The sequence below is a fragment of the Paenibacillus sp. FSL F4-0097 genome (genome assembly GCF_038593125.1).
Taxonomy (GTDB): domain Bacteria; phylum Bacillota; class Bacilli; order Paenibacillales; family Paenibacillaceae; genus Paenibacillus_AQ; species Paenibacillus_AQ odorifer.
Genome location: NZ_CP151965.1, coordinates 6,742,679 through 6,800,349 on the forward strand (window position 1 = coordinate 6,742,679; position 57,671 = coordinate 6,800,349).

Sequence of the window (57,671 nt, forward strand, 5' to 3'; positions counted from 1 at the left end):
TTGCTTGATGTCAGATACGGTGTCTTCAAAATGTTTTTTAATTCTTGGTCTTAGCTTTCTCGCTTTACCTACAAACAACAACTCATCCTGATCATTGTAGAACATAAAGATACCGCCGTAATCTCTCGGAATCAGGTGAAAGTCCGTAAATCCGTAAATATTGCTTAACTGCGGGTTAATTTGTTTAGTAATACTAACATCCGCTTTTGGAATCGTTATGTTGATCATTAGCTCACGTCCTCTTTCTATATAGGAGTAAATAGTATCATAAATCGCTAAGTAAGACCATTCAATCTGGCGCAGTCAAATAAATACAATAAAAGCAAGTTCGATTGATCTAATGGAAATATCACTAAAAAATATGGCATTATTCAAAACCTTCCTGCCCAAGGGTTGCGGTCTTAGACAGGAGAGGATTATAAATAAAATAGAGGCGTCTGCATCATGATATATAGATATTTGTCATCTAGGAGGATTTGATTCATGGCAGTAACAGACCGGCAAAAAATAGTAGATAGTGTCCCTCAAAAGGGTTTCTTCGGACATCCTAAGGGACTTTTCACCCTTTTCTTCACAGAATTTTGGGAGCGTTTCTCTTATTATGGCATGCGAGCTATCCTTGTCTACTACATGTATTATGAAGTAAGCCAAGGCGGCCTCGGATTACCTGAAGATATGGCACTTTCTATTATGTCTATCTATGGATCGCTTGTATATATGTCAGGGATCATCGGAGGCTGGCTTGCAGATCGGCTTCTCGGAACTTCGAGGGCTGTTTTCTACGGCGGCGTTTTAATCATGTTCGGGCATATACTACTGGCTATTCCAGGCAATACCACATTATTTTTTGCTTCGATGGTTTTAATCGTACTCGGAACGGGTCTACTGAAACCCAACGTTTCAAGTATTGTCGGCGAAATTTATAGCGAGCAGGATAACCGCCGTGACGCTGCCTTCAGCATTTTTTATATGGGCATCAACCTGGGAGGATTTCTCTCCCCACTAATTGTTGGTGCAGTAGGCATGAATAATTTCCATCTAGGTTTCTCGATTGCCGCAGTCGGAATGTTTATTGGACTAGTCGTTTATATTATGACTCGCACAAAAAATCTGGGTCTGGCCGGTACGATTGTACACAACCCTATTCCTGCAGATCAGAAGAAAAAAATCTTTACTTGGATTGGTGTAGGATTAGTTGTACTTGCGATTTTGATTACGATCGGCATTCTTACCGGAGTGCTTACCTTTGAAACATTAATAAAAATAGTAGGGGTATTAGGCTTACTTATTCCTACGATGTATTTCATTATGATGTACCGCAGTCCCAAAACAACAGCCGTTGAACGGTCAAGAATTCTCGCATACATTCCTTTATTTATCGCATCGATTATGTTCTGGGCGATTCAAGAGCAGACTTCCACAGTTCTAGCTAGTTTCGCTGATAAACGGACCCAATTGGATTTTGCAGGCTTACACATTTCTCCTGCTTGGTTCCAATCGCTTAACCCGCTGTTTATTATCACTCTTGCACCTATATTTGCCTGGTTGTGGTTAAAGCTCGGTAACCGTCAACCCTCGATTCCGCAAAAGTTCTCGCTTGGTTTATTGTTTGCCGGTTTATCCTTCCTGGTGATTCTAGTACCTGCTTATTTCGGTGGAGCTAATTCACTTGTGAATCCATTATGGCTGGTACTCAGCTATTTTATCATCGTAATCGGGGAGTTATGCTTGTCCCCTGTGGGTTTATCAGCAACGACCAAACTGGCACCGGCGGCTTTTACCGCTCAAATGATGAGTATGTGGTTCTTATCGAATGCCGCTGCCCAAGCAATTAATGCTCAGATTGTGAAGTTCTATACCCCGGATACCGAAATGATGTATTTTGGAGTAATTGGCGGAGTGGCCCTTCTCCTTGCGCTTGTCCTCTTCCTATTCTCTTCCAAAATTCAGAATTTCATGAAAGGGATACATTAAACACACCCAAAGGCTGCCCGAGATTCTCTCGGCAGCCTTTTTTTGGTTTCCTATAGTTATCCAACCTCTACACCAGAAACATGGCGACAATCGTCGTGACTACCAGCCCAATCAATACAGGCTTAACATTCCGTCTCGCCAGCTCAAAGGGGCTTACTCCGCAAATAGCGGCGGCCGGAATCAATGCCCACGGAATCAGCGTGCCTCCACCTACCCAAATTGCAGCTACCTGACCCAGCGCAGTTAAAGTCGCCGCATCGGAATGTGTGGCCACCGCAAACAATTTCCCAATGGACCCGGCAAGTGAAATGCCCGAGAACCCTGAACCATCTAGGCCTGTAATGGCTCCGGTTATGGTCGCGGTTACTGCACCCACAGCGCCGTTCAGAGGGACGTTATGAGCTAGAGCGACCCCTAGATCATTTACAATCCCCTGAGATGCGGCGGGCAGCACTTTGCCGAATAATTCAGCAAACGCCGAATCCCCCAGATAGAAAAAAGCGGCAATCGGTATCACAGGACCAAATACTTTGAAGCCAAACGTAAGTCCATCAATCAGATAAGAGGTTACTTGCTCCAATCCTTTATTACGATGTGCCAACAAGGTGACTACAACCAGAATGAATACCGCAGTACCACCAACTAAGGCAGTTGCGTCTCCACCCTGCAAATCGAGCAGGAACATGCCTGCTACATCGGCTAAAAACAGGATGGGAATGGCGATGGCCAGCCATTTTTTCAATGCTGGATGAATCACCGCTGGATCCTCTGCCGTATCATTCTCTGCAGATAACGCACTCCCGGCACTTTTCCCGGCAATAAGCCCGTCTCGCCAAGTTCCCTTCTTCTGATCTCTGCGCATCATCCAATACGCCGTTATCGTAGTCACCACGCCCATAACAATTACAAGCGGAACACTCGCCTCCATGACACTGGTCACTGGAAGTCCTGCCGCATCTGCTGTTAATTTAGGCGCACCTTGAATAATATAATCACCTGAGAGTGCAATCCCGTGGCCAAATAAATTCATTGCCATCGCCGCTCCAAGAGCAGGCAGTCCCACTCGAATGGCAACCGGCAGCAGCACAACCCCGATCAAGGCCACTGCGGGTGAAGGCCAGAAGAACCATGAGGTGACCATCATAATCAGACCGATCCCCCAAAAGGCTATGAACGGTGTGCGCAAAAAGCGGGTAAGTGGAGCAACCATGATCTCGTTAATCCCCGTGCGTGTTAATACCCGGCTCATGGCTACTATGATCGAAATAATCATGATCGTACCCATTAGCTCCTTGGTTGCATATACAAAAGAGTTGAATACACCTGTGACTGAACCACTGACGGTTTCCGTGGCTAACCACCCAAGTACAAAGATGCCCGCAATACAGATCATCGTTGTGTCCCGTCTCTTGATCAGAAGTGCCATTATAAATATGATAAATGCCAGATATACATAATGGAGCGCTGTTAACTGGATGCCCATCTCTGCACCACACCCTTCTCCTACTATCCGAGTGCTATATGGTATGCAGGGGTGTAGGCTAATGTTCGGTAGAAATGGGCCTAAAACAGCAAAAGAAGCCGTCCCGCGCGTAGAGAAAATCTACGTATGGGACGGCTTCTTAGTGTTTCTTAATTAAAGATTATTATTTAGCTACGACTCCGCCATCAACCGGCAGCTCAACACCTGTAATGTAAGAAGCTTCATCAGAAGCCAAGAACAATACAGCTTCAGCTACTTCAGAAGCACGACCAACACGTGGCAGCGCAGTCTGAGACATAAAGAAGCTATGCATTTTTTCGTTATTTACAAATTCAGCACTCATTGGGGTTTCGATAAATCCTGGGTGAACAGAGTTCACACGAATGTTATCTTTACCAAAGTCTACAGCTGCTGCTTTACTTAGCATACGAACTGCACCTTTAGAAGCTGTATAAGCACCAGCACCGCTGCTGCCAGTCAAACCTGCGATGGATGAAATATTAACGATAGAACCACCTTTATTATTCTTCATTTGAGGAACAACATGCTTCATGCCAAGGAATACGCTGCTCACGTTGATGTTCATTACTTTGTTCCATTGATCAACAGTCGATTCGAGCAATTGAACCGGGAATGAGATCCCTGCATTGTTTACCAAAATGTCGATTTTCCCGAACTTGCTAATCACATCTTCTACAACCTTGATCCAGTCTTCTTCGGAAGCCACATTATGTGCATAAGCTGCTGCTTGTCCACCATTTGCTTCAATTTCCTTCACAACTGCTTGTACGGCAGCCTCGTTAATATCAGTTGCCACAACTGTAGCGCCCTCTTTGGACAATAAAAGGGCTTCTTCACGGCCCATGCCACTGCCTGCACCTGTAATAATTGCTACTTTATTAGTTAGACGATTCATAATTAGGTCTCCTCTATAATCGTATTGTGATATAATATTTGAGTGATGATAGTCATACTATCACTGTGATATACATCATATCATTTTTGTAAAAGAACTACAACTACTCCTTGCTTAATCCAATAAACGGTGGATATAATACTAATAATTGAAAATCCCAATCAAAAAATGGAAGGGTCTAGCCCTCATGAATCCTAAAACACGATACGAAAAAGAAAGATCCGATGGTAAGCAGCAACGATTAATTACGATCCTCGAATCCGCAGAACGAGTATTATCACAAAAAGGAATCGAAAAGTCGACGATGCAAGATGTCGCAAGCGAAGCCAACATCGGGATTGCGACGTTATTTCGCTATTTTCCCAGAAAAGAAAAGCTCATAGTGGCTGTAGCCACCCGAATGCTGGAGCCTATGCTCGATCATTTTAAATACGTAGCGGACTTGCCCCTTACTTGTCTTGAACAAATCGAGAAATTATTTGATTTCTTTATTCAGGATCAAAATCATCTAAGTATTATTTTTATGGTCAATTTCGAAAGCTACGCCTCACACTCAAGTGAGCCTGTTGAGGATGTTCTGAGTTTCAATGCACTCAACCGCAAAATTTGGCATGAATACTCCAGGATCATTCAAAATGGGGTAGAAGACGGTTCTATTCGTGCGGGTCTCCCCGTAAAAGAGACCTTAATTACGCTCATGAATAGCTTTGCCCTCTTTTCCAGAAAACTAACGATGAAAAAAAATATTCTCCTGCTGGAATCGGATCTAGACTCCGACGATCAGCTTGAGCTGCTTAAACAAATTTTTCTGGATCATTTAAAAGCCTAAAAAGCGCCAGTTTCCTTAGGAGGGGAACTTGGCGCTTTTTCTATAGTCAAACAAAAAGAGACATCTCCAAGGAAAATGCCTCTATCCAGATTCAAGTTGCGACCTATACTGCCTTCGTCTGCTAGTGAAATGGGCAGGTTGCCACGGGTGATTGTTGATAAAGAAAACGAGGGCTGAAATCATATTCTTTTAACGTACGATCATGCCAAATCGGTGTAGACGAGGGTGACATAGGCGGAATCAGCCAGGACCAGCGCCCTGAGACTTTGCGCCCCTGCTCGTTCTCCTGTTGCTGGAATCGAACAAATTGATCAGCTGCTGTATGGTGATCCACGATGCTGACACCTGCTTGCTTGAAGGAATGCAGCACTGCACGATTCAGCTCAAGAAGCGCCCTATCCTTCCAAAGCGTTGTATTGCTGGAGCGATCCAGTCCCATCACATCAGCTATAGCTGGCAAAGTGTTGTATCGTCCGGTATCCCCCAAGTTACGCGAGCCGATTTCAGTCTCCATGTACCAACCGTTAAAAGGAGCAGCCGTGTACAGAATACCGCCAATTTCCAACTGCATGTCCGCGATAATGGGTACAGAATACCAACGAAGCTGAAGCTCAGCAAAACGTTCAATTTCAGGATGTGTTAACGGTACCTCCTGAATTAAGTGATCAGGAATGGGGAAAACGTAGGGATGCCCGTTGCCAATACTGATCACTAACGGCAACACATCATAATCGCCACCCGTTCCTTGCCAACCTAGTTGCTGGCACATTTTTGTGAATTCATCCGATGCCGGATCGCCAGCGCGTTCGTGTTCTTCATCGCCAGGGTACCCGGCATAACGAATCAATTGGTGGTTCCAGATCCGAATCTGCCGATTCGGATCTTCCCCGCTGCGGAAGACCGTGATGAGTGAACGAATACGTCCTCCGTTGTTCGCCTTTTCCAGATGTCGCAGCAACGCTTCAGCAACTTGTTCCTCAGTCTCTGCTTGGCGTTCATCGATTAACTCAATGGATTGCCAAAAAAGACGCCCAATGCAGCGGCTATTGTGGCGCCAGGCCATTCTTGCACCATGCGCTAATTCTTCCTTTGTATGTGTGTAACTGCCTGATTGGTTAATTTCCTCATGTACGGCTAGGATGCGATGATCCGTCTCGGCTTCAGACTTGTCTAGTTCAGCGTAACATTGTCGAATGAAAACTTCCGCCTGCCGGGTTAATTCTTCGATGTGCTTGCCATCCATATCCCTTATCCCCCATCTAAACCCTTGCTTAAACTCTCAATCCAGTATAACATCCCTCTTCCTATGCCACATCTTTCAGGGAACAGCGCATAAGAACAACCCGTGAAGCTTGGAGCTTCACAGGTTGCGGCAGGACCATTTAGCGCTCTGAACGTTTCCCTTGCTTATTCAATGAGGCAAGTCTGCTCTTATCCTCGGTCAACAGTTCTTCAGCCAACTCCACACCTTGAGGACCTAGCCAGTCCTGAGCTTGCTGAATCGCCTGCTCAGTATGTGCCAGGCGGTTCTCAGCCTGTGCCAAAGTCTGTTCTGTTGGATGACTAAGTGCCTGAGAGACAGAGAAATGAAGCTTACCCAAAGAATTTTTGGCTTGAGTTACATTGTCATTCGCTTGCAGACTGGAATCGGGTTGTTTCATAAATGAAATACGCTCCCTTCTGAAATGCGCCTGTTCTCTTCTAGCATGGTTTGGGTGAAGTAATCTTATGCATTCACTATCTACTGGATAATGGATTGCATAAAGGACGTCATTTCATTACTCGCTTTATTCAGGCGCTCAATGACACCGCTGAATTCAGTGACCAATTCTGCTTGTGAGTGTGAAGAAGCGGAGATCGCTTCAATTTCTTGCTCCATTTGCTTAATGGACTTTTGAACATCACTCAGTGATTTTTCAATATTATGGGTTGCTTCTTTAGTGTTAACGGATAGTTTGCGTACTTCCGTAGCAACCACCCCAAAACCTGCCCCTTGCTCTCCTACACGCGCGGCTTCGATTGCCGCATTCAGCCCAAGCAGGTTCGTCTGCTCAGAAATCTCACGAATGAAGCCGGCAACCTTATTCACTTCTTGTGATTCCGTTACGGCTCTACGCGTATTATCTAATATTTGCTGCGAAGTAGCTGATAATTCCTGAGATTGGGCAGCTACGCTCTGCACCATCTCCATTAGATGACTGCTTATTTCATTAATCTCATCTGTGAATCCTTCAAGCTTATTCTCGTTCTCTAGTGTATAGGCAATGGCAAAAACCCCGATTACATCATCATCCGTTCCGTAGATAGGTACACATGTTGAGATTACAGGAGCTCCATAAATTTCTGCTGGGATTCGGTTAGAGCTTGCTATACCTTTCAGTCCATTTGAAAGCGACAGATCTTCAGGAGGGATAGGGTTACCCTTAACCAATCCGAGATCAATAACTTTACTTGGTGCGTAATAATGGAAGATCTCCCTGTCCGTGATTCCAATCATAATATCCTGCGAGTGAATCTTTTTGAAATAAGGTGCTGCGAGGACTAAGGCATCGATAATACTCATCTCTTCATCTCCCATATAAAAAAAATGTATATGTAGTTTTATCGTCACAATGGGTTATTAAATGAATATTGTCATAGTAGAGTAACAATCCCCACGTATGATTTGTTTATGAATACTATTAGCAGACGACAATTTCTACAGAAAAGCGCTCAAGTAACTCTAGGGCTTCTTGGGACAGCCGGTGCATCCGGCATCTATTCACATTGGATCGAACCCTACTGGCTGGAAATCAAATATGTAGACATTACACTTCCTAGACTTCCTCCAGCCTTCGATAGATTTCGTATCGTTCATTTTAGTGATTTACATCAGGGGGTATATTCCAAGCCGCAAGCTTTAACGGAGTTAGCGCAGCAAATTCAACATGTAAATCCAGATCTGATCTGTTTCACCGGCGATTTATTAGATCATTCAGCCGATTATATTTCAGAAGCCGTAGCCTTGTGCTCTCAGTTGCGGGCTCCTTTTGGACAATATGCAGTATTAGGCAATCATGATGCTTTTGGGACCAGAAAGGTTGTAACGAAAGGGCTAACACAATCGGGCTTCCACGTGCTCCATAATGAACATATCGTCTTAACCCAAGGTACGGACAAGCTCTATATTGCCGGAATAGATGATCCTTGGGTCGGAAAAGCAGACATTGCCCAAGCGCTGCTTCATATCCCGGAAGAGGCTTGCACAATTCTCCTTGCCCATGAACCTGATTTCGCCGATGACTTTTGCAAGCTGCCTATAGATCTGCAATTGTCTGGCCATAGCCACGGAGGCCAAGTGCGGCTTCCCTTTGTCGGAGCTTTATATACCCCGCCTCACGGAAGTAAATATTCAAGTGGATTATATCAACTGCCCAACAGCCAACTTCAGGTCTACACCACTCGCGGGATAGGAGTAACTCGTATGCCTGTTCGTTTTAATTGTCGCCCCGAGCTCACCGTAATTACTTTACATTCTTAATGCTAGTGTCTTAATCGTACAAAATGGTTAAAAAGTATATACCTTTTGCATATCTATGCAACAACACTGTAACCGCCTTTGTAATCAAATCTATTTAGGACCTAGGTATAATTGTAGGAGTGATAGAGGAAAAAATATCATATTGCAACTACATAAGCCCATCCTTGGGAAGGAGAGATTAAGTTATGAATAAAAGTATGAAATGGACCTCAGCCATCTTGGCTGCTGGAGTATTGCTTGGAGGGTCGGGACTAGTAGGAGGAACTTCAGTTCAAGCCGCAACTACCGGAGGAAATACGGTAAAACAAGCCGCACAGCAACCCTCTGTAGTGCTTAAATATAAAGGCCAGACCTTATCGCAGCAAGCGAAAATAGTAAACGGCAATACCATGATCCCTTTAACTGTACTACGGGATGCTTTTGGCCTTTCCATTAACTATAATGCAAGCACTAAAACTTATAGTGTGGGCAGCGATTCCATGAAGCTGGACATGGAGGTCTCAGATTACGGAGTTAGTACAACCCTGAATGGCTATTACATTTATAGCATGACCGGCAGTCATGATGTGAAGGTCATCAACGACCGGATTTATGTTCCATTCAAACTCTTGTCTGACTATTTAGGAGTGCAAGGCGTTTATAATCCTTCATTGAAATCACTTGATCTAAGTAAAAAAGTAATGAATGACATCAAAATTACCTCTGAAACCTTAGATAAGAGTAATAAAAATGCTAGTATCAAAGTGCAATATCCAAAAATCAGCGGCTTAACAGATGAAGTACAAACTAAGATTAATGCAATCTTCAAAAAGCAAGCTGAACAATTCGTCGCAGAGAGCGAAGAACAGGCTAGTCATAGAGATGGCACTATAGAGAATAAATATGACTTCTCTCAAACTTTTGTTGTCTCCTTTAACCGTGAAGGTGTACTAAGCTTAGTGACGGATCAGTATGGTTATACAGGTGGAGCTCATGGTGGAGCCCTTCGTGAAGGATTTACCTTCTCGCTGAAAGACGGCAAACCAATAGAACTTAAGGACCTGCTGAAGGCAGAGCCAAACTACAAACAAAAATTAGATAAAATGTTGAAGGAAAGCACCAAGGAGCTAGCTTTTCCAGATACACCTGGCGGACTAACAGAAAAACCAAACTTCTACGTTTCCGAGAGTGGCCTTGCAATCTTCTACCAACAGTATGAAATTGCCCCTTATGCGGCTGGAATTCCTACGTACACCTTTAATTTCAGTTCAATATTACCAAAGGGAACTAACCCATTCGCTGCCTTCAAATAAACTTCTATTGTAAAAAAGAGCGTCACAGTCATTAGGACTGGGACGCTCTTTTGGTTTTACAGCTTATGCTTCCAAACTTCCAGCCGGGCCGAAGAATTCATAATGAATTCTGTCTTCAGCCACCTTCCATTCCTTAAGAGCCTTATATATCGCCTTCATAAAAGGAGTCGGTCCGCAGAAATAGAATTCAGAGTTTACGTCTGTTACTTCTTGCAGGCAAGCTAGATCAATATAACCTGTTTTATGGAACGTATCTCCTTCACTTGGGGTTTCATAACATACATAGGATCGTAGGGTAGGATGGGACTGCTCTAAATCCGCCACCATTTCTTTCATAGCATGCAAGCTTCCATTGATGGCTGCATGAATGTACGTTACCTCTCGTTCTGGCTGCGTAGCAATTAACGTCTCCAGCATACTTACCATAGGGGTTAGTCCAACCCCACCGCTGATAAGAACCACTGGACGATCACTATCTTTATTTAGTACGAAATCACCCGCTGGCGAGCTCACTTCCAATATAGATCCCACTTGAACAACATCATGAAGGAAAGTAGATACGACACCAGCCGGTTTATCGGGCCCCTCACCTTCCCGTTTAACTGTGATGCGGTAATACGACTGTCCCGGCGCACTGGACAAACTATAGTGGCGAACATGGGTGTATTCCTCGTCCTCAGGCTGAACACGAACCGTGATGTATTGACCCGGCAAGTAAGAAGCTATAGCCCCTCCGTCCTCAGGAGAAAGGTAGAAGGAAGTAATAAGTTCACTTTCTTTAACCTTCTTAGTAACCACAAAGTTTCTAAATCCACTCCAACCCCCGGGAATTTCGGCAGCCTCACGATACTTCTCTGCTTCGACACCAATAAAGGCATCTGCGATCACGCCATACGCCTTTGCCCAAGCATCAATAATTTCTGGCGTCGCCGCATCGCCAAGTACTTGCCCAATAGCAGCTAACAAAGTCTCACCTACGATGGGATAATGTTCAGGTAATACTCCCAATGCCCGATGTTTCTCCGCAATCTGTTTTACCACAGGCAAGATATTTCCTAGCTGATCAATATTCATTGCCGCCGCGAGTACGGCGTTAGCAAGTGCAGTCTGCTGTTTACCTTCCCGTTGGTTGGCGTGATTAAATATATTTAGTAACTGCGGATGATTTTCAAATAACATGCGATAGAAAGTAGTTGTGATGGTCTTCCCATGAACCTGCAAGACAGGCACCGTTGATTTTATGATTTCAATTGTTTGTTGATCTAACATCTAATTACCCTCTTTCCTGCAATAAATTAATTCCTCTATAAAAAGCATATAGAAGCTTCGCATGCCATAGTGTGCGTTCAATCACACGGGAAATTGAAAAAATGTGAACGAACCAATAATTGCAATGATATCCATCACAATAACGTACCCAAAATCAAAAAAACTATCCAAGCAGCCATTATAGCTTCCGGGATAGCTTTTTATCTTATTATTTTGACAGCTCCACAAAACCTTCTCCGAATACATCTCTTACATCGTGTATGGTAATAAATGCCTCTTTATCAATGGATTTGACGATTTTCTTAAGCATAGTCACTTCCTGCTTGCTAATCACAATATACAGCAGCTCTTTAGGTGTCTTGGTATAGTACCCACGGCCATATATTACTGTGACGCCTCTATCCATAATTCCATTAACCTGTTCAGCAATTTTGTCCTGCTCTTGGGATACAATCGTAACAGCCTTCTTAGGGTTCACTCCCTCAATAATGAAGTCCATTATCTTAGTGGCTACATAGAGCATCACGATCGTAAACATCAGACTTTGTACTCCAATGATGAAATACGAAGCGAACACCACAATTAAATCGACGAGCAGTAGCGCGTAACTAACGTTCCAGTCCAAATATTTATGTAGGATTCTGGCGATGATGGTTGACCCTGCAGTCGTTCCACCCACTCGTATAATCAGCCCGATACCCACACCTGAGAAGATACCCCCGAATATTGCATTAATTATCAACTCATCACTGCCAATATTCCAATTTTTCGTAAGAATCAGGAATAACGAATTGAAAAACACCGCAATAATCGTGTATACCGTCGTAGTTTTGTCTAGAAATTTGTACCCCACAATTAATAATAAAGCGTTAAGAATCAAACTAACAATACCGGGTGACCACTGATACAAATAGTAAGTAATCATAGTCAGTCCCGTGACCCCGCCTTCACCGAACTCGTTTGGAATTACAAACAAATTAACGGCCAAGGAGAATAACAAAGCTCCTACAATGATGGAAACAATATCCGAAATACGCTTTTTCATACGATGCCCCTTCTACCCTAGATCTATATCCACAAATACTAACACCGCTTTGATATAGATGCAATCCATCCGAAAGAAGTCAACAGTCTATAGATACAGTAACCAACCACCCCACCGCTAGTGTTCAAAATAAGATCATCCACATCAAAGGTACCGATATACAATACTAATTGCGTGAATTCAAAACAGAAGCTCAGCGCCAGTGAGAGAAAGAAGACTCTTTGAAACAGCCTTACTTTTTGCGATAACAGCATAGGCACCAAGATCCCAAATGGAATAAAGGCCAACAGATTCCCTACTAAATTAATAGATGAAAAAGGATCTGAAAGTGACAGATTGCCCATCCCCCGTGAGATCTCCTTAAAAGGGATATAGTTGCCACGCCGATTAAAAATCCTGTCTGGATGTTCAAACATACGTCCCGCTTGATCCAAAAGCGATAATAAGTTAACCGGTGCACCTTTAAATAAAATAATTCGGATTAAAAAATACATATAGACGATAAATATCGCTGCCAGCAAAAGGTTTATAGCAGACTTTTTTTTCGGCTCTTTAGTCATTAATATGTAGTAACAATTATGCCATCCATGTTATCGCCTGAAGTCATATATTGCCCTTCCTGTGGAATTTTGATCGTAGTGTATTTGGATACCGGAAAATAACTTACTGTATAAGCTTTACCGTCTACTGTTGTCGAAATCTCTTTGTTCTCCTTCAAGAAATCCAAATATTGCTCTAACACAAGCCCTTTCTCATGAATAATGGCGCTGTGCGGCAACCCTACATAACGGAAATGCCAGGGTTCATATTTTATCCCCGTAATCTCGGTTTTGTCTTTCGGATAGCGGAGAATAAAGCCGTATTTCCAAGCATTTTTTTGCAGCCATTTTCCTTCAGGCGCTTTACTCATTTCTGCTTGGGACGACCCGATATCCAGAGATAATCCTAAATTATGTTCACTATATTGCGCCGGTAAAGCATAGTCCGAGCCTTTTTCCTGATATAATTTCTCTTGCTCTTCAAAGTCCCTGTACCCGCTGCTAATTAAAAAATGATTCACACCCTCTTTTTCGGCAGCTTTGACCATCTTATTGAATTTATGCGCTACACTTTCAGACAAACGAATCGAGGTATCCAGCAGTCCATAACCCTGCACCAGATCCGCCTGCTCATATAAGGTCACGATATCAGGCTTCACACTATCCTCATGTACCGGGTATTGTCTATTCACCAACAACAAATCCCCTTGATACACCTGATCTTGTGTTACCACCTCTAAACTATTGTTATTTGTAATAGATCCTCTGCGGATCTTATCATCGTATCCTAAATTGCCCGTATTCGGTAAATAACGAGCCGCTGCATACCCAAGCAACAACACAACCAACGCCAAAAAGCCCCACTTCTTCATCAGCAATGTCCTCCCATTTCCTTGATAGGAATAGAATAACGAAGACACTTTAAAGAAAAGGCGGGACAAATATAAAGTTTTTCTTAAAATATATAAACTTCACTGGCTTTACCCATTAAAAGTATATCCAACGCCCCAGATCGTCTTAATGAATTTATTCTTATTGATGTCTTCGCCCAGCTTTTTGCGCAAGGTACGGATATGCACCATGACCGTGTTCCCACTCTCATAATAAGCATCGCCCCACACCTGTTGAAAAATGCTCTCCGCACTAAACACCTGCTTGGGATGGCTAACCAATAAATGCAAAATATCAAACTCTTTTGGAGTTAACTCTATGACCTCACCATAAAGAGTAACCGTATGCTCATCCGGTGAAATCATCAATCCCCGAACCTCTAGCACCGATTTAGGTATGGCTGCGGGCTGACTGAATTGTATGGAACGCCGCAACTGGGAATTAACCCGGGCGACCAGCTCCATTGGATTAAACGGTTTAGTCATATAATCATCTGCGCCCATAACCAGTCCGGTGATTTTATCAAGATCGGAAGTTTTAGCACTCAGAAAAATAATCGGCAGATGATGATGATGCTCCCGAATATGGCGGGTTACCTCGTAACCATCCAGCCCCGGCATCATAATATCCAGAATCGCCAAATCTATCGTTTGCGACTCAATGGCTTGTACCGCTGCCCTTCCATCGGACACTTTGAGGATATGATACCCCTCTTTTTGCAAATGCAAGGCCACCAAGTCGGCAATTTCCGCCTCATCATCCGCAATTAAAATGGTGATGCGCTTCATCTATTTTTCACTCCTATAGGTTGTGCTGTACACTCTTCATCCATTATACCCTAAACTCAAAAACCACTCCTAGAAAGAAGTGGTTTCCAATTAAATCTATGATTTATATAGTTTATTTACTTTTATTATAGCTGTCTAACAATAGCTCTAATGAAATACCATTTACTGTGACGCCTGAAAGATTGCAGTCTCTTATATCCACGTTCGAAAGATCACAATCTACAAAGGATGTCCCGTTCAGCTGGCATCGCTCAAACTTATTGCCTTTGCCGTACAAATGAATATCGTGGAAATAAGCCTCTCCTAGTTCACTGTTACTAACCTCTATTTCCCACAGCCCCACTTCATTAAACTTAACAGAATGCATATTGATGTCATTAAAGGTGGTACTGCTCATATTAATATTATCGAATCCGGTCCCCTCCATATTTACATTGGAGAAGTTTGTCTTATGCATATCAATATCATCAAATTCACTCTGGCCCATAGCCACACGGCGAAAATTCGTTTCAGTCATTCTTTCATCCTGAAAGACTCTCTTCTTAAATTCGTCCTGTAATTTGTTTTCACTAAGATTATTATTCACTGTACTCAACATCTCCCTTTTTAAGATCGCTCTTGATCTACGGAGTCTACTCTCAACAGCTTCGCTGGATAAATCAAGGAAATCGGCGATTTCCCTAACCTTGTAATTGTCGATATAGTAGAGAATTGTGACTATACGGTTAGCTTCTGATAGGGTGTTTAAGGCTTTCAACACATCTTGCTGGAGTTCTTTTCTGATAAATTTTAATGGAGAGGAGATTTCAACTTTTCTACTATGGTCTTAGCCAATCTGCTTCATCCCCCAAATGTATTCGGATGCTTATTCACCGTGATAATTATAGCCTAATTATTACCTAGCTAAAACAATCTGCGAGCCGTCACCAAACGTTTCTTCCACTTGTCACTTAAGGCTTCATAATGAACGCCAAGCTCCTTGGAGTACGTATGTAGGATCTGATTATTTCCCGCGTAAATCGCCACATGTCCAATATCAAGTCCACGTGCACTGAAGAATAACAGATCCCCCTTGCGCAGCTCGTTAATTCCAACCTCTTTGCCCTCTTTGGCCTGATTGTAAGAGACACGTGGCAGGTCAATTGCCAACATATCCTTAAATACATGTCCTACAAAAGAAGAACAGTCAAAGGTTGACGTCTGGTCAGTAGCAGCGCCAAATTCATAAGGCGTTCCCAGATATTTTTCTCCGTAAGCAAGCAGCTCGTTTCCCTGCCGCTCTACAAGAGCAGCACTCGTATAATTGCTATATTTGGGTTTAGCAGAGATATATCCACTCTTGTTATCCTGCGTTCGCACTTCTAACCATAAAGCATCTACTTCTCTAACCACATGTACCTTATCTCCTGCCGACAACATTTGCTGAACCGTTGATTGGGCTGACGAATCTGGCAAACTTCGCAGATTAACTCCATATAGAATTGTCGTATCGTAATCCACTGCCGAGTAGATACGAACAGCACGAGTAGCAGTATCCCACTTCACAGTGCTGCCCAAAGCTTCGCTGACAAAACGCAGTGGCATCATCGTATAACCGCCGGCAATCTGGCCGGGAACGGCTACACTTAAGGAATGGCCATTTTTATTCGCTGCTTGATCGCCAATATGATAGGTCAGCACCAGGTCTCCCTTGGTTGCCTTAACGGTCTTGGTATCATTATTCCAAGTAATCTTTGCCCCTTGAGCTTCAAATAACTTGCGCATAGGGACTAGTACTGTATCGTTTACGAGCAAGGGCTGAGCCTCTAATTGTAGCTGTTGATCATCCAGATAGACGGCTGTAACCGGAGTCTGAGGCGTTGTCCCCGCATAGGCCGGAGCAGTATAGAGCATAGATGTAAGTAGTAAAAGTAACATAGCTTTCTTTTGAAACTTCATGATGTCATCACCTCGTTGATTGATATGTGCACCTATTGTTACTAAAAAAAGGGTAATTAGTTTTGTTACAAATATTGGGGTGAGCATCTAGCTACAGCATAAGCACCTAAAAAAAGAGGACTGCGATCACCTTTCGGTACCACAGTCCTCTTTTTAAGTATGCCCTCATGGAGCCCGCTAGACAGGTTCCTCTACCTCAAAAATGGAATCAATAATGAGCGGAAGATTGTCCCTTACAGAAACAGCACCCAATACAGAACGAGCATGAAGACCCTTGTCTCCGAACACCTCCAGCATTAAATCTGAACAACCGTTAAGCACTTTATGATGTTCTTCAAAGAGGGGATCTGCATTAACGAAGCCTTGAACTTTGACTACTCTTTTCACTTTATCCAAAGAACCTAAAGCTGTCTTAAGGACGGCAAGGATCTCTATACCCGTTAAACGTGCAAAATGGTAGCCTTCTTCGGTAGTGTAGTCTTGTCCCAGCTTTCCTTTGGGATGGCCCGCCGGTCCTTTTCCCGATACAAAACATAAGCCATTAACAATTACGTAGTTAGCGTATTTTGCCGCGGGTTCACTAGCCTCAGGCAGGACAATTCCTAATGCTTCAAGTCTGCTCGCTATAGTGTGCTCTGTCATACCCATCTCCCCCTCCATTATCAACAGCATCAATAATTTAGTAAGATCATAGTTACTACTTAGCTTCAACCTCTGCTTCCCATCTCGATATTTCAGCGCGAACAATTGGTGCTACTTGGGTACCCAATAGCTCAATGGCTCTCATTACATCCTTATGAGGCATCGTGCCAAGCGGCACATGCAGCATAAAACGTGTGATGCCTACTTGCTTGCGCAGGTGAATGATTTTCTCAGCAACGGTCTCCGGGTCACCTACATACAAAGCGCCTTCAAATCTACGTGCCGCATCATAGCTTGCACGAGTGTATTGACCCCATCCGCGTTCCCGGCCAATTACATTCATACTAGCTTGCGTAGAAGGAAAGAACATATCGGCAGCCTGCTGATTGTCCTCTGCAATAAAGCCGTGTGAGTGTGAAGCAACGGGCAGCTTCGACACATCATGTCCCGCTTGTGCTGCAGCCTTCTTATAGAGCTTCACTAGCGGAGCAAACTGTAGCGGACTGCCACCAATGATAGCCAACACAAGCGGTAATCCTAGTAACCCCGCACGAATTACAGATTCTGTATTTCCCCCGCTGCCAATCCATACTGGCAAAGGATTTTGCACGGGACGCGGATAAATCCCCAGATTATTAATGGCAGGACGGTGCGCACCGCTCCATGTTATTTTTTCGGATTCCCGTATTTTGAGCAGCAAGTCCAGCTTCTCATCGAACAGCTCATCATAATGATTCAAATCATACCCAAACAGCGGGAACGACTCGATAAAAGAACCCCGGCCTGCCATGATCTCTGCGCGTCCATTTGAGATTCCATCAAGAGTAGCGAAATCCTGAAACACACGTACGGGGTCATCAGAGGAAAGTACTGTAACCGCACTGGTTAGCCGAATCCGTGTCGTCTGTGAGGCCGCCGCAGCCAGCAAAACTGCTGGAGAAGAAGCCGCATAATCTTTACGATGATGTTCGCCCACGCCAAATATATCTAAACCCACCTGATCTGCAAGCACAATCTCCTCTACGACCTCGCGCAAACGCTGCGCATGACTTATCACTTCACCTGTCTGGACATCCGGTGTTGTTTCTACGAACGTGCTTATTCCTATTTCCACTTACAAATCCCCCTTAACTATAATTTCCTCTTTAAATTGTTTGTTTGATTATAACACAAGTTAAGGTTAAAAAAGCTAATCATTCTGTCCAACCCCAGTTTGTCGAGAAACTCATCCTTAAAATTTGCAAAACCACGCTTACAAATAGAGGATTTTGAAGGAATATGTTGAAACACTCTTAAACAAATAGCCGTTCTCGTAGAACAAATGATCATATGGCAAACCATTAAAATTCAAGGTAACGTGAAAGAACTGTTAACCGGGTGGGAGAAGGTGTCACTGAAATGAATATCATGACATGGATTGATTTATTATTATTTTTTGTTTTGTTCGCTTTGTTCATCTACATATTTGCGTCTGTAACCATCACTAACCTACATAAAGCATACTTAGTATTTCATTTTACTATGATGTTATGGCCCTTCTGTCAATTTGCTATCAAAACAACCGACAATCCCAGGTTTCAATTGTTTTATGTGAAGCTCGCATTTATCGACTCGGTTCTGTTAACGATTGGCTGGCTTCTTTTTACGATACTTCTCACTGGAAATTCACATCTCCTTCGAAAAAAGAACACGCTGATCCTATACATTCTCGCAGCATTGATCATAGTAGTAGTGATCGCTAATCCAAACGGAAATTTTGTTCTCCCTATGAACGGCGGATATATCGAAAGATATTATGGTCCGATTTTTTGGCTGCTTATTATCTTCTTAACCACCAGCGTAATGATTTCTCTGTATATCATCTATTCAGCCCTAGTCTCAAACACTACACAGCGGATCAAAAAACAGGTTGCTCATGTGCTCAAAGGGGTGCTGGTGCTAACGGTATTTATATTATTGGATGTTTTTCTTAATGTGGTGTTGCTTAAATCTGATCCAGTTATTCCGGGGCTGACCTCTCTGGGGATCTTAATCTCGGCAATTTTTTTCGTAATTGCTATTCATCGGGATAAAATATTTGATCTCGTAACCATCGCCCATCAGGATATCATTGACACCATTACAGAAGGAATTCTTGTACTGGATGATAGTGAGACTGTAGTAGAAATCAATCGCTCGCTTTTCCCAAGAATCAATCTACAAACCGGTGCTCGCTTTGACGTGTCGACCATCGCACCCATGGAGCAAACTTCCGGAGCTTTCGATTTATTCCTTCATACATACTTGAACCAGCCCATGGAGAGAACCGAGGTTGAACTATTCTACACCTCACTCAATGCATACATTAACATTACTGCCGCGCCGATTGTGGTAGGTGGAATCAGGGTTGGACGCATTCTTACTTTTCAGGACAGAAGCGAGCTGCATCGCCTCATAGCCGAGACCAATCACCAGAACGAGACCCTGCAAGAGCGTAATGCTGCATTAACTGAAATCCAGAATGAACTATCTCAGACCAACCAAAAACTTAAGCAGATGGCCATAACGGACAGCTTAACCGGTTGTTATAATCGTCATTACTTAACGTTACACTTAGAGCATGAAATCATAGAAAATATGAAACTCAAGCAGCCTTTTGCTATTATTCTTCTGGATATCGACTTTTTCAAAACAGTGAATGACAATTACGGCCATTTGATTGGCGATGTAGTTATTTGCAGCACGGTAGAGGTAATTAAAAAAACGCTGAGGGAGACGGATATTCTGGCGCGTTATGGCGGAGAAGAATTTATCATTTATTTGCCAAATACAGATCAAACACAAGCAAACCACTTGGCAAAGCATATCAAATCTATAATAGAAGCTAATAAAGTACATGTAGAGGATGTTGCTCATGCCCTATCAATTACTGTTAGTATGGGACTGCTGTCCATTAGTAATTTTGCAGCTCAATATACAGAAAGCCTGACCAATCAACTAAATGATTTATTCGAATCTGTGGACAAAGCCTTATATCAAGCAAAAAATGCCGGACGAAATCAGATTGTTGAGATTAATAGATAACACTCCTTTGAGCGAATGACCATATCAAAAAGAAAGAATCAGCCTACTTCTGTTGAAGTTAAGCTGATTCTTATTTTTTAGATCTTTTTAACAAACTCGGACTTTAATTTCATAGCTCCAAAACCATCGATTTTGCAATCAATATCATGATCTCCGTCCACTAAACGGATGTTTTTCACCTTTGTTCCTATCTTCAGAACGGATGAGCTTCCTTTTACTTTAAGGTCTTTAATAATAGTTATAGCATCTCCATCATTTAAAATATTTCCGTTGGCATCTCTGACAACCTTGTTCTCTTCACTGCTTTCAGCCTCTGTGTCGAGGCTCCACTCATGCGCACATTCCGGGCAGACGAGCAAACTACCATCTTCATAAGTGTATTCTGAATTACATTTCGGGCAATTTGGCAAAGTAGACATCAAAGTGTCCTCCATTCGTTAATGTAAATCTAGTTGTGGTTCCAGTGCATAGCCTCAAAAGTATATTTCATATTTGGTAAGGTTTCCACTAGATATCAGCAGTAAGTTTGTCTAGATTTCGACAGCGGACAGTAATTCTCAAATATTGTCTTGTATATTTTTTCCTAATTCAATAAGATGGAAATGTCGAATTTTTATGTAAATACATAGGAGAGTGAGTAATGATTAGTCGCAGAAGTGTTGCATTCGCCATTATTTTGTCATTAATTACATGTGGGCTCTATACAATATATTGGTTTATTGTTCTAACCAATGAGGTAGGCGAACTGAGTGGGGACTATACATTTACAGGAGGAAAACATTTTCTTTTAACGTTGGTTACGTGTGGGATCTGGAGCTTCATTTGGGCCTATCAGGTAGGTAAGCATATTGCTGAAGCTCAAAGACAGCGCGGCCAATACCCGTCAGATAATTCAGTGCTTTATGTGATCCTGACACTCTTTGGTCTGGGTATTGTCACGTATGCCTTGGTACAATCCGATGTTAATAAACTGGTATAAGTTTACGACTTATAAAAGGACACATCCTAAACTATTTTGGGGTGTGTCCTTAAGTCTCGTCGGCGTAGTTTATCTCAAAGCATGGATACCCTTAACCAAGATTAGTATCCCTTGTCCATTTCATGAATGGACTGGATTGTATTGTCCCGGATGTGGAGTGACAAGAGTTATTCTTTCCTTGCTGAAGTTCGACGTTATTCAAGCGTTTAGATTTAACCCGTTGCTGTTTATTTTAGCACCTCTGTATATGTTGTATTGGATTACTAATAAGAAGCAAATCCGGCCTCTTAGCCAGGCAATTATGGCTATAATGTTGATTCTGACCGTTACATTTGGAATACTGAGGAATCTCCCGCTGTTTGAATATTTGGCCCCGACAGTAATTCGTTAACAGCAACAACTATTACAAAATAGCTTGCAGTCGCACAATCGCTTGGGCCCGATCAACCACTTCTAATTTGCTGTAAAGATTGCTAATATAATTACGCGCCGTACCTTCCGCAATATGTAATGTATCGGCGATTTCACGATTGTTCAGTCCCCGGATAATGAGCTGTGCCAGCTCCTCTTCCCGTTCTGTCAGACTGATGCGATCCAGACCCGATCTCTGCCAATGTTCATAGTCCTCTGTTAACCTGTTCATCCTCGACGCCAGTTTGGCTGCTACCGGAGCTGGCAGAATAAATTGCCCGGATAACGTATCATGAATCGAAGCGATCATTTTATCTGCATCCATGTCCTTCAGCATATAGCCGCTTGCTCCGTAGGCCATTCCCTCTACAATATAATCAGTCTCTATAAAAGTAGTCAGAATCAGAATGAAGATGTTCGGCCGAACCTGCTTTATTCGCTTCAAGGCGCTAAGGCCATCCATAACTGGCATTTGAATATCGAGCAGCACCAGATCAGGCTGGAGTGCTTCAACCATCTCGCAAGCTTCTTCTCCATTCTTGGCAGCACCGACCACTTCCATATCATCTTCCAGATCCAAAATGGTGCGAAGTCCTTCCCGCGTCAACAATTGATCATCGGCAATTACAATTTTTATTTTGCTCAATTTCTATCCACAACCCTTCGCATGGGCAGATCAATCTCCAGTAAACAGCCTTCATCCATTTCTGAATCGATGGATAAGCTGCCTCCCAGTTGCTCAACCCGTTCCTTCATCGTCCTAAGTCCAAATCCCATCACGATTGGACTCATCCCTAGCCCACAATCCTTGAGTCTAAACTGCAAGTTCGCTCCAACAGACTCCAGACTAAAATGGAACTCGGCACTCTTTCCATGTCTGATCCCATTAGTTAAGCCCTCCTGCAAAGCATGATAGATTGCCTTTTTATAGGCTGTTGACATGGCTTCCGGCAGATCATAAATAACTGCATGAACAACAACGCCTGCATTGCGTTCTGTATCTTTAATCAACTGCCTCAGCATCACGGTTAGGTCAGAATACCTGTCCTCTTTCAGCATATGGACAGAGCCGCGGATTTCATTCAAGCTATGCCGCACAAGATCCTGGGCTTCTGCCAGACGCTGAAAGCCGCTGTCTATCTCCTTCTTCTGAAGCAGCCGCTTGCCAGCTTCAATCTGCAGAATCGTCGATGTAAGGGTATGCCCGACAATATCATGAATCTCTTGGGCAATACGATTGCGTTCCTCAAAAACAGTAGCTTCGGCCAAAGCCGCAGATGTTTCCCGCATCGAACGCTCCAGGCTGCGAGTTCTTTCTACCACTTGATCCTCCAGATTTTTTTTGAGATATTGGATTCCCGAATATAGCTTGGCATTAGCGATTGAGATTGCGCATTGTGAACCAAGCAGCTTGAGCACATCGAGTCTGCTTGGAGTAAATACACCCGGCGATAGATTATTCTCCAAATAGAGCAGGCAAACCAATTTATTCTGATTCATGATGGGGAGACATAGAACGGATTTCAGTCTATTATTCCTAACGTAAGTATTACGTGTAAATATCCCTTCACTGAGCGCATCATGTAATACAACCTGTTCTTGTGTTCTTGCCGCGTAAGCTATAATCGCTGCCGGGACCAACCCCGATTCTTCCCCAAGTGGAACAGATTCGATATGCTGGGCTTCTGAGGTCCCATAAGCTTCCACCATCCATTTGCCGTCATGATCAAAAATAACAGCCCCATATTCTGCCCCAGCATTGTGGAGCATGATTCGCATCAGCGTGGCCAATAATCGGCTCATCTCCATCTCGCCCGATAATGCTTGGGCAGACATTACCACAGAAAGGGAATCCACACGATCGAGCCCGGGCTCTCGTTTAATATGCAGCAAATGGCGATGCTGCTGCTCCAGGTCAGCCGCTTTAGCCTTTGCGCCCCATTGCAGATAAGCCTCATAGGCCTCAGTCATATAGATTCTTGCCAGATGCATTTTGCCATGACGAAGCCCATATTTGCCATAACATTCCGCCGCCATCGCTAAATCGTGAATATGACCGTGGACCCGGGCGGTCTCAATGGATTGCTCATACAACGCTTCAGCTTGGCGGGGATCTCGCGATAGACGAGTTAACTCAGCCTTCATCAACAGATATTTATGCTGATAATTCCCCGGACAACGCCTGGCAAGATTTTTCATTTTCTTCAAGCATTTACGCATTTTTGCCCGATATGTACGTTGCTCTTCAGCGTTATATTCCTCATACAACTGAGCCCAGACTAAACATTCATACATGATCTGCATGGGACTGTCTAAGCCATCTTCGCGTGATTTTATAATGGCCGCTGATTTGGCTAATGCCTCACTGGCTTCTCGGTATTCTCCAAATACATAGCCCGTCAAATACTGATAGATCCAGACCATTTCTTGTATAAAATCAAAGGTGTCCCCATGAACCGACTGTGCAAAATCAGGCTCGCTAATCTCCGCGATAGGAAAGGGATCATCTATAGAGCGATAACCTGTCAGTCGAACAAGAATGGCCGCCGCTACAATAGCCTGCTTACAATGAAGACTGTTGTTATGGCGCAGCAAATCTCCGGAATGAGTAATTAATCGCTCATAGATATCGCCGAGAGGATGACCAAATTGCAAAAGGGAGGCACAGTTGATCAGCACATTCTGGTTGCCCTTCCATAAGTCACCTGATTCCAGTCCCACTTTACCAGCCTTCTCGGTAAATGTATGGAGCATAGCAGGATCATAATGCCGCCAGCTATCGTAGCACATGGCGAACGCGGCTAAGGTTGTCATATGCTGTTTCGGATAGGGTTCGGATAAGCTGAACGCCAGCATGGCCCATTTAAATGTCTCTTCATCATTACGGAAGTAATAGTATTGAAACATTGCATAACCTATGAATCCAATGGAAGCCTCCGGAGTCATCCCATAATCAAGCGTTAATTCAATCATGGTGAAGGAAGAAGCAAGCCACCCTTCTCGATTGACGTAGAAACAAGCATTGCTCGAATGATCTAAAGTAGACATTGCGATTCTACGTGCTTCATCAGTCATTGGAGGTAAAAGAGTAAGCGATTCGAGTGAGACCTTCTTGAGTCTACGCCGCAATCGTAACCATTGAAGCGTCAATTGAACATAACCAGGATCAAATTGATGCTTCACTTTCAGTAACGATAAGGTATGCTGGCCTAAGGAGATCACCTCTTCGTGGTTATCATTACTTGCTTCCAACTGCACCTTCATTGCGTAGACGTAAGCCTTATCCATATTTGTCGTAGCTTTATCAATTAACAGATGGAATAATTCATTAGCCGTATCAAAATGGGAACATAAATATTCGAGCTCCGCCCTCTCACGAAATACCCGGAAGGTTAGCCCATATTGCGCCTCCCAGCTCTGCTCCGCTAATAATGACGTTGCCTGAAGCATATATTGCAAGGCTGTCTCATGTGCGGTTGTTTGCTTCGCTTTTACCCCTGCCTGTAAGTTCAGCTCTACCAGTTGAAGCCTCTGTTCAGGGCGGTCTAACCATGTAAGTGCCTGATTCAAATGCTGGACAGCTTCAAATAGGGTCGTTCCTTCACTTAGCGGGCTGCGGCCTAGCAATAACAGACCAATCTTCCAATGCAGCTCGGAACGCTCCTCTTCGGAAATAAAGGCATATGCTGCCTGATGAATGCGGTTATGCTGAAACTTATAATGCGGATATTCCTCCCCGTTAACGGGCTGCAACAAGCGCCCATGTACAGCAACCGCCAACGCTTCGCTCAATGCCTCTATCGGGGTCTCCGTAATATCAGCAAGTGTACGTAAATCAAATAGGCTGCCTATGAATGCGGCTCTGCTAAGTGCATATACCGTCTGTTCAGGAAATTGTTTCAATTTACTTGAAAGGTATGAAGCTACGTTATCGGGAACATTTAATTCAGTAATACGCTGGAGATCCCATTTCCAGCTTCGAATATTCTCATCAAATTCCACTCGCTGATCATCTATCAAATCTTGAAGGAATTGCTTAATAAATAACGGGTTTCCATCTGTCTTATGAAGCAGCACACGCGCCAGCTCGTCCAAGTCAGCTGCCTCGTAACGCATAACATCAAGTAGCAGTTGTTTTAAATCGGTGAGTTCAAGCGCTTGTAAAGAAATTCTGCTCATCGCTACGTTGCGGTCAATCAGATGCTTTTCCAGCCTACTGAGTGGGTGCAGCCTTGTAATCTCCCGATTGCGATAGGAAAGCACGATTAGCAGATGAGTCGTTGCCGTATCCTCTATAAGCGAAGTGAGATATTGCAGCGACGTATCATCAGCCCATTGCAAATTATCCAATACCAAGATCAATGGATGATCCTCATGAGGAAAGAGTTGAATAAATCGGCTCATGATTAATTGAAAGCGATGCTGAGCTTCCAGCGGTGGCAGTGAAGGCACGGAGGGTTGTGGGCCAATCAAGAGTTCAAGCTTAGGAACAAAATCGATCAGCAACTGACCGTAGTTGTCCACTGCTTGTAGAATACGCAGCTTCCAAACCTCCACTTGCAGCTTTGTTTCCATCAGCAGCTGACTAACCAACTCTTCTATGACTTGATGCCAGATGCCATAAGGGAGTGAGGTATGTCGGGATTCGAATTTGCCTCTGGCGAAGAAACCATCCAAAGAGACTGTATTTCTAAGGGTCTCCTTTAGAAAGGTTGTTTTGCCGATACCACTCTCCCCGCTAATCCAGACCGTCTCTACGGCACCTTGTGATGCTCGTTGCAGCGCTTCCCTTAAGCTTTGTTGCTCAAGATGTCTTCCATAGAAGCGTCCTGATACCATCCATCGCTCTGGGATATCCCAGCTTCCTAGTGGAAAAGGCTCAATATGCCCGGATTCTTCTAGACGGGATAGACATTCCTCAAGATCCGATTTAATGCCTAATGCGCTGGCGTATCTCGCTTCAGGCATCTTCTCCATGCATTTACCAACAATATCAGAGACCGATAGAGGGATAGTGGGGAACTTGCGGTGCAGAGGCTCAGGTGTATCTGCAAGATGACGATATACAATATCAACAACATCATGCAGCTCAAAGGGGCGGCTGCCTGAGAGACATTCATACAGGATGATCCCAAGCGAATAAAAGTCAGAACGGTAATCCGGTTTGACTCCGGTTCGTCCCGTTTGTTCTGGAGCTATATAAGGAAGCAGAACATCGGGCCGACCGCTTAACGGTGACAAAGGACTCGTGATGTTTTCGGTAGAGCACATTCTTATATCAATAAATTTCACTTCAAAAGTAATGGGATTGACGATTAGATGAGCGGGGGTTAGTTCATTTAGTGTTATTTTTTCACGATGAATTTGCATAAGACAATCAGCAATAGCTGTAGCGATCCGAAGCAGCGCTGGAAGACCCAGTGAATTAACAGGCATACGCAGGATCTGCCCAAGAGTACTCCCCTCTATATCTTTTAAGAGAAGGACTGGTCGGTCCGCCATAATTTCCAAACTGTACGCCTCTATTGCACCACGTCCGCAAAGTCGCTTAAGCATGTCATACTCATGACGAAAAGCATCGACCATGGCAGCTCCCGGGTATTCTCCTATTGTTGTCTTAGCGATAACCCTTAGGCCGTCCTCTTGACGTAGGAGTCTGTATAATCTGATATCCGCGGTATTATCTATCAGATCTAAGGTTTGGTATCCTGGCAATTCAAACATCAACAGCACTCCCTAATTACAATTAGACAGAATACTCAATCTTGCAAAGTAGTTAAAGCCATTATAACATCTGATCTTGCCGTTCTACTCGTAAGACATTTCATATTTCGTTAATCCTATCGCGTTGGCGCACAGTGCCGCCTGTGTCCGGTCAGTAACCTGCAGCTTCGCTAAAATCTGACTGACATGCTTCTTCACCGTAAATTCACTGATAAAAAGACGTGTGGCAATCACTCTATTGCAAGCACCTTGTCCAAGCTGAATCAGGACTTCCTTCTCTTTTGGTGTCAATTCATCTGTTGGACTGCTGGCGCTCATTCGCATCTTTTCTTCCATTAGGCCAGGATCGTAATATTTTCTCCCTTTGTACACCAACTGGATAGCAAAGAGTAATTCCTCCGGCAGTGCCTCTTTCAGTACATATCCGTCTACCAGTACTTCTTCAGCCCTCAAAAAATCCTCTCTGCTCGCAGAGGAAGTCAACAGTATGAATTTACTAACCATGCCGCGGGTACGTGCTATCTTAATGACATCCAGTCCTGATTTATCAGCAAGCTTAAGATCAATGAGGACAATGTCTGGCTTTGTCTCTTCAATCACATCAAGTGCTTCCGGGCCAGTCGTAGCTTCACCTGCAAATTGCATATCCGATTGCATTGCAATGACAGATGCCAGCCCTCTTCTAACTAAAGGATGATCATCTACAATGATGATTTTCACAGAAACACCTCTCTCTAAACCGCATACATTATTTACTTCTTTGTATAAAAAGCTTCAATTAGAGTATTCATTTAAATTTGACGCATTTCTGATTAAGTATAGTTAAAAGACTACACCGCTTATAGTGAGCGTTGTCATTTCTTTTGTCATATGACAAAATGGATATTTTTACATAAAAACCCCTCATTTAAAAACTGGCGAACCATGGTTATAGAGACCACAATCCGCCTGCTTTCTTGGGAATTTAATTATTATCAATAAAAGAAATGATTTGCACGAGATTACCTGCGACTTGGTAAGTTAACCCCAGCATGTAAGTTCCTTTCTCCTCGTTCGATAGGTCAATAGTGAACACATCCGGATTAGCAGCCCATTCCTTCATATCAAACACAATTTCTTTAGATGTTCTAGTGTTTCTTACCCCAGCGGAATTAGGGATCACTTTGCTGCCATCGAGCCCTTTCACCAGATTAGCTACTTCAACCACAGGTCCCTTAAATTCTCCTACCTCTACCACTTGTGGGTCGGCCAATAAGCTCGTTAGTTTAGTTAACCCTTGTAATGGGGAGAAATCTGTAATTTCATTTCCAGTAATATCAAGTGTCTCTAGGCTCTTTGCGTACTGCAAACCTTCCAAGGATCTGACTCTTCTGGTTTCGCTGGTTAACGTTGTAAGGCTATACATATCCCCTAGCGTTAGTTCTCCAGTTACGCCCAATGTAGTCTTGATCGAAGCACTTAAATACGGGTCCGCCACAGTAATCACTTGCGTAAGATCTATTTGGACCAAACCTTCGGTTGCTTGTTGCAACGCTGCTACAGCTTCGTCTACTTCACTTTGCGTAACAGAAGAGTTAACCAACACTGTCTCTGCTATCGAGAGGCTGGACGTAAATGCCGCGATGCTCTCAGGTGTGAAGCCTTCTAGAGAAATTGCTTTAGCCGCTGCAATCGCCTGTTCAAGATCTCTAGTGAATAAGTGATCTCCATTCGCGAAATGTAGTTTGGCTCCACCCCATGTAGCATGGTCAGATCCGTTGCCATTTCCCCCGTCTGTGACGACTAATTTCAGTTCTTTTGCTTCATTAATATCCAATTCGATGAATTTCTGCGGATCTCTCGAACCCATGACCCCACTATCGAATTTCTTCTCTCCATCGACAAACACCTCAAAGCTCACCGAACCAACAGAACCGTACATTTGTCTATCTACACCTACATAGGAAGTGAAATAGTCCACGTTTTTGTCGCTTAGATCGTATACAATCGTCGAGTTAGAGTGCGCTCCAATTCCTCTTTCATAGGACACTACCTGATTGTTCTCATCTGTTAATCTCAGCGTATTGACACTAATAGATTTATCCTTCAAAGGTGCAGTATAGCTGTTCTGAGTAGAATTCCAGTCGTAATCCGTCAGGTACGTAAAGTCCGTCATGTCTACTACGGCTATCGTTCTAATCTTCGTGGTCGTATTTCCATCACTATCTGTTACTGTGTAAGTGATTGGATACTTTCCAGCCCGGTTGAAATTAACCTGCTCTAGGCCTGTGACCTTCACTTGAGCCGTCAAGTCACCGTCTTCCGAATCCATTGCCGAATAGCTTTCATTGATATCAATTGCTTGGCCCACTTTGGTTGAGACAGATTTAGGTATGGTAAACTCTGGTGTGTTGTTCAAGATCATAAACTTAGCATCAGCAAAATCACCATGATCTGAAGCATTTCCGTTACCTGCATTATCTAACACCAGTTTCAATTCACTTACACCCTTAACAGGTATCCGCGCAAGCTTGGCTTCTGTAACAAATTTCATCAGTCCGCTGTTATAAACCTCTGCCCCATCGGCAAAGATTTTGAAAATTACACTGGAGTTGCTCTGCTCAGGGATATTTCTATCAACCCCTACATACGTTTCAAAATATTCATAGTTTGCACCCGCCAGATTATACACGATTTCAGAGCTGGCATGGGTTCCTAAGCCCTTAGCGAACTCTTTGACCTCACCATTTACCAGCAGCTTAATCGGATTGTTAGAGCTAGCCTTATCTTTTCGAACCACATTATAATCCGTTTTTGCTGATTGCCAATCTATATCACTCAGGTATTTACTAGCGCTGTATACAACAATCTTTCTGGCCTGCACAGCGGAGTTCCCATCTGAGTCTGTGACTGAAAACTCGACGTTGTAAGTCCCTGTTTTGCTTGATGTGAACCCATTTGGGTTTACATCAACGGCTCCAATTAAGTTACCATCTTCCGTATCAAAAGCCGTAACATCGCTCAACACATCAAATTCGCTGTTCAGCTTAACGAAGGTTGTCTCTTCCGGCACTGTAATGATAGGTTTGCTTGAATTATTCGAGAACTTCGCATCGGCCCATACCGTATGGTCTGAAGCATTGCCATCCTTAGCATCTGTTGTAACCAGCTTCACCTCTCTTGCGCCAGTCACAGGGATTTTCACAAATTGATGTTCTGTTCCTGCCCGGAAAACATCACTCTCAAATTTCTGTTCTCCATCCACATACACTGCAAAAGTAGCCGAGGAAGGTTTCCCTTTCATGGCTTGATCAATCCCAATGTAGCTTTCAAAGAAGTCGTAACCCTTACCTTCAATATCGTAAACTACCTCAGAGTTGGCATGAACACCAATCCCTTTCGCGTACGTCGCAGCCAACCCTTGGCGAACAAGGGTTATGATTCCCCCGGAAACGGCTTTATCTTTCTTTAATTCACCCCAGCCTACAACGACTGACTTGGCATTGAGATCGGAAATATAGGCGTAGTCGCTCGTTACCGTAACCTGTGTGGTTTTCGTTTCCGTAACCCCTTCGCTTTTCACTTCATATACAATTTCGTAGTTGCCTTTTTGCGTTACATCAACGTTATTGGCTTTCAGAGAGACATCTGCAGTAATATCGTTTCCTAGATAGTTAGCCGCTTTTACATAGCTCATCGGATCAAAGGTTTGATTAAGCTTTAAAGTGAGCTGATCTTCAACAGACAAGGCTGGCTTAAAGGCTTTAACCTGTACGGGCTTCAGTGGGTTCAGCTTTTTATCATAACCGACGATCTTGTACGTATAGTTGATACTCGCATCTACATTCTGATCCACAAATTGCTCAGTTCCTGTAAAACCAACTAACACATCATTTCTATACACTTCATATCCTAAAAAGTCTTGCTTAAGCTCTTTATCTATACTGAAACTTAACGTGTTCGTTCTAGCCGTGGTGTTAGGTGTGATATTAACCTTAATGGCCAGATTTTTATCCGCTATTCCAGTTCCCTCATAATTAATCACCGAGTTATTTAAATACCATAACTTTTGCGGTGCCGGATACTTGGCTACTTTCGCTTTTGTCTCAGGATTCACAGTGAAGCCATGTCTGGCAAAATAGCTGCTTAAATCTAATCCCAGTACTTCGGAGGAGAACTCCACCAAATACTGCTGCTTAGAATTGTCACCGTTGGTAAGGATGACCTTCCGCTCCCGATATAGCTTGGTCAGCTCTGTCCAGTATCCCGGATGTGCCAGCTCCAGCTGCCAATAGGCTCCGAGTTGTGCAAATAAGCCCTGCTGATTCATAACCACTTTGTTTTCTTCGAGGACATATTTATAGATATCTGATTCATACGGTATACGATTATCTATCGAATTCGCCGCGACAGACATAAACATAGACACCATATTATTAGTTACTTCGCCATATTCCCGTTCACCCATAGCCAAGCGATGCCCGATTTCGTGATTCAGTCCCCAGCCCGGATAAGCTTTGTTAAAATCACCTAACATGGTTCCTACTGTTCCAAGTTGGATCCCTGTATGATCTCCCGCTGCATACATCGCACCATAAGGCTGCATCAAGCGAATATTCTCACGAATTAGCTTGGCATCATGAATCTCGCTACTGCCATCCAGGCCATAGAAGGCAAAAATACTCTTCATCCAGGTGTCATACCCAGTTACGGTGTCCAGCGGGTTATTTCCTTGCGTAATATATTTGTTGTACGCCTCCGTCGCCGTTCCTGTGAAAATAACATGATCGCTGGCCAGTTCTACCACATCTATGAGTTTACGATCTTGAACATTTGGATGAGCCGCTTTATCTTCGTCTAGTCTTTGTTTGTATGTGATTAAGAAGGTTTTGAATTGTTCTGGATCCGTGGTCTTGGTCATAAAAGGAATCTTTTCTAAACCTTCGAAGCGGATCAATGGCGCTTTCCCTTGTTCCTCTGCTGTATAGGGATTTACGATATAAACGGTGCCGCCCTTAGTCACTTCATGTGCATAATAACTATTCATAGCAAATTCAGGAACGGTTATAATGTTCTTACCTGGACGCAATTGCACACCTCTAGCCCAAACATTCCAAGCGGCCTCTTGTTGAGAAAAGACTAAAGAAGGTAGCTTATCGTTAGAAGCTGCATCCACATAAACGTTGATCGTATCTCCAGGCATTGCAACGAGACCTGTAGGCTGGTTGTTCGTACCAAAACCAATTCTCAGGTTTTCCTGCGCATGCTTTTTCATATCTCCACGTTGTTCCGCCTCAATGATGGTGCCTTCGGTTTCAACTTCACCATTCACTAGCCTCTTAGCTAAATCCAAAGAATCTTTCAGGATTGGATAGAGCGGATGTACTTTTGCCGCTTCTTCTAATTCGTTGATTGCTTCGACGCTATTATAAGCAGGCACAACCGCACTCATCGTTCCATCTGTGAAAATACCATTTACAGCTTCGCTTACTTTATCTTCTGTATAAAATCTAAATTCAGCCGCAAAAGGTCTGTTGATATTAGCCTTTGTGAACTTAAATTTTAATCTTTTAAACTTCGTCGGTTCGAATTTAAATTCCAGAAAGTCATTGGTACTAATCGCGGTTCCGCTAGATACAAGTTGGAAGGTCTCTCCTTTACTCGTCTCTGATGCATAGATTTCAAAAGCCTCTGGGAATCCTTTGCGGTTATCTCTAGCCAAAAAAGCCACTCTGTCCAGCACTTCCGCTTGCGCTAGTTCAAACACGACTTCATTCGTGAAGCTTGCATCATTGTTTTTGTTCGTTTCCCAATGCGTAGTGGGCTGGTCATCCAGCATATATTCAGGCTTCGTACCTGGGTAGCTTCCACCGTTCACCGTTACTTTTGATACGTTTGCATTCGGCATTCTATAAGCTTGGCTATAGGCATTTTCATAGGCTGTTCCATACCCTTTTAGCTTCGAAACCTTGGCTGCCGTTGCCTCTACCTGATGGTTCTTCAAAAGGATCTTTGCATTCTCTATCTCTTCTTTAAACTGCGCATACAGTGGATGTGCCTGCACTTCATTCTCTAAAGCTGTTAATTTCTCTGTCGTATTAAAGGCAGCACTAACTTGGCTCAAGGTATCATCTGTAAATAATTTTTTCATTTTAGCAGAGACACTATCCTCTTTATAAAAAGAAAACTCAGCCGCACTCGCCCAATCTTGGTTCGCTTTTTTGAAGACAAATTTAAGTCTCTTAAAAGCCGTAGGTGCGAACTGAATCTCCACTACATCACCGGTTGAGCCTGTATATTCTCCAGAAGACACGAGCGTAAAATCACCCGCATCGGTAGTGGAGCCGTAGATATCAAATTCTTGAGCAAAACCTTTACCTTTCGCACCGGATTGCCTAGCCGCGTATACCATTCTATTTAATTCAGTGGACTCATTGAAAACAAACACAACCTCATTCGTAAACGTTGAACTATTCGGTTTGCCAGTCTCCCAATGCGTGCTCATATCCCCATCCATAGCCTTAGCTATAGGCGAGCCTGAGTAGTTGCCACCGTTATTTGTGATGGATTTAATATTTGCTGGATTCATTCTAAAAACCTCATTATAGGCATTTAGAGCATCCTTGCCGTACAGCTCAAACGGAATAACCGAGGCGTTGCTTAATAAGTTAACCTTACTTTGCGCCACTGTTTTTGTTACATTTACCTTGCTTGCCTCACTTGCTAAAGCATAACCTGCCTCACTCGAAAAACTGGCCAACATGGCCGCCGATGTAGCGATCGCAATCATTTTCTTCATCTCTTCTTACCCCCAGATGTCATATGAATCTCTCCAGTGCCCAAAAATGGGCACAAAAAAAACTACCCCAAAAGAGTAGCTTGATTGCGTATAAAGTCGCCTAAAAATTAAGACTTAATTTTTATTAAACCTTAACAAGCATAAACGCCTTCGGCGTCCTTATAAGGACGGTAAGCGTTTAAGCGAGAAATATAAGATATTAAGTATAGGTGTATAACTTATACTTTCTTATATTTTAACAAAAAGCGTTACACACTCTTTGGCAGCTGGCTGACAATAGTTATGATAACCTTAGTCCCTATAGCTTTGCGTCCCTACATTTCCATAGGTTTGCCTATGAAGTTTCGAATACATTCAAAGAGTAACATAAGCCTAGATCTGATCGCATGATTAATTGGTATGAAATGAGTATAGGTAATTGCAATTAGTTTTTCTCATGTGATAGATATTATTTATCGACTATCCCGGAAGAGAATGGGATCCTTTAGGACTGGAGGTCTAATTAACTCCCCGATCCGAACAAACGCCGGAACCAATTCCACACATCGCCCGTGATGGGAATTAATCCGAAACCATGTTCGCCAACTGCGATTACACCATATGCCCATTGTCCGATAGCTATGGCACCCCCAGCGATCCTGCCTATCGCTATCGCACCAAACGCCGTATCCCCTATGGCGATGGCCCCCAACGCTTTTTCCGCGATTGCGATCGCTCCTACAGCCACTCCTGCAATCGCAATCGCTCCCACTGCGAAGCCAAGCCAGCTAAGTGCTATTGCTCCAATCGCTAACCACATTCCCAGTGATATTGCTCCTAAGGAAAGTACGCCCACGCTTATCGCACCTATGGAAATCAATCCGACAGCTACATCTCCAATAGCGATTAAACCAACAGCTGTCTTTACACGGGGTTTACTTCCATGACCATACTTTTGACCTGAGTATCGCCCTAAATTACTACGAATACTGATGACCGGAAATGAGGGAGAAGGCCATTGATAATCAATTTCTCGTCCATCAAAGCCCCTAGAATCCGCCCAGCGCGTTACAAATTGATGCCATTTCATATCCATCCCGTCCCCCTTTTCAAATTACCTAAATTATACAACCCCGGGGGTTGGCTGTACTCAGACTCTGACCTGAAATTCATCTCATCCTCTGGACCGATATATACTCATTAGGATTACTGTTTGGGAATAGGATCAGGCTTTCCAAATAAATATCCCTGAAACAACTGATAACCACTCTGCTTAAGCCATTCAAAGTCCTCTCTAAACTCCACACCTTCTGCTAAAGGAACAGATTGGATTTCTAAAGCCTTTTCTAAAAATTGTTTAGCTATTTTCTGTTTGTTCGGATCACTGGACACGCCTTGAACATATTTCATATCTAACTTCATGTAATGAGGTTTAAGCTCCAATAACATCTCGATTGTGCTGAAGCCTTCCCCAACATCATCTAAAGCGTATTCAAATCCCCGGTCCTTGTAATATGTCAAAATAGCTTTCAAATGAGCGAGATCATCCACTTTCTCCGTTTCAACAACTTCAAAGACAAAAAGAGAGGGATCGACACCTAATTGATTAGCCAATTCAACCGTTGATCTTAAGCAGAACTCTGGAGCGTAAATTGATGTAGGGATAAAATTAATAAACGTTTTTTTATTTAAGGGCGCAGCATATTTTACGGCAGTCATTCTACATAACCGGTCTAAAGCATATAAACGCCCACGATTCCGTGCTGCCGCAAAGATCTCATTAGGATAGATAAGGGATCCATCTTCTTTTTTAAATCTCGATAAAAGCTCGTATGCAAAAATCTCTTCCCTTACGTTCACAATCGGTTGGAAGTAACAAGTAACAAGACCCTTAGTGATAACCTCATCAATCCACTTCATATCCATTACAGTAGACATCTCGGATAGAGGTCTCCATGCTTGGTCATCTATACGAAATTCAATTTTCCCGGACTCCATATGATCGTTACAGAAATCTAGAAGATCTCGCGCTTCAGCTTCCTTAATCGTAATCACATTTTCTTCTACCTTATGTATCGTATTACTTCTACTCAAGTGATGAATAACCTTAGGTAAAACCCTAAGATTAAGCTCACCATGAGGCTTGATTTGAAAATTCAGCTCTCTTACTACACAATGATTACAAGCCATATTCATAACCCCTTTAATAATCGATTCTCTGAAAAAGATCCCGGAACGGCTCTTCTCAATCGAAATCCGTATACTCCAGTAAATATGTCGCGTCTAACACGGTGATCTGCTGATGTTGAATCTCAATAATCTTTTGCTCTTGCAGATCTTTAAGCACAAGGGTAGCCGTCTCCCTTAACGTTCCGATCATATCCGCGAACTGCTGATGGGTCAATCGAAGATCAATCCTCTGTTTGCCTTGCTCCTCTACTCCAAATCTTTGGTATAGTCTTCTCAGCGTAAATATCGCACGCGCTCTCGCATCATGAAATTTCATTTCATGTAATAACCGATTCGATAAAAATAAACGGTCCATTTGCAGCAGCATCAATTGCTCCTTAATCAACGGGTAATCGGCAAGCATCTGCTTAAAAAGCTCATGTTTAATCTCAAATAATACAGTATCATTCATAGCCACCGCAGACAGCACTCTTATATTGGAGGGATGGATCACTTCCAGATCGCCAAAGAAATCGCCTTTTCCAAAAAGATCTACGGTATGCTCTTTCCCTTTCGTGGTAGCGTACACCCTTATAATCCCCGAATAGATAATGTAGGCATAATCCCCCGGATCTGATTCTGCAAACACCAGGGTCCCCTTAGAATATGCCTTATAAGTGAATAATCCTGAGACCGCCTCGATCTTCTCCGAGGGTAAACCTTGAAAAAAGCGAGTGCCAGTCCAAAAAGAAGCTTCCATCTCATTATTCCTTTCTAACAGATTCCATAGTTTTGTATGCCAACATACTGATAATAAATCATCATCCTGTTATATTCTATCGTAACGTTGTCACATAGGCTTGATGCCAATACAAATTACAAAGGAGATCCATTCATGAAATATAATTTTGACGGAAAAGGACTTATTGAAACGCCAGATGTCGTGTTTGAGAGCAATCCGCTACTAGAACTGAGCATGTACAACAATCATATTAAAGAGATTCCCGATCAGCTCTTCCTTCATGACGAATTAGAGGTACTTAATTATGCGGGCAATGAAATCGAACAGTTATCCGAGAACATCGGTCGCTTAGTTCACCTAAGAATGCTGGATTTAGGCCATAATCGGCTGAAGGTGTTGCCGGAGAGCATTGGCGGATTGCAGGGGTTGGATTCTTTTCTATACCTAAGCAATAATCAGTTCGAACAGCTGCCGGAGCAGCTCTGTATTCTCCAGAAACTTAAGTATCTGAACGTAACAGATAATCATCTCAAGCAATTGCCTGCCCGTATAGGCGAAATGAGCAGTCTGATTGAATTGCGGCTTTATTATAATCAGCTAGAATGTTTACCTGATTCGATCACACAAATAAAAGGGCTAAGAGAGATCCATCTCTATGGTAATCAACTGGTCATGTTACCAGAACATTTGGGTGCTATAGAAGAACTTCGGATACTTGATTTAAGTGATAATCGAATCACTAAGCTGCCTTCATCTATCGGTAATTTAAGCAAGTTAAGAAGACTGAACCTTAGAAAAAATAAACTTAATCAGCTTCCTGAGGAAATAGGTCAATTAAGCAGCCTTGTTGAGCTTGATTTAAGAGATAATCATCTGCAAGAAATCCCGGATTCGATTCTACAACTTGGACGATTAGAGAAACTGGATTTAAGATGGAATCACAGCTTAAGAAGAACAGAATTATTAGAGCAATTAGAGCAAAGAGGATGTATCGTTTATAAATAACAAAAAAGCCTCCGATTAAAGAAGCTTTTCACTCAAATCCATAATATGCGTAACGCGATTTCTCCCCTGTTCTTTCGAAGCGTAAAGCGCATGGTCAGCTTTTTCCAGAAGAGTGATGTCTGTATCGGTTGCTTCAAAAGTAGCTATGCCGACGCTTACCGTAACCCTGCCAATCTCCCAAGTGGAGCTGGCAATGAATTGCCGCAAATTGTCCGCTATAGCCTTGGCATCCGATGAATCTATATTAGGCAGCAGAAGGATAAACTCCTCACCACCATACCTAGCTACGATATCTTCTTTACGAGATTGGGATTTCAGGATACTCGCCAATTTCTCCAGGACATAATCACCCATCTGATGACCGTAGGTATCATTCACATTTTTAAAGTGATCAATATCTAAAATACATAATGAAAAAGGCGCCTGATCACGGTGATACGCTGCAATCTGCTCTTCCAGCTTTTCTTGCAGGAACCTTCTATTCTTTAATCCAGTAAGCTTGTCTGTAGTAGATAGCTCTACTAAAACGGCATTCATCTCCAGCAATTCAGCTTGCTTTTGCTCGATTTCAAGGTGGATTTGTTTGAGCTTTGCCAGTGCCTGATCTTTTTCCCAATAGGCCTCTTCTATTTGCTTCTTCGCAGATCGTAACTCTAGCTCATAATCAATACGTTTGCCCATCTGTACGAGAATACAATCAATGACCTCTACACCTTCACACTCGAGGCGTCTACCATTTAACAAGTAAGGGACGGCTTGTCCCTTGCTGTCCTTCAAATTGATAAATAGCTCTTCTACATGTCCATTCAGATTGATAAAAGGATAGAAGTATGAATGAAAAATAAGCTTGTTCGCCGTAGACATGATAGATTCAAAATGTTTATTTACCAAATCAACCTGCTGATATCCCATCCCATCCAAAAAGGTTTGATTCACATTGAGGATCATTCCTTCATGGGTAATGGAAACATATCCGCACGGCGCATATTTTAACCGGTCATCCATTGTCTAAATATCCTTTCAACACCATAATCTTCTCCATCTCACCTAAGATACTCATTAATCAAAGTAATGGTCTCCTGTGGATGGCTAATATGCGGATAATGGCCCTTGGCCTCCATTAACCGGAACGTACTATTATTCAAGTGTCTATGTAAATATTCTCCTACTTCTATAGGAACGATACTATCATCCGAGCATTGCAATATGAGTGTAGGCACTGTCGCTTTAGGCAGATCTTCTCTATGATCCGAAAAAAATGTAACTTCCGCAAATTCTCTAGCGATAATAGGGTCGGCCGAAATAAAACTTCGTTCCAGCTGTTTAGTCAACATTGGGTCAGGGTTATTCATCGCAAGTGGAGCCATAAAGCTAGCCCAGCCCGCGAAATTCATCTCCATCATATCCAGAAGCTCAGTAATATCACTTTTTTCAAAGCCCCCGAAATAAGCATCTCCCTCATTTAAATAACGTGGGGAAGGTCCGATCATAATCATTTTATCAAAATAATCCGGCCGCTCGATTGAAGCAAGCAAACCGATCATAGAGCTAATAGAATGGCCTATAAAAATAATATCCTTGAGTTCAAATGTTTCGATGACATCTAGTACATCCTGTACATAACCATGGAGAGTATGATATTTATCCGATGTATATGCGCTTAAATCTGAATGGCCTGAGCCTACATAATCAAATAGAACGATTCGATACTTTTTCTCAAATGATGGCGTAATAAACTGCCACATGCTTTGATCACACCCAAATCCATGCGCAAAAAGGATAGTTTTTTCTCCTGCTCCAATGACTTTTACATGATTCCGCACCATAACATCGTTCATTTCATATAACTCCTCTATAGTTAGCATTCTCTCTATTTTGCAGGGTTCCCCTGGAAATATCAAGCGTATAAAAAACTCCGCTAGATTAATCTCTAGCGGAGTTTTATGTAACATCCCGTTTGGGTCATCATTTGGCATAATGGTAGCGTGCTGGGGCACTCCTTCGTTTAATCCGATAACATTTTGCCCGAAAAAATTGGTTGGCGGACCCAGCAGACCTTAAATGCGCCATTATTCCATATTTGAATTGCTATCGGACTCCACTGCAGCTATTGGCGCGAAAACACCAAATATGGGCCGATTTATATGAAATAGCGTCTCTGGAGTCCGAATCCCTTCTCAAAAGACTGAAAATTTGCGAATAACGTCATCTGGGTCCCTAAGACTCCGTGGATAAATTGTTGAGGCAGAGGTAGACAACCAACATTTAGAATGCAGAAGTCCAACCCGCATCAGCAGCGATGATAGCTCCGTTCACAAAACTGGAATCATCCGAAGCCAGGAATAACGCAACTTGTGCGATTTCTTCAGGTGTACCTACACGAGGGATCACAGCCTGTGTTAATTGTGTACGGCTCACGCCGAATTCATTTATATTTTTCATTGAAGCACTGATGTTTGTGGCAGTAGCTCCCGGTGCGATAGCATTACAACGAATCCCTTTGTTGGCATACATAAAAGCTGTATTTTTCGTCAAGCCTACTACAGCATGTTTAGAGGCAGTATAAGTTGCTCCCGCATGGGCACCACTTACGCCACCTGTAGAAGCGGTATTAACGATAACCCCTTTTCCTTTTTCCAGAAAAATAGGCATTGCTTTACGAGTGGACCGCATTACACTTTTGGTATTGATATCAAAGATAAGATCCCATTTCTCGTCGCTAATGTCGCCAACTGGCTCAAACCCATCCATAATACCGGCGTTATTAACAAGAATATCTAGTGTTCCGTATTCTTTTACTGCGGTATCAATCATGCTATCGATATCTTCAACTAGGGCAACATTTACTTTCAGTGCCTTAGCTACTCCACCATTACTGTTGATCCCTGCAGCTACTTGTTCTGCACCTTCGAGATTAAGATCGGCTACAATCACTTTCGCCCCTTCTTTAGCGTACAACTCTGCGATAGATTTCCCCATACCTGATGCCGCCCCGGTAACCACTGCAACTCTGTCTTGAAGTTTCATGTTGGAAGTCTCCTTTACGTTTATCTATAATGTAAATATCAATATATAAAATCTCTTTAACGCTTAAAATTTATACTACTCAAGTTTAATCCTCTAAAATTTAACTATCAATATACAAATGGGACACCAAATGTTCATAAATATATATAATGCAGGATTCTGTTCAAATAGGATTAGAAAATAGACAGTTAGGTGGTCTTCTGTTGCTTAAAAATAATCGGAGAACTAGCAAATCGCGTAAAGAGCTTAAAAACGCATTGATATTAATCATGGAAAAAAAGAATTTCCGCACCATTACGATAACCGATATCGTTACCCTTGCCGATTTAAACCGCGGAACCTTCTATAAACATTATCAAACCAAAGAAGAACTTCTGAATGAGCTAATTGATGATGTGTTGGAGGATTTAATTAAGGCTTATAAAGAACCCTATCTTCATACCGATAAATTTATAGTTAGTGAGCTGACCACCTCGAGCATCAAGATTTTTGAACATGTGGTCTCTTACTCTAATTTTTATACCATCATTATAAATTCCAATGTTCTGCCAGGGTTCCAAAATAGGATTTGCGACCTCTTAAAGGAGCTCACCAAGCGGGACTTAGTCGCAGTTAATAACACTAATACCAATGTTAATATCGAATTGTTTTCCAGTTATACCGCCTATGCTCTATTTGGATTAATCATAGAATGGGTAAAAGGCGGATTTAAATATACAGCTAACCATATGGCAGAGCAGCTGATTGAGATTCTGTCTTTTAATTCACATAATGTGATCATCAATACTTCAAATCAACCGATTAAACAGAATTCCATCCCTGTTAACGGCGACTGATTTACCTCAAACTATCAAAAGCCACTCCAAAATAATGCTGGAGTGGCTTTTGATATGCAATTTATAAACTAAGGTCTTCTGTTTCCACCACCGCCACCTGGACCTTGATTAGTGTTTGCGGTTGTTACTCCTGATTCATTTAGCCAAGTTACGCTGCTGGTAATTTCGAACGCTACTACTTTTGTTCCTCCTGTGTATTCACCATCCGTATACAGTCCGTTCGCTTCACTACCAGTCGAGGTACCTCCCGAGTAGAGGGTGTAAGAACCTCCGTCCTTCAGATCCGGTGAACTAATCACCACCGTTTGATAGCTCTTCGAAGGAGCAAAGGTCAGGATTGTGTTGCCTTCGCTGTCCTCTAGATGAACCAAGGTTCCAGCCTCCTGGGTCTGAGGGAAAGTCATGCTCACTGCATGTTGGCTAGAGGTGTCAGACGGTGCTTGTGCCATGCCCGAACTTCCCGCAGCCACCAAAATTCCTCCACTCTGTTCAAAGCTACCGTCGAAATCAAGTGCACCGTTACCGCTATTGGTAGGTCCATTGACAATAACCGTGCCACCCGACATTGTGATGGAGCCGTTCGAATCCAGCCCGTCACCTGAAGCATCCACCGTTAGTGTTCCTCCACTAATCGTTAGCATATTGCTAGCAGAATCGCTGAATTGATCCTGCTCCTGAGGGCCGCCGCCTACAGTCGCCTCATCGTTACCTCCTGCTACATTCACTCCATCATCAGAAGCAACCACATGAGCCTCGCCACCGGAAATCTCGATGTTTGCTCCTTCAATCCCTTCGTAGCTCTTCGTAATATCAATTTTGCCACCAGATATCGCCACCAAGGCATCCGCATGGATTCCATCGTCGCCAGTTTTGATGTTGAATTCTCCATCAGCTATAGCAATGTTACTGTTGCTGTGCACTGCATCATCAGCAGAATCGATGGTAAAGGTTCCGTTGTTTAAGCTAATATCTCCTCCAGCCTTCAATCCTTTAGTACTTGGTGTTTCCGATTCTGTAGTTGTTGCCGTTGTTGTCGTTGTTGGTGCTTCCGTTGTTGGTACCTCCGGTTTTGTTTCTGGCATCGTCTCTGGTTTTGTTTCAGGTATTGAGGTTCCTGTTGTTCCTGGTGCTTGATCCCCTGTTCCCTGACCTCGGCCACCTCTCATGCCCATACCTTGCCCTTGATCACCTGTTTTCACTTCACCCTTCTCGTTGCCCCCACCCGTAACTAAGGTGTATGTTCCGCCATCTATTACAAGTGAAGTCTCAGCTTGAATTCCATCATTACCAGCCGTAATATCAAATGTTCCTGCTGCTATTGCTATGAAGCCTTTGTCCGTCTCAGTATCGTTGGTTGATTTCATACCATCGCCTTCTGCCGTTATGCTGATATTTCCGTCTTGTACAGCGACAAGATCTTTACCTACAATCCCGTCATCGGCAGCCTTAATTTCAATAGTGCCACCCATAATTTTCAGATCGTCCTTGCTCGTAATTCCGTCATTATAGTTAGCGGAAACAGACAGCTTCCCGGTACCATTAATCGTTAAATCCGCTTTACTGAAGATAGCCGCACTTGGTTCATCTGTAGTTTCATCGGCATACACGTAAGTTGCTCCATCAGATACGGAGTTCTCCGTCCCGTCTTCCAAGGTAATGATTACTTTGCCCGCTTCTTTAATATCAATTGCAGCACTATCGCTGTTCGTGATGTTCACACCGTTCAGTACCAAGTGCACACTACCTTCATCCTGATTATTAACTACAATCTGTCCATCACTCAGCTTACCAGACAGCACATAAGTTCCTGCTGCAGTAATTGTCACTGAGCCATCCTTAGACTCGGCCCCGGTGCCGTCAACAAGCGCACTTGTTCCAGCCAAAGCAATTTCCGTCGATTGGTCAGCCGTCCAAGTTGTATTAGAATCCTCTTCATCGAACGTCACCAGATCGGACAATTTGGCGCTTGCCAGTTGTACTCCCGTGGCAGCCCCGTTCTGAGTTATCGTTGTTCCCGAGGCTGCTGCTGTACCCGCCGCTTCAGACTGTGTTGTTGTGGAATTGGTGCTGCAAGCCGACATAAGTAATGCACACAATAGCAAGATTCCTACTTTACTTCCGGTTATATATTTATCCATTTTTCATCCATCCTTTCGTTATCTTAATAGTCATTAACAGTTGGAGTCATGGTCAGCGAGAGGTCTAAATTACCGTTCCGGGTACGAATCGCATCCAAAAATTCCTTCTGGTTCACAGCCTCACCCAGCGTTACAGCGTAGACCAGCTCATATAAACTGCCAAGCTCAGTTGTTCTAATCTTTTTAAGCTCGTACCCAACATTATATTTATTGAATACTTCAGCGAAGGCTTCCTCATATCCCAGACTCTCCGGGATGGTTACCTTTAATGTTTTTTGCGACGTTGTTCTTACGCCAAAGTTAGTCCGGTTAAGGATAAACATAAGGGCACATAGGATAAGGGTGAACAAAACTGCATATCCAAAGGAACCCACTCCGCAGGCAAGTCCAGAAGCCATGGTGAACAAAACAAATGTGATATCCTTCGGATCGCCCGGCGCACTTCTAAAGCGAATGATGGAGAACGCCCCGGCAAGACTGAAAGCTCTGGCAACATTACTGCCGATAAGCAAAATGATGATTGCCACAATTACGGGCAGCAGTACCATCGTCAGTGTGAAGCTTTGCGAATAGCCGCTGGCATTCGTCTTCATATAGGTGTAGCTAATGATTCCGCCAAGAACAATAGCTATAAAAATAGTTAGCAGTGCGTTGGTAAACGTTAACTCTGTACTAGTTGCTACGGTAAATAATGAATCAAGCATAGAGGGCACTCTCCCGTTCTGTTTTACTGTTCTTCAGCATTTTTTTATATTCGTTGCCGTACTTAGAGAAGCTTGTACGGTACATTTGATGCTCTGAGAGCATTCTGGCCAGCCAGACCGGAATCGTGTTCTCAGCCTTTACTTCCATAAGCCACTGCCCCGGCTCCAGCAAGGGTTCGCCATGAACACCCTGCTCCATCTTCAGATCGTACCGGCGGCTGCGAATATTTGTATCGAATGTAATTCTTAGATCGCGATTGTTTTTACAGAACAACGCTTTTCGGTCATAAGACAGATACACCTTGGGCTGCAAATCATAGCGTGTCAGAAAATATTTGATCTCTTCAATCACCTGTTTATTCATGTAATCCTTGAATTCCGGTTCCATACCGGTGGCGACAAAATCATAAGCCTCGTTTAATTTAAGCGACGTTCTTCTTTTATTAACAAGACCAAATACCTTCTTCTTGATTTCCAGATACACCTTCGTATCTTGATTTGGAACACCGTAAGCTCTTAAACGAAGCTTCTCTTTGTACTTGGGCTTCGCAAGACTGTTACGAATCAGGGTGTTGTGCTCCGTGTCATAATATAAGTTGGTTATGGAGTAAAACTCATGTTGCTTGTTGAAATCGTCCAGTTCCATGTATTCAAGCAATTGGTTATAAAATTTATAGTAGGCTTCGTTGTCCAACAAATATTTGTTCTCATAACGGTTGAATACCTCAATCGCCATATGTGATCAATCCTTTCTGTTTATCGTTGTCTCGTGTGCTTATGAATGTATCTTAGATCCCAAACCTTTAATGAATCTTAAATGGTTTTACAAATTATTGATTATCTTTTACATTCCCTTAACACAGGTGTACATCGTAACTGCGGTGTATGTTGGACTTCCGGCCGCTGTTGTCTCTCTTCATTAAGGTTCAATAAAGGTAATACTGATATAATGACCTCAATAACAAATACTGGTTCTATGTAGGGGATGGCAAAACCATGAGAATATTAATAGTAGAAGACGAGCTTCATCTCGCTGAAGCCTTAACTCAAATATTAAAAAAACATAATTATTCGGTGGATGCAGTCCATGACGGCAGGTCGGGTCTGGATTATGCACTGAGTGGAATCTATGATTTGCTGCTGCTCGACATTATGCTGCCTGAGATGGATGGGGTTAGCGTCCTCAAGATGCTGCGAAAAAAGGGGATACCCACTCCCGTTATCCTGCTTACTGCAAAGGGTGAGATTACAGATATGGTCACTGGGCTGGACTATGGGGCTGACGATTATATCGCCAAACCTTTTTCCTCAGAGATCTTATTGGCAAGAATAAGGGCTGTACTAAGACGTAAAGGCGAGGTGATACCGGATGATGCTTTAAAGTTCGGGGATATTGAACTGAATACATCCAATCTGAAGCTTACCGTGGGTGGCAAAGAGATCAAGCTCAATCTAAAGGAATGTGAACTATTGGAGCTTCTTATCTTGAGGAAACAAGCCGTAACCTCCAAAGAACAAATTATTGAGAAGCTGTGGGGCTTCGATTCTGATGCTGAGCACAATAATGTAGAGGTGTATATTTCTTTTTTGAGAAAAAAACTGACCTTCTTAAATTCGACCGTACGTATTAGTACGATCAGAAACGTAGGGTATGTATTAGAGGTGACGACCTAATGTTCACGAAGCTCAGAAATCGGTTTCTTATTGTTAACTTAGTCACTATCTCGGTGATCATGCTGGTGGCCTTCATCTCGATTTATGTAATTACGTACCAAGATGTCCAAAACAATATTCAGATGGATCTTCACAGAATCATGGAAAACTACAAGTCTCCCGGTGGTGATACAGGACGAATGGGCTCAACTAAGGGAAGTTCCCAGTTACCCCATGCTGATAATAAACGTATGGATAACGGGACTCCACCTCCTGAACGGTCAGTCTCATTTATGCTGAAGATAGATACAGCGTCGAACCTCATAGGGAAAGATTCCAAATTTACTATGGACGATGAATTTTATAATACGGCTCTGCAAGAAGCGCTAAGTGCCGGTAAAGATACCGGAAGGTTCACCTTGGATAGCAGCAAATGGATCTTCAACATCCAGCATACGAGTGATGGGGCGATGCTTGTATTTCTGGACATCACTGCAGAGCAAAAAATCCTCACCAATTTAATCTATACCTTCTCTGTAGTTGGTTCGGTGATGCTGATTATCTTGTACTTCGCTAGCCGCTTTTTTGCTAATCGTTCAATTGCGCCGGTAAAGGAGGCTTTTGAGAAACAGAAACAATTTATTGCGGATGCTTCCCATGAGTTAAAGACGCCGTTGACCATTATTAACACCAATGCGGATGTTCTCCTGTCCAACAGTGATGACACCATTCACAATCAGTCCAAGTGGCTGCACTATATCAAATCGGAAACAGAGAGAATGACCAGCCTGACCAATGATCTGCTGTACCTGACCGAGATGGACGATTCCAGATCGAGAATGATTTATTCGAAATTCAATCTGAGCGACGTGGTTGAAAATATCATTTTAACGATGGAAGCTGTAATCTTTGAGAAGCATATCTCCCTTGAATATGACATCGAGCCTGATCTGACAGTGCTAGGCAATAGTGAACAGATCAAACAAGTGATTATGATCCTCTTGGACAATGCTGTAAAATATTCGAACCCTAAAGGCTCAGTCACCTTATCCCTTAAAAAACAGCATAATGACATGGTGTTAGCAGTCACTAATACGGGGGAGGGCATTGCACCGGAGCACTTAGCGAGCATCTTTGACCGATTCTACCGTACAAATGCCTCCCGGGCGCGTAAACAAGGGGGATATGGCCTAGGACTGGCGATTGCCAAATCCATTGTTGAACAGCATAAAGGAAAAATTTATGCCAAAAGTTTCGTCGGCGAGTCCACCACGTTTTACGTACATCTTTCATAACTACAAATAAAAAAGACTCAAACCCTGTTATCACTAAGGTTTGAGTCTTTTTATTTATTTTACACTTCGCCCCAATAAATTTCGGTCTTATAATCAAAAAACACTTGCCCACTCTGGTTATTTCGTTCAAATATATTCCGCAGCTCAGTCATCATATTCTCATAGCTTGGATCTCCGGGGACCGGAGTGTAGGAAGACGATCGAAGCCGCCCGCTTAAGCCCTCCAAATCAAACACCTGCTGATTGCTAAAATGCGCTACTTGCATCTGTCCTTTTTTGAAAAAGGAACTAAGGATCTCAGGGGTAATGTTCTTATGATTAACTTGAGTGTAGTTCGTCCCGAAGGTCTGCAGCAGCTGCTCATATTCCTCCAGAAATGGGGTACCGTAAGTGAGTCGGGAATTCCATATCAGAACCACTTTTCCGCCAGGTTTTAGAATCCGCTTGAATTCCAATTGCGTTGCGTCCCTGTCAAACCAGTGAAACGCTTGGGCGCATACGATAAAGTCCATCGACTGGTCAGATAATTCTGTATGTTCAGCAGACCCCGGCGATACAGAGAAATGGTTATCCTTTGCGAACTTCTCTTCCGCAGCTCTACGCATTTCCGGATTGGGTTCAACGGCAGTCACACAACTCCCGCGCTCCAGAAGTAATGCTGAGAATATTCCTGTTCCTGCACCAATATCAGCAATATCACAATTGGGTTGGAGCCCAATAGTATTGTACAAATAATTAATGGCTTCTCCAGGATAGCTCGGCCGATATTTCACATACGAATCTACCCGATTAGAAAATATTTCTTTGCTATTCATCCTTCGTCTCCTCCTAGGCGCTCAGGTTCATATTCACTTAATTTACCTTGGTAAACCAATCTCAGCCGATCACTTTGGCGAAAATCATCCGGAGTAACGAGTGCAGGCAGCTTATTCCATAACTTAATACCCGACCGCTCTAGAATTTCCGCTACAAATTGCGAACAAAAATAAGAGTTGCTGAATTCGACAGGCTCCTTCAGGGCAATGCCAATTACGCCGAGAATATTATAGAGATACTTTTGACGGCTTCGGATAAAGACTTGCAAGACCCGCTCCATTTTCTCCACTTCGCGGGCTGTAACTTGAAGTTCATATAGGACACATGTTGTATTTGGATATTTGCTGAACGTACCTGTCTTAATATCCTCCTTCACAAACCCTCCATTCAGGGGGTTGCTCGGATGCTTCCTGCCAAAGCTATACAGCTCGGAAAGCTCTCGATTAAAGGAGATCGAGGCATGATTATAGGGTGCTTTTGTATAGCCTTGAATGAGCTTCGTAAAAAGCGTCCCGGTATTCGTCAGTAATATAAAGACCGATGGATCTGCTGCCATTTACAATTTTCCCCTTATCAAGTTTGAACGTTTCCTTCATAATAACATATGAACCCATTAATGGAATCTACTCTAGGACAAGTTGGTGATCAGTTATCGACCGCTCTTTATTAACTATAATTCTTATCTTTGCGGCCCTATCGGCCATTCACTTGATGTATGTAGTTATAGGGAAGCTACAGCCAAATAAAGATTATACGGGCATTGGCTTTCGCATCAAGACGTGGTGGGGAATGCTTTTTATCTTTTGCCTAGCTACCCTATTTAATCCCGTCGTCTCTCTTCTTTCTCTCATGGTGCTCTGCTTCTTTGCACTGAAGGAGTATTTCTCCATGATGAAATCACGAAAATCCGACCGCAGGCTATTTCTGTGGGCGTACTTATCCATTCCGTTACAGTTCTACTGGATTTATATCGAGTGGTACGGAATGTTTATTGTCTTCATCCCAGTTTATGTATTCTTGCTCCTACCACTGCCCAGAATGATTAATAAAGGCACGGTTGGTTTTATGCGTAGTGTCAGCTCCACGCAATGGGGGCTAATGCTGATGGTATTCGGGCTTAGTCACTTGGCCTACTTTCAATTTGCTACACCGGAGTATGGAGCCGGGCTTGTACTTTTTCTAGTAGTGCTAACGCAGCTCAATGATGTGGTCCACTATCTGGCATCACTTTATGTAGGGAAGCGTAAAATAGTTCCCACCGCCAATCCGTATTTGACTTGGGAGGGTTTCGCTTTCGCATTTGTCATCACGACAGGAGTTTCCTATCTAATCTATCCCTACCTGACGCCGCTCAACCCAATCTTCGGGTTACTGTCAGGCATGTTGGTCAGCTTGAGCGGCTTCTTTGGCAGTTTAACGGTTTCCGTGTTAAAGCGGGATCTGCTAATCGGCGATGGCGATAAATTCGTGGCTTTGAAGCAAAGCCATTTAAGCCGGATCGATAGCTTGACCTACACTTCACCGGTCTTTTTTCATGTCATTCGTTATTTTTTCGACTTCATGTAAATTATCTGATTGTGAGCTTGAATCAGCCCTTCCATGAATGATTATGCAGTATCTTCATCATCTGTTCTTGATGGCTGGCGAACTGCTTATATCGATGTCCGTTGGCGCCCGAGGGGTGGGGAAATCCCCATAAGCAGCGTTGTTTATCTAGCTCACCTGCGGACACAAGGAGTTGAAGTATACTTTCCACTGTTTTTCCTAAGGGAATAATTAAGGCCCGGCTCAGTATGTTCAGCTCCTCACGCAAGGAAGATAATGCCTGCGCCCTGAGGAATGAATTTGAAAGTAGCTTGGGCTGGGTCCCACTATAATTTTTCTTATCCACGAACACAGGAAAACGCAATAAAGAGCTGGTGTGCAGGATCGTCTGCTGCTGCTGAAATAGTTCTTCACAAGAGGTTAGGTTCAAGTGTTGATGCAGTTTAAGTGTATCTAACATATGAATTAACGTGTTCCGCATGGAGCCTGCGAATCTCGCCGCTTCCTTCGCTGTCCTACATACCTCTTCATCTGATAAACCAGCTTCCAGACCTATGATCGCTTCTTGTATCGCTATGCCCATTTGTGTGAACCCGGGCGTTAACCCTATAATGATCATCTTAGCAGAAGGATTAATGTATTCATTATGGGGGGCATAATACATTTCCACCTTGCCATTACGCTCCATTAGAAGCTTATCCACCTGCAGATCCTCTTTAGTTAGCACTGTACCCTTCGGGAGTGAGAGGATCGCCGATTTATACTGATGCAGATAGTTAGAGAGGAGCATATCATCTGCCTCACAGGTCTCTATTTGTTATCGAACCACTCACCAGACGGCCTTCGTACCAGACAGCTTGGCGCTGCGCTCTTCGGGCTACTGCTTCTGCCGAACAGCTGGCATGCAACAGCACAAAGCTAGCAGTGTCGCCAACCTTTGGCCATACCTGCTCGCCTTTTGGATCAAGGGGTGTTAATCCTCCTGTTATAAATCCGAGGGATTGAGATAATGCCAATTCATCGTTGCAGCCGTACAACTCCGCGTAACGTCCTGCCTTTTCCAATTGATCTCCATTACCAAAAGGGGACCAGTGATCGGTAAGGCTATCTGTTGCCAGCTTCACTTTTACCCCTTGGCTATGCAGCATCGGAAGTGGCATCATCATTCTTCCAATAGGCACTGTGGATGCAATAGTCATACCCAGTGATGCCATCCGTTTAGCTACCTCTTCTGCCTCTTGCTGCTGAGCTCCTGCGAACCAGAACGCATGACTGACCGTGACCTTTCCTTGCAAGCCAGCTTCTTCCGTCAGATCAGCTAACCGCGTCAGTGTTTTCTTTCCCGCTTCTTTTCCATCATGTAAATGAATATCAATGCCGGCATTACTCATCACTGCTAGTTCCACCATCGTCTGAAGTGACTTCTCGATATCTCCATCCACCGTATAAGGATCTACTCCGCCTACAAAGGTTGCCCCCTCTGCCAGAGATTGTTTTACCAGTTGCACAGAATCCGAGCGCAGCAGGCCATGCTGGGGAAACGCCACAATTTCAGCTGAAATTGTGCCCGCGAATGTATTTAATGCTTGTACAGTTGCCTCTAATCGCTGCAAACCGCTGACAGGCTCAATATTGCAATGGCTACGCACATGTGTGGCACCAAACCCCTGAATAAGCGTCAGGATGCTCTCTGCTTGTTGTCTCGCCATGGGCAGCAGCTTAGGCAATAATACCTTCTCTTCCTCAATCCGTTCGAAAACACTGGACGCAGGCTTTACCGCTCTCCATGGTCCACCGTAATACGTTTTATCTAAATGGATATGTGCTTCTTCGAAAGAAGGCAACATCAACAACTCTTTACAGTCATATTTCGGGAGCTGGCTCTGAAGCTCTATGTCTGCTCCAACAACTTCTGATATCTTATCCCCGTCAATGCGGAGATGACAAATCTTCGTATTCGTACCCGCTACTTGCCCATCCTCAATAACATAACCTTGTTCTAATCTTATATTGGTTAACCAGTAAGAAGCATTCAACATGCTACCCCATCCTTTTCTCAACAATTTATATAGGTACGGACCGCTTTACTCTAAATGTTACCATAGCCCTTGCCATATAAAAAATGATTGAGAAATTTCAATAGCTACAGATCAATCTGCCCCCGATGTTTGACTCTGGATCTAGCTTCTCTACTATGACTAACTTCCTTGTTCAGCAGTTCATCCATCCGAAGACACTTCAGACCCTTTTTATCCATTTCTTTTAAGACTTCTTCTAATCCAGTGATCATATTCAAGGGCGCTTCTTCATCTGCCCACGGTGTATCTCCGCTGTCGTGTAGAACAATGATTGAGCCTGGTTTTATTTTTTTTATTAAGGCATCCTTTAATTGTTCTGCACTCAGTGAAGCTTTCCAATCTCCGACCATGACAGACCACAATACGATTCGATAAGATTCTCTTAGCAAAAAGAAATCCCCTAAATTAAGAAGCCCCCAAGGTGGGCGGTAAAAGATAGGCCGCTCTCCTGTAATTCGCTCAACAATGTCTGCTGTGCGATCTACTTGCTTCCGTCTATTGGTCCAGGGGAAGTGGATCCAGTTGGGTGTATGAGTATAATTATGAATGCCGATTTGGTGTCCTTCTCTGTGCATACGCTCGATCAATTCCGGATATTGCTTTGCCTTTTTGCCTAATACGAAGAAGGTCGCCTTTATGCCATGCTCTTTTAATAGATCTAGAAGTTCAGGTGTATAACAAGGATCCGGACCGTCATCGAACGTAAAGGCAATTTCCTTCTCTGCACCTACGTCCGAGTGAACCCCCCATCCCAATATTCGGGTAAGTGCAAAAGGAACGATCATATAAAGAACAATCACATCCACTGCTAAAATTATGAAGGCCCACATTAGGAAGCCGCCTCTGTCTTACGCGGGGCAAACCGCGCTTTCAAGGACTGCTTACTAAGCACAAGCATCATGGGAGATAACTTCTCTGTGCTGTCCTCTACACGATGTTTCCCTTCCGGATGCAGCATGCGCAGTAAGAAACGAAGGTATATCCCGAACCAGTGCCGCTGCCATTTGGACTTGATGGGGCGCTGCTCAAAACCTATTCCATGAATAATCCCCCGGTGAAGCAGCGTAATCCCGGTTAGCGCATTTACTTTGCTTAGTTCCGGATTGCTGTCTAGATCACGACTGATCTCCTTCATAGCCTCGCGAAGCATGCGTGCCGTACGAATTCCGGCCCGATCTGCGCCAAGCGTACGTGTCAGCTGCACGATCTGGCGATTGTCCAAATGAAGCTCACCCACCCAATCTCCCGGAAGTATCCGTTGCCCATCTTGGCAGACCAAAATTTCTCCGTGATATTTCAACACTACCAATTTACATATCCCGTATCTACGCACGGACTGACTACGAAATTTGGTGATGACAGCAAATACGTTCTCCCACATCATCCAAAGGGATTGTGAGAATAATTTTATAAATGGAACTGAGGTTATCATCATTTTTCCTTCTTTCCTGTTTGAGTTTATCTTCTAGCAAAATCCTTCACTAAACGCCGCGTATACCTGCCGATCATCTTTACCAGACTGTTTCCGAGATAAGCACCTATCCATAGAGACACTGCACCTAACAACATGAAGAAAAGTGAGATGTTGAATGTTTTATTTTCAATCCCAAATAGCGTTATAGAGGATACATCTAATAAATACAGGATAGGTGACAACAGGAGAATAATAGGGGTCAAGTAAAAAAGAGTGGCACAAATGAGACTGACCATGCCGATGCCAAGTTGCAACATCAACCCTATAATCGCTCTCCAGTTATGATTATCCTGCAACTCCATCTTCACCTTTTCCCACAAGCTGCCTTCTTCGTGAGATCGGGTTGGTAGCGTGCGAACGGAGATATCGGTATAGACTTTAGTTCGAATTCGCTCATACTGTAAAAAAGTCTCGGTAGAACGCAAAACATAATAGAGGATCGGAATCCCCACTAAGGTGAAGGACATCGCAACTCCAAAGGTAATACCCACCAAATAAAAACAAAAGTAAAATAGCCCTGTGGCAAAAGTAATTAATAAGAAACAGAAATTTCTCACATGTTTCCGGATCATTTGATTCATGCTTTTCTCTCCCTCTCTGCAATAAAAAATTGTTCATATCTAAGCAACTCTTATGCTAGTGCTTTTGGTGTAAAATCGACCAGTGCCATAATGTCATATGACAAAAAAACACCCTACTGCCCACTCCCACAAGGGAAAGCAAACAATAAGGTGTTTCTCAATTTTAACTGATTTAGATTTAGTCAGCGTTAATCCGAAATGCCAAAAGCCTTCTCGACTGCCTCCTCACGGTTTCGTACCCCGAGCTTAGCATAGATGGTGGATGCGTAATTTCTCACCGTTCCATCAGACAGATATAGTTTAGCGGCAATAGATTTATAACGCATTCCCTTCGAGAGGCATTCTAGAATCTCCAGCTCACGCGAGGTCAGCCCATATTCATTATTCTTCTCCGTCGGCGGCGCCTCTGAAGCTGGATGCATCTCATAGTGATCAATTAATACATTCGTAATATCGGGTGTAATCATCTTTACGCCCCGATGTACGAGACGTATTCCTTCGAACAGCTCCTGCGGCTCGGTAGACTTTAACAAGTAACCATCTGCCCCATTTTGCAGTGCCTCGACTGCCATATCTGCTTCTTGAAAAGTAGTCAGGATCAACACTCGTACCCCTGGCCACTTTTGCTTAATAAGCTTAGTCGCTTCTGCACCGTCCATGCCTGGCATATTTAAGTCCATCAGCACCACGTGAGGTTGTTCCTGCTCGCAGAGGCTTATTGCTTGTTCACCATTCTCAGCTAACCCAATAATCGCAAAATCCGGCTCCTGCTCTAGAATAATTCGCAGACTATCGCGGATATAGGGTTGATCATCCACCAGCAATAAACGAACCGTTTCCTCCTGTATCTCTTCAAGCCTTGGTAAACTGCAGGTCACTAAGGTTCCTTCCCCTGGCTTAGAGTAGAAATACACCTGTCCTTGCAAGTTGGAGGCACGCTCCTTCATCGCATTGACACCAAATCCTGCTTTTAAATCTTCAGTGCCTAATCCATTATCCTGCACATCCAGCCGAATCAACTTCTCTTCATAATGTAAGCTGATAACAATTTCAGTGGCGTGACCATGACGTGCAGCGTTGGTTATCGACTCCTGCAAACATCTGTATAGTGCCATTTGGGCCTGCTTAGATACTGTATACGGCTCTCCGAATGTTCTTAAGCGAATCTTAACCTTGGAGAAGGTCTGGAAGTCATCCACTAATTTCTGTAGGGACTGCATAAGCGTCAATGCATCCTCCGAAGCGCCCACATGGTGCAAATATCGCCGAACATCATCCAAGCCATTGCGGGTTAGCTTTAACAAGGCATCTATTTTGTGCTCTCCTTCAGAGGTGTTCACCTCCGAACGTAAAGTCTCTAGCCCCATAATAATTGAAGTATAAGAATGCCCCACCGTATCATGCAGATCTTTGGATAAACGATCTCGTTCTTCCAGAAGTGTCATACGTTCAACTTGCGAGATATACTGCTCTAAAACAGCATTTTGCTCCTTAATAATTCTACCCTGCTTGTGATTCACCACTAGTAAATGAAAAGCGAACCCAAGCGTATACACTAAACCCATGTTAAAAATCATTGATACAGCATCCATTTGTTGTGACAATCTAGATAACATAATTGGAATCAAAATGACCGTGATCGGAGCTGTCCAACGATAGGACTTCTCTGCACTATTGCTGGCAATCATAAAAGCGATAGGCAGAAAAGTTACGTACGATTCAGGAAACAAAGCAGCCAAATATAAGCAAAGTCCACCCGAAAAGAGGATCTCCGCCATCAGATAATACTTGTAGTGCAGCTGCAAACAAAACCAAGGCACAGAAAAAGAGACCACGCCCCAAACAAACGCGATCCAGAACGGAATCGTAAAATCCTCCGAAAGATAACACATGGTGACCAAAAAAGAAGTAGAAAAACAAATCCGAAACAGGAGGACGAGCCAATCGTACCAGAACCACTGTTTGACCAGATTAAACAAGACATTTCCCCCTATATACTCTGCTGACTTAATCTTTATTATAGTGTAACCCCTTAAGGACTCACTAGTTACAAAAAGTCATGAGTTGAGATGACATTTTTACTAATGGTGTAATTAGTGTAATTGATCATTCAATGTCCCTCTGAATAAGCAGCTTTTTAAAGCAAAGCCCAGACTGTATGATAGTACATATTATTTGTCCATAAAATTGTAGTAGACCAATCAAACCAATAGGTCCGTAAATTTTATAACGTATGACCAGTATCGGGGGAATAATAACTATGTTAGCCGCACTACTTCATGGCATTGCACTAGCCTTTGGATTAATTCTTCCACTTGGCGCACAAAATGTCTTTGTATTTAACCAAGGGGCCTCGCAGCCACATTTTAAAAAAGCCATTCCCGTTATTGTTACAGCCGCTTTATGCGATACCCTGCATATTTTATTAGCCGTATTAGGTGTTTCAGTCCTTGTGTTTGCCATCCCCGTTCTGCAGACCGCTTTATTTGCTGTAGGACTTTTATTTCTTTTGTATATGGGATGGTCTATCTGGAAAAGTACACCGGCATCGTCAGCGCAAGACGCAACCCCTTTATCCTCCAAAAAACAAATCCTGTTCGCGCTGTCCGTTTCTTTATTAAATCCACATGCGATTTTGGATACTATTGGCGTTATCGGCACTAGCTCGCTTAGTTACACAGGTGTAGACAAAGTTGTATTTGCTGGCGCGACTATCCTAGTGTCATGGATTTGGTTCTTTGGGCTGGCTGTAGCCGGAAAAACCGTAGGACAAATCGACTCAAGTGGCAAAATCATGCGGATCATTAATAAGATCTCCGCGATCATTATCTGGACCGTTGCTGCTTATATTGCCTTCAAGCTTTTTTAAATGGAGGGAAAAGAATGCCGTACACGAATTTGCCGTATAATTATGTCCAATTTACACCATAATGTACTAGAATTTTGACTTACGGCGCAGAATGAGGTACATTACAATTTGGACGAACAATTAACAAACCAAAATACTATAATGTTCGCATTTAGAGGTGTAAATTATGAAAGAAGTATTCGATTATGAAGATATTCAATTAATTCCTGCAAAATGTATCGTAAACAGCCGTTCGGAGTGTGATACATCAGTCACCCTCGGTGGGCATAAATTTAGATTGCCGGTGGTACCTGCCAACATGCAAACCATCATTGATGAGAAGATCGCTATCTCCTTGGCGCAAAATGGCTATTTCTACATTATGCATCGTTTTGAACCGGAGAAACGTACGTCTTTCATCAAAGACATGCACTCCCGTGAATTAATCGCATCCATCAGCGTCGGAGTTAAAGAAGAAGAGTATGATTTCGTCGAACAATTATCCAAAGAACAGCTGGTTCCGGAATTCATTACAATTGACATTGCACATGGCCATTCCGAAGCAGTCATTCGGATGATCAAACATATTAAACAATACCTGCCTGCTAGTTTTGTTATTGCAGGAAATGTAGGAACACCTGAAGGCGTTAGAGAATTAGAAAACGCTGGGGCTGATGCTACTAAAGTTGGGATTGGACCA

Annotated in this window: 51 protein-coding genes and 1 riboswitch (2 of these 52 running past the window's edge); of the genes, 14 read left to right on the top strand and 37 right to left on the bottom strand. The window is 43.2% G+C overall.

Annotated features, from left to right (window positions below):
- A protein-coding gene (locus MHH86_RS30260; RefSeq protein ID WP_036682230.1) for a nucleotide excision repair endonuclease crosses the window boundary here: on the bottom strand, positions 1 to 228 show its 5' portion. 129 nt of this gene lie to the left of the window's left edge; the window shows 228 of its 357 coding nt (coding positions 1-228); the start codon lies at positions 226 to 228; its stop codon lies off the left edge, out of view.
- Between the two features lie 255 nt (positions 229 to 483).
- Here MHH86_RS30260 and MHH86_RS30265 point away from each other — a divergent pair, with 255 nt between their 5' ends.
- A complete protein-coding gene (locus tag MHH86_RS30265; protein WP_038573797.1) occupies positions 484 to 1,974 on the top strand; it encodes a peptide MFS transporter in 1,491 nt (496 codons plus the stop codon).
- A gap of 67 nt (positions 1,975 to 2,041) precedes the next feature.
- Here MHH86_RS30265 and MHH86_RS30270 read toward each other — a convergent pair whose 3' ends face one another.
- Positions 2,042 to 3,457, bottom strand: coding sequence for a hypothetical protein (locus MHH86_RS30270; protein WP_038573800.1), 1,416 nt, complete (start codon positions 3,455 to 3,457; stop codon positions 2,042 to 2,044).
- A 163-nt stretch (positions 3,458 to 3,620) separates the two neighbouring features.
- Positions 3,621 to 4,373 carry an SDR family NAD(P)-dependent oxidoreductase gene (locus tag MHH86_RS30275; protein ID WP_038573803.1) on the bottom strand — a complete coding sequence of 251 codons (753 nt, stop codon included), beginning with the start codon at positions 4,371 to 4,373 and terminating at the stop codon, positions 3,621 to 3,623.
- Between the two features lie 187 nt (positions 4,374 to 4,560).
- Here MHH86_RS30275 and MHH86_RS30280 point away from each other — a divergent pair, with 187 nt between their 5' ends.
- Complete coding sequence (locus tag MHH86_RS30280) at positions 4,561 to 5,202, top strand: helix-turn-helix domain-containing protein (protein ID WP_076143883.1); 642 nt, start codon at positions 4,561 to 4,563, stop codon at positions 5,200 to 5,202.
- Positions 5,203 to 5,323: 121 nt separating this feature from the next.
- On the opposite strand, the gene MHH86_RS30285 is transcribed toward MHH86_RS30280, so the two are convergent.
- The 3 genes from MHH86_RS30285 to MHH86_RS30295 all read right to left on the bottom strand — a co-directional run bounded on the left by MHH86_RS30285 (position 5,324) and on the right by MHH86_RS30295 (position 7,765).
- Positions 5,324 to 6,445 carry a nitric oxide synthase oxygenase gene (locus MHH86_RS30285; protein ID WP_076143885.1) on the bottom strand — a complete coding sequence of 374 codons (1,122 nt, stop codon included), beginning with the start codon at positions 6,443 to 6,445 and terminating at the stop codon, positions 5,324 to 5,326.
- Positions 6,446 to 6,584: 139 nt separating this feature from the next.
- Positions 6,585 to 6,863 carry a hypothetical protein gene (locus tag MHH86_RS30290; RefSeq protein WP_038573810.1) on the bottom strand — a complete coding sequence of 93 codons (279 nt, stop codon included), beginning with the start codon at positions 6,861 to 6,863 and terminating at the stop codon, positions 6,585 to 6,587.
- Between the two features lie 80 nt (positions 6,864 to 6,943).
- The gene (locus MHH86_RS30295) at positions 6,944 to 7,765 is read right to left on the bottom strand and encodes a methyl-accepting chemotaxis protein (RefSeq protein ID WP_036682244.1); all 822 of its coding nucleotides are present in this window, start codon (positions 7,763 to 7,765) and stop codon (positions 6,944 to 6,946) included.
- 108 nt (positions 7,766 to 7,873) lie between these two features.
- Here MHH86_RS30295 and MHH86_RS30300 point away from each other — a divergent pair, with 108 nt between their 5' ends.
- Both MHH86_RS30300 and MHH86_RS30305 read left to right on the top strand, forming a co-directional pair.
- The gene (locus tag MHH86_RS30300) at positions 7,874 to 8,722 is read left to right on the top strand and encodes a metallophosphoesterase (RefSeq protein WP_036682246.1); all 849 of its coding nucleotides are present in this window, start codon (positions 7,874 to 7,876) and stop codon (positions 8,720 to 8,722) included.
- 185 nt (positions 8,723 to 8,907) lie between these two features.
- Positions 8,908 to 10,014 carry a DUF4163 domain-containing protein gene (locus MHH86_RS30305; RefSeq protein WP_076132759.1) on the top strand — a complete coding sequence of 369 codons (1,107 nt, stop codon included), beginning with the start codon at positions 8,908 to 8,910 and terminating at the stop codon, positions 10,012 to 10,014.
- Positions 10,015 to 10,077: 63 nt separating this feature from the next.
- Here MHH86_RS30305 and hmpA read toward each other — a convergent pair whose 3' ends face one another.
- The 9 genes from hmpA to MHH86_RS30350 all read right to left on the bottom strand — a co-directional run bounded on the left by hmpA (position 10,078) and on the right by MHH86_RS30350 (position 18,240).
- Entirely contained in the window at positions 10,078 to 11,283 is a 1,206-nt protein-coding gene (gene hmpA, locus MHH86_RS30310) for an NO-inducible flavohemoprotein (RefSeq protein WP_076143887.1), read from the bottom strand.
- A gap of 208 nt (positions 11,284 to 11,491) precedes the next feature.
- Positions 11,492 to 12,328: a YitT family protein gene (locus MHH86_RS30315; protein WP_036682251.1), complete on the bottom strand. Its 837-nt coding sequence runs from the start codon at positions 12,326 to 12,328 to the stop codon at positions 11,492 to 11,494.
- A 38-nt stretch (positions 12,329 to 12,366) separates the two neighbouring features.
- Positions 12,367 to 12,888, bottom strand: coding sequence for a VanZ family protein (locus tag MHH86_RS30320; RefSeq protein ID WP_076140625.1), 522 nt, complete (start codon positions 12,886 to 12,888; stop codon positions 12,367 to 12,369).
- Positions 12,888 to 13,739, bottom strand: a complete 852-nt coding sequence (locus MHH86_RS30325; RefSeq protein ID WP_076105096.1) for a M15 family metallopeptidase — start codon at positions 13,737 to 13,739, stop codon at positions 12,888 to 12,890. Before MHH86_RS30325 ends, MHH86_RS30320 begins: the two co-directional genes overlap by 1 nt.
- A 108-nt stretch (positions 13,740 to 13,847) precedes the next feature.
- Positions 13,848 to 14,546 (bottom strand): response regulator transcription factor, encoded by a 699-nt coding sequence (locus MHH86_RS30330; RefSeq protein ID WP_076140624.1) that lies wholly within the window; start codon positions 14,544 to 14,546, stop codon positions 13,848 to 13,850.
- A gap of 112 nt (positions 14,547 to 14,658) precedes the next feature.
- Complete coding sequence (locus tag MHH86_RS30335; protein WP_143763109.1) at positions 14,659 to 15,132, bottom strand: pentapeptide repeat-containing protein; 474 nt, start codon at positions 15,130 to 15,132, stop codon at positions 14,659 to 14,661.
- Between the two features lie 317 nt (positions 15,133 to 15,449).
- Positions 15,450 to 16,484 (bottom strand): stalk domain-containing protein, encoded by a 1,035-nt coding sequence (locus tag MHH86_RS30340; RefSeq protein WP_036682258.1) that lies wholly within the window; start codon positions 16,482 to 16,484, stop codon positions 15,450 to 15,452.
- A gap of 177 nt (positions 16,485 to 16,661) precedes the next feature.
- Positions 16,662 to 17,126, bottom strand: coding sequence for a RidA family protein (locus MHH86_RS30345; protein ID WP_036682469.1), 465 nt, complete (start codon positions 17,124 to 17,126; stop codon positions 16,662 to 16,664).
- A gap of 55 nt (positions 17,127 to 17,181) precedes the next feature.
- Positions 17,182 to 18,240: an LLM class flavin-dependent oxidoreductase gene (locus MHH86_RS30350; RefSeq protein WP_036682260.1), complete on the bottom strand. Its 1,059-nt coding sequence runs from the start codon at positions 18,238 to 18,240 to the stop codon at positions 17,182 to 17,184.
- A gap of 284 nt (positions 18,241 to 18,524) precedes the next feature.
- Here MHH86_RS30350 and MHH86_RS30355 point away from each other — a divergent pair, with 284 nt between their 5' ends.
- Complete coding sequence (locus MHH86_RS30355) at positions 18,525 to 20,189, top strand: diguanylate cyclase (protein ID WP_076140617.1); 1,665 nt, start codon at positions 18,525 to 18,527, stop codon at positions 20,187 to 20,189.
- 77 nt (positions 20,190 to 20,266) lie between these two features.
- Here MHH86_RS30355 and MHH86_RS30360 read toward each other — a convergent pair whose 3' ends face one another.
- Entirely contained in the window at positions 20,267 to 20,608 is a 342-nt protein-coding gene (locus tag MHH86_RS30360; RefSeq protein WP_036682263.1) for a zinc ribbon domain-containing protein YjdM, read from the bottom strand.
- Between the two features lie 221 nt (positions 20,609 to 20,829).
- Here MHH86_RS30360 and MHH86_RS30365 point away from each other — a divergent pair, with 221 nt between their 5' ends.
- Positions 20,830 to 21,168, top strand: a complete 339-nt coding sequence (locus MHH86_RS30365; RefSeq protein ID WP_051491231.1) for a DUF4234 domain-containing protein — start codon at positions 20,830 to 20,832, stop codon at positions 21,166 to 21,168.
- Positions 21,149 to 21,559 (top strand): DUF2752 domain-containing protein, encoded by a 411-nt coding sequence (locus MHH86_RS30370; RefSeq protein ID WP_038573826.1) that lies wholly within the window; start codon positions 21,149 to 21,151, stop codon positions 21,557 to 21,559. The genes MHH86_RS30365 and MHH86_RS30370 overlap by 20 nt, the downstream gene beginning before the upstream one ends.
- Before the next feature lie 12 nt (positions 21,560 to 21,571).
- Here the strand turns inward: MHH86_RS30370 and MHH86_RS30375 are convergent, their stop codons facing one another.
- The 7 genes from MHH86_RS30375 to MHH86_RS30405 all read right to left on the bottom strand — a co-directional run bounded on the left by MHH86_RS30375 (position 21,572) and on the right by MHH86_RS30405 (position 36,989).
- Positions 21,572 to 22,225, bottom strand: coding sequence for a response regulator transcription factor (locus tag MHH86_RS30375; RefSeq protein WP_076105100.1), 654 nt, complete (start codon positions 22,223 to 22,225; stop codon positions 21,572 to 21,574).
- Entirely contained in the window at positions 22,222 to 27,303 is a 5,082-nt protein-coding gene (locus tag MHH86_RS30380; protein WP_076222389.1) for an AAA family ATPase, read from the bottom strand. Before MHH86_RS30380 ends, MHH86_RS30375 begins: the two co-directional genes overlap by 4 nt.
- An 84-nt stretch (positions 27,304 to 27,387) precedes the next feature.
- A complete protein-coding gene (locus tag MHH86_RS30385) occupies positions 27,388 to 28,023 on the bottom strand; it encodes a response regulator transcription factor (protein WP_076222390.1) in 636 nt (211 codons plus the stop codon).
- Between the two features lie 244 nt (positions 28,024 to 28,267).
- Positions 28,268 to 34,081 carry an NPCBM/NEW2 domain-containing protein gene (locus MHH86_RS30390; protein ID WP_076222391.1) on the bottom strand — a complete coding sequence of 1,938 codons (5,814 nt, stop codon included), beginning with the start codon at positions 34,079 to 34,081 and terminating at the stop codon, positions 28,268 to 28,270.
- Positions 34,082 to 34,339: 258 nt separating this feature from the next.
- Positions 34,340 to 34,426, bottom strand: a riboswitch (cyclic di-GMP riboswitch).
- 157 nt (positions 34,427 to 34,583) lie between these two features.
- The gene (locus MHH86_RS30395) at positions 34,584 to 35,150 is read right to left on the bottom strand and encodes a hypothetical protein (protein ID WP_036682474.1); all 567 of its coding nucleotides are present in this window, start codon (positions 35,148 to 35,150) and stop codon (positions 34,584 to 34,586) included.
- Between the two features lie 116 nt (positions 35,151 to 35,266).
- Positions 35,267 to 36,250, bottom strand: a complete 984-nt coding sequence (locus tag MHH86_RS30400; protein ID WP_036682271.1) for an EAL domain-containing protein — start codon at positions 36,248 to 36,250, stop codon at positions 35,267 to 35,269.
- A gap of 55 nt (positions 36,251 to 36,305) precedes the next feature.
- Positions 36,306 to 36,989 (bottom strand): Crp/Fnr family transcriptional regulator, encoded by a 684-nt coding sequence (locus tag MHH86_RS30405; protein ID WP_076140610.1) that lies wholly within the window; start codon positions 36,987 to 36,989, stop codon positions 36,306 to 36,308.
- 135 nt (positions 36,990 to 37,124) lie between these two features.
- Between MHH86_RS30405 and MHH86_RS30410 the strand changes: the two genes are divergently transcribed.
- Positions 37,125 to 37,976 carry a leucine-rich repeat domain-containing protein gene (locus MHH86_RS30410; protein WP_076222392.1) on the top strand — a complete coding sequence of 284 codons (852 nt, stop codon included), beginning with the start codon at positions 37,125 to 37,127 and terminating at the stop codon, positions 37,974 to 37,976.
- Positions 37,977 to 37,991: 15 nt separating this feature from the next.
- On the opposite strand, the gene MHH86_RS30415 is transcribed toward MHH86_RS30410, so the two are convergent.
- From MHH86_RS30415 to MHH86_RS30425, 3 genes are all read right to left on the bottom strand, one after another.
- The gene (locus MHH86_RS30415; protein ID WP_036682276.1) at positions 37,992 to 38,981 is read right to left on the bottom strand and encodes a sensor domain-containing diguanylate cyclase; all 990 of its coding nucleotides are present in this window, start codon (positions 38,979 to 38,981) and stop codon (positions 37,992 to 37,994) included.
- Positions 38,982 to 39,019: 38 nt separating this feature from the next.
- Positions 39,020 to 39,814, bottom strand: a complete 795-nt coding sequence (locus MHH86_RS30420; protein WP_036682278.1) for an alpha/beta hydrolase — start codon at positions 39,812 to 39,814, stop codon at positions 39,020 to 39,022.
- A gap of 427 nt (positions 39,815 to 40,241) precedes the next feature.
- Positions 40,242 to 41,003 carry an SDR family oxidoreductase gene (locus MHH86_RS30425; RefSeq protein WP_036682280.1) on the bottom strand — a complete coding sequence of 254 codons (762 nt, stop codon included), beginning with the start codon at positions 41,001 to 41,003 and terminating at the stop codon, positions 40,242 to 40,244.
- A gap of 203 nt (positions 41,004 to 41,206) precedes the next feature.
- Here MHH86_RS30425 and MHH86_RS30430 point away from each other — a divergent pair, with 203 nt between their 5' ends.
- A complete protein-coding gene (locus MHH86_RS30430; protein WP_235219469.1) occupies positions 41,207 to 41,839 on the top strand; it encodes a TetR/AcrR family transcriptional regulator in 633 nt (210 codons plus the stop codon).
- Between the two features lie 68 nt (positions 41,840 to 41,907).
- Here the strand turns inward: MHH86_RS30430 and MHH86_RS30435 are convergent, their stop codons facing one another.
- Genes MHH86_RS30435 through MHH86_RS30445 form a run of 3 tightly spaced genes read right to left on the bottom strand, consistent with a single transcriptional unit; the run spans position 41,908 to position 45,417 of the window.
- Positions 41,908 to 43,977, bottom strand: a complete 2,070-nt coding sequence (locus MHH86_RS30435; RefSeq protein WP_038573842.1) for a carbohydrate-binding domain-containing protein — start codon at positions 43,975 to 43,977, stop codon at positions 41,908 to 41,910.
- Between the two features lie 23 nt (positions 43,978 to 44,000).
- Positions 44,001 to 44,681 carry a DUF4956 domain-containing protein gene (locus MHH86_RS30440; RefSeq protein WP_036682284.1) on the bottom strand — a complete coding sequence of 227 codons (681 nt, stop codon included), beginning with the start codon at positions 44,679 to 44,681 and terminating at the stop codon, positions 44,001 to 44,003.
- Positions 44,674 to 45,417 (bottom strand): polyphosphate polymerase domain-containing protein, encoded by a 744-nt coding sequence (locus MHH86_RS30445; protein ID WP_036682286.1) that lies wholly within the window; start codon positions 45,415 to 45,417, stop codon positions 44,674 to 44,676. Before MHH86_RS30445 ends, MHH86_RS30440 begins: the two co-directional genes overlap by 8 nt.
- Before the next feature lie 260 nt (positions 45,418 to 45,677).
- Between MHH86_RS30445 and MHH86_RS30450 the strand changes: the two genes are divergently transcribed.
- The gene (locus MHH86_RS30450; protein ID WP_036682288.1) at positions 45,678 to 46,355 is read left to right on the top strand and encodes a response regulator transcription factor; all 678 of its coding nucleotides are present in this window, start codon (positions 45,678 to 45,680) and stop codon (positions 46,353 to 46,355) included.
- Positions 46,355 to 47,629, top strand: coding sequence for a HAMP domain-containing sensor histidine kinase (locus MHH86_RS30455; RefSeq protein WP_036682290.1), 1,275 nt, complete (start codon positions 46,355 to 46,357; stop codon positions 47,627 to 47,629). Before MHH86_RS30450 ends, MHH86_RS30455 begins: the two co-directional genes overlap by 1 nt.
- A 59-nt stretch (positions 47,630 to 47,688) precedes the next feature.
- On the opposite strand, the gene MHH86_RS30460 is transcribed toward MHH86_RS30455, so the two are convergent.
- Together MHH86_RS30460 and MHH86_RS30465 are read right to left on the bottom strand one after the other, a co-directional pair.
- On the bottom strand, positions 47,689 to 48,444 hold the full coding sequence (locus MHH86_RS30460) for a class I SAM-dependent methyltransferase (RefSeq protein ID WP_076140608.1): 756 nt from the start codon (positions 48,442 to 48,444) through the stop codon (positions 47,689 to 47,691).
- Entirely contained in the window at positions 48,441 to 49,001 is a 561-nt protein-coding gene (locus tag MHH86_RS30465; protein ID WP_036682293.1) for a hypothetical protein, read from the bottom strand. Before MHH86_RS30465 ends, MHH86_RS30460 begins: the two co-directional genes overlap by 4 nt.
- Before the next feature lie 95 nt (positions 49,002 to 49,096).
- Between MHH86_RS30465 and MHH86_RS30470 the strand changes: the two genes are divergently transcribed.
- Positions 49,097 to 50,011: a phosphatidate cytidylyltransferase gene (locus tag MHH86_RS30470; RefSeq protein ID WP_036682294.1), complete on the top strand. Its 915-nt coding sequence runs from the start codon at positions 49,097 to 49,099 to the stop codon at positions 50,009 to 50,011.
- A 22-nt stretch (positions 50,012 to 50,033) separates the two neighbouring features.
- Here the strand turns inward: MHH86_RS30470 and MHH86_RS30475 are convergent, their stop codons facing one another.
- The 6 genes from MHH86_RS30475 to MHH86_RS30500 form a co-directional block, all read right to left on the bottom strand.
- Positions 50,034 to 50,693: a uracil-DNA glycosylase family protein gene (locus MHH86_RS30475; RefSeq protein ID WP_235219470.1), complete on the bottom strand. Its 660-nt coding sequence runs from the start codon at positions 50,691 to 50,693 to the stop codon at positions 50,034 to 50,036.
- A 97-nt stretch (positions 50,694 to 50,790) separates the two neighbouring features.
- Positions 50,791 to 52,029, bottom strand: coding sequence for an amidohydrolase (locus MHH86_RS30480; protein WP_036682298.1), 1,239 nt, complete (start codon positions 52,027 to 52,029; stop codon positions 50,791 to 50,793).
- A 104-nt stretch (positions 52,030 to 52,133) separates the two neighbouring features.
- Complete coding sequence (locus MHH86_RS30485; RefSeq protein ID WP_052097389.1) at positions 52,134 to 52,898, bottom strand: polysaccharide deacetylase family protein; 765 nt, start codon at positions 52,896 to 52,898, stop codon at positions 52,134 to 52,136.
- Entirely contained in the window at positions 52,898 to 53,503 is a 606-nt protein-coding gene (locus MHH86_RS30490; protein WP_036682300.1) for a hypothetical protein, read from the bottom strand. Before MHH86_RS30490 ends, MHH86_RS30485 begins: the two co-directional genes overlap by 1 nt.
- A 23-nt stretch (positions 53,504 to 53,526) precedes the next feature.
- The gene (locus tag MHH86_RS30495; protein ID WP_036682302.1) at positions 53,527 to 54,123 is read right to left on the bottom strand and encodes a sensor domain-containing protein; all 597 of its coding nucleotides are present in this window, start codon (positions 54,121 to 54,123) and stop codon (positions 53,527 to 53,529) included.
- Between the two features lie 188 nt (positions 54,124 to 54,311).
- Positions 54,312 to 56,102, bottom strand: a complete 1,791-nt coding sequence (locus tag MHH86_RS30500; protein WP_076140606.1) for a hybrid sensor histidine kinase/response regulator transcription factor — start codon at positions 56,100 to 56,102, stop codon at positions 54,312 to 54,314.
- Positions 56,103 to 56,383: 281 nt separating this feature from the next.
- Between MHH86_RS30500 and MHH86_RS30505 the strand changes: the two genes are divergently transcribed.
- Positions 56,384 to 56,992: a LysE/ArgO family amino acid transporter gene (locus tag MHH86_RS30505; RefSeq protein WP_342479574.1), complete on the top strand. Its 609-nt coding sequence runs from the start codon at positions 56,384 to 56,386 to the stop codon at positions 56,990 to 56,992.
- 166 nt (positions 56,993 to 57,158) lie between these two features.
- Positions 57,159 to 57,671, top strand: the 5' portion of a protein-coding gene (gene guaC / locus MHH86_RS30510; RefSeq protein WP_036682307.1) for a GMP reductase. 471 nt of this gene lie beyond the right edge of the window; 513 of the gene's 984 nt are visible here — the first part of the coding sequence; it begins with the start codon at positions 57,159 to 57,161; its stop codon lies beyond the right edge, outside the window.

Bases quoted from the DNA above. Each gene is read 5' to 3' on its own strand.
- MHH86_RS30330 (WP_076140624.1), bottom strand. From the start codon at position 14,546: ATGAAGCGCATCACCATTTTAATTGCGGATGATGAGGCGGAAATTGCC.
- MHH86_RS30455 (WP_036682290.1), top strand. From the start codon at position 46,355: ATGTTCACGAAGCTCAGAAATCGGTTTCTTATTGTTAACTTAGTCACT.
- MHH86_RS30460 (WP_076140608.1), bottom strand. From the start codon at position 48,444: ATGAATAGCAAAGAAATATTTTCTAATCGGGTAGATTCGTATGTGAAA.
- MHH86_RS30290 (WP_038573810.1), bottom strand. From the start codon at position 6,863: ATGAAACAACCCGATTCCAGTCTGCAAGCGAATGACAATGTAACTCAA.
- MHH86_RS30360 (WP_036682263.1), bottom strand. From the start codon at position 20,608: ATGTCTACTTTGCCAAATTGCCCGAAATGTAATTCAGAATACACTTAT.
- MHH86_RS30495 (WP_036682302.1), bottom strand. From the start codon at position 54,123: ATGAATCAAATGATCCGGAAACATGTGAGAAATTTCTGTTTCTTATTA.
- MHH86_RS30485 (WP_052097389.1), bottom strand. From the start codon at position 52,898: ATGTGGGCCTTCATAATTTTAGCAGTGGATGTGATTGTTCTTTATATG.
- MHH86_RS30275 (WP_038573803.1), bottom strand. From the start codon at position 4,373: ATGAATCGTCTAACTAATAAAGTAGCAATTATTACAGGTGCAGGCAGT.
- MHH86_RS30390 (WP_076222391.1), bottom strand. From the start codon at position 34,081: ATGAAGAAAATGATTGCGATCGCTACATCGGCGGCCATGTTGGCCAGT.
- MHH86_RS30420 (WP_036682278.1), bottom strand. From the start codon at position 39,814: ATGAACGATGTTATGGTGCGGAATCATGTAAAAGTCATTGGAGCAGGA.
- MHH86_RS30395 (WP_036682474.1), bottom strand. From the start codon at position 35,150: ATGAAATGGCATCAATTTGTAACGCGCTGGGCGGATTCTAGGGGCTTT.
- MHH86_RS30445 (WP_036682286.1), bottom strand. From the start codon at position 45,417: ATGGCGATTGAGGTATTCAACCGTTATGAGAACAAATATTTGTTGGAC.
- MHH86_RS30280 (WP_076143883.1), top strand. From the start codon at position 4,561: ATGAATCCTAAAACACGATACGAAAAAGAAAGATCCGATGGTAAGCAG.
- MHH86_RS30340 (WP_036682258.1), bottom strand. From the start codon at position 16,484: ATGAAGTTTCAAAAGAAAGCTATGTTACTTTTACTACTTACATCTATG.
- MHH86_RS30440 (WP_036682284.1), bottom strand. From the start codon at position 44,681: ATGCTTGATTCATTATTTACCGTAGCAACTAGTACAGAGTTAACGTTT.
- MHH86_RS30365 (WP_051491231.1), top strand. From the start codon at position 20,830: ATGATTAGTCGCAGAAGTGTTGCATTCGCCATTATTTTGTCATTAATT.
- MHH86_RS30325 (WP_076105096.1), bottom strand. From the start codon at position 13,739: ATGAAGAAGTGGGGCTTTTTGGCGTTGGTTGTGTTGTTGCTTGGGTAT.
- MHH86_RS30315 (WP_036682251.1), bottom strand. From the start codon at position 12,328: ATGAAAAAGCGTATTTCGGATATTGTTTCCATCATTGTAGGAGCTTTG.
- MHH86_RS30305 (WP_076132759.1), top strand. From the start codon at position 8,908: ATGAATAAAAGTATGAAATGGACCTCAGCCATCTTGGCTGCTGGAGTA.
- MHH86_RS30435 (WP_038573842.1), bottom strand. From the start codon at position 43,977: ATGGATAAATATATAACCGGAAGTAAAGTAGGAATCTTGCTATTGTGT.
- MHH86_RS30490 (WP_036682300.1), bottom strand. From the start codon at position 53,503: ATGATGATAACCTCAGTTCCATTTATAAAATTATTCTCACAATCCCTT.
- MHH86_RS30405 (WP_076140610.1), bottom strand. From the start codon at position 36,989: ATGGAAGCTTCTTTTTGGACTGGCACTCGCTTTTTTCAAGGTTTACCC.
- MHH86_RS30400 (WP_036682271.1), bottom strand. From the start codon at position 36,250: ATGGCTTGTAATCATTGTGTAGTAAGAGAGCTGAATTTTCAAATCAAG.
- MHH86_RS30450 (WP_036682288.1), top strand. From the start codon at position 45,678: ATGAGAATATTAATAGTAGAAGACGAGCTTCATCTCGCTGAAGCCTTA.
- MHH86_RS30370 (WP_038573826.1), top strand. From the start codon at position 21,149: ATGTTAATAAACTGGTATAAGTTTACGACTTATAAAAGGACACATCCT.
- MHH86_RS30465 (WP_036682293.1), bottom strand. From the start codon at position 49,001: ATGGCAGCAGATCCATCGGTCTTTATATTACTGACGAATACCGGGACG.
- MHH86_RS30415 (WP_036682276.1), bottom strand. From the start codon at position 38,981: ATGGATGACCGGTTAAAATATGCGCCGTGCGGATATGTTTCCATTACC.
- MHH86_RS30270 (WP_038573800.1), bottom strand. From the start codon at position 3,457: ATGGGCATCCAGTTAACAGCGCTCCATTATGTATATCTGGCATTTATC.
- MHH86_RS30265 (WP_038573797.1), top strand. From the start codon at position 484: ATGGCAGTAACAGACCGGCAAAAAATAGTAGATAGTGTCCCTCAAAAG.
- MHH86_RS30320 (WP_076140625.1), bottom strand. From the start codon at position 12,888: ATGACTAAAGAGCCGAAAAAAAAGTCTGCTATAAACCTTTTGCTGGCA.
- MHH86_RS30295 (WP_036682244.1), bottom strand. From the start codon at position 7,765: ATGAGTATTATCGATGCCTTAGTCCTCGCAGCACCTTATTTCAAAAAG.
- MHH86_RS30355 (WP_076140617.1), top strand. From the start codon at position 18,525: ATGAATATCATGACATGGATTGATTTATTATTATTTTTTGTTTTGTTC.
- hmpA (WP_076143887.1), bottom strand. From the start codon at position 11,283: ATGTTAGATCAACAAACAATTGAAATCATAAAATCAACGGTGCCTGTC.
- MHH86_RS30480 (WP_036682298.1), bottom strand. From the start codon at position 52,029: ATGTTGAATGCTTCTTACTGGTTAACCAATATAAGATTAGAACAAGGT.
- MHH86_RS30380 (WP_076222389.1), bottom strand. From the start codon at position 27,303: ATGTTTGAATTGCCAGGATACCAAACCTTAGATCTGATAGATAATACC.
- MHH86_RS30425 (WP_036682280.1), bottom strand. From the start codon at position 41,003: ATGAAACTTCAAGACAGAGTTGCAGTGGTTACCGGGGCGGCATCAGGT.
- MHH86_RS30410 (WP_076222392.1), top strand. From the start codon at position 37,125: ATGAAATATAATTTTGACGGAAAAGGACTTATTGAAACGCCAGATGTC.
- MHH86_RS30505 (WP_342479574.1), top strand. From the start codon at position 56,384: ATGTTAGCCGCACTACTTCATGGCATTGCACTAGCCTTTGGATTAATT.
- MHH86_RS30345 (WP_036682469.1), bottom strand. From the start codon at position 17,126: ATGACAGAGCACACTATAGCGAGCAGACTTGAAGCATTAGGAATTGTC.
- MHH86_RS30300 (WP_036682246.1), top strand. From the start codon at position 7,874: ATGAATACTATTAGCAGACGACAATTTCTACAGAAAAGCGCTCAAGTA.
- MHH86_RS30285 (WP_076143885.1), bottom strand. From the start codon at position 6,445: ATGGATGGCAAGCACATCGAAGAATTAACCCGGCAGGCGGAAGTTTTC.